At 72.3% G+C, this 56853-nt stretch carries 51 protein-coding genes and 1 pseudogene (1 of these 52 only partly in view); 22 read left to right on the top strand and 30 right to left on the bottom strand.

Annotated elements, in window-relative coordinates:
• The 3 genes from IE153_RS00255 to IE153_RS00245 form a co-directional block, all read left to right on the top strand.
• On the top strand, positions 1-141 hold the 3' portion of the coding sequence (locus IE153_RS00255; RefSeq protein WP_030845137.1) for a hypothetical protein. Its footprint begins 105 nt before the window's first position; only the last 141 of its 246 coding nucleotides appear in the window; the start codon falls outside the window, past its left edge; it ends in the stop codon at positions 139-141.
• A gap of 3 nt (positions 142-144) precedes the next feature.
• Positions 145-522 (top strand): hypothetical protein, encoded by a 378-nt coding sequence (locus tag IE153_RS00250; RefSeq protein ID WP_031110699.1) that lies wholly within the window; start codon positions 145-147, stop codon positions 520-522.
• Positions 523-852: 330 nt separating this feature from the next.
• Positions 853-2475: an RICIN domain-containing protein gene (locus tag IE153_RS00245; protein ID WP_189587510.1), complete on the top strand. Its 1623-nt coding sequence runs from the start codon at positions 853-855 to the stop codon at positions 2473-2475.
• A 59-nt stretch (positions 2476-2534) separates the two neighbouring features.
• On the opposite strand, the gene IE153_RS00240 is transcribed toward IE153_RS00245, so the two are convergent.
• The 3 genes from IE153_RS00240 to abmR form a co-directional block, all read right to left on the bottom strand.
• On the bottom strand, positions 2535-3704 hold the full coding sequence (locus tag IE153_RS00240) for a lactate 2-monooxygenase (protein WP_189587509.1): 1170 nt from the start codon (positions 3702-3704) through the stop codon (positions 2535-2537).
• Between the two features lie 80 nt (positions 3705-3784).
• Positions 3785-4480 (bottom strand): alpha/beta fold hydrolase, encoded by a 696-nt coding sequence (locus tag IE153_RS00235; protein WP_189587508.1) that lies wholly within the window; start codon positions 4478-4480, stop codon positions 3785-3787.
• 33 nt (positions 4481-4513) lie between these two features.
• Positions 4514-5068 carry an ATP-binding transcription factor AbmR gene (gene abmR / locus IE153_RS00230; RefSeq protein ID WP_189587507.1) on the bottom strand — a complete coding sequence of 185 codons (555 nt, stop codon included), beginning with the start codon at positions 5066-5068 and terminating at the stop codon, positions 4514-4516.
• A 326-nt stretch (positions 5069-5394) separates the two neighbouring features.
• On the opposite strand from abmR, the gene IE153_RS00225 reads away from it, so the two are divergent.
• Positions 5395-5829 carry a protease inhibitor gene (locus tag IE153_RS00225; protein WP_189587506.1) on the top strand — a complete coding sequence of 145 codons (435 nt, stop codon included), beginning with the start codon at positions 5395-5397 and terminating at the stop codon, positions 5827-5829.
• 164 nt (positions 5830-5993) lie between these two features.
• Here IE153_RS00225 and IE153_RS00220 read toward each other — a convergent pair whose 3' ends face one another.
• From IE153_RS00220 to IE153_RS00195, 6 genes are all read right to left on the bottom strand, one after another.
• Positions 5994-6200, bottom strand: coding sequence for a CDGSH iron-sulfur domain-containing protein (locus IE153_RS00220; protein WP_030845123.1), 207 nt, complete (start codon positions 6198-6200; stop codon positions 5994-5996).
• Positions 6181-6837 (bottom strand): HemK2/MTQ2 family protein methyltransferase, encoded by a 657-nt coding sequence (locus IE153_RS00215; RefSeq protein ID WP_189587505.1) that lies wholly within the window; start codon positions 6835-6837, stop codon positions 6181-6183. Before IE153_RS00215 ends, IE153_RS00220 begins: the two co-directional genes overlap by 20 nt.
• A gap of 21 nt (positions 6838-6858) precedes the next feature.
• A complete protein-coding gene (locus tag IE153_RS00210; RefSeq protein ID WP_189587504.1) occupies positions 6859-7866 on the bottom strand; it encodes an iron-containing redox enzyme family protein in 1008 nt (335 codons plus the stop codon).
• Between the two features lie 296 nt (positions 7867-8162).
• On the bottom strand, positions 8163-8357 hold the full coding sequence (locus IE153_RS00205) for a hypothetical protein (RefSeq protein WP_189587503.1): 195 nt from the start codon (positions 8355-8357) through the stop codon (positions 8163-8165).
• Positions 8358-8411: 54 nt separating this feature from the next.
• A complete protein-coding gene (locus tag IE153_RS00200) occupies positions 8412-9419 on the bottom strand; it encodes a Ppx/GppA family phosphatase (RefSeq protein WP_189587502.1) in 1008 nt (335 codons plus the stop codon).
• A 147-nt stretch (positions 9420-9566) separates the two neighbouring features.
• The gene (locus tag IE153_RS00195; protein ID WP_189587501.1) at positions 9567-11075 is read right to left on the bottom strand and encodes an MFS transporter; all 1509 of its coding nucleotides are present in this window, start codon (positions 11073-11075) and stop codon (positions 9567-9569) included.
• A 174-nt stretch (positions 11076-11249) separates the two neighbouring features.
• On the opposite strand from IE153_RS00195, the gene IE153_RS00190 reads away from it, so the two are divergent.
• Both IE153_RS00190 and IE153_RS00185 read left to right on the top strand, forming a co-directional pair.
• Positions 11250-11591, top strand: coding sequence for an ArsR/SmtB family transcription factor (locus IE153_RS00190; protein ID WP_189587500.1), 342 nt, complete (start codon positions 11250-11252; stop codon positions 11589-11591).
• A 6-nt stretch (positions 11592-11597) separates the two neighbouring features.
• Complete coding sequence (locus IE153_RS00185; protein ID WP_189587499.1) at positions 11598-12125, top strand: SRPBCC family protein; 528 nt, start codon at positions 11598-11600, stop codon at positions 12123-12125.
• 4 nt (positions 12126-12129) lie between these two features.
• Here IE153_RS00185 and IE153_RS00180 read toward each other — a convergent pair whose 3' ends face one another.
• From IE153_RS00180 to IE153_RS00165, 4 genes are all read right to left on the bottom strand, one after another.
• Positions 12130-14955, bottom strand: a complete 2826-nt coding sequence (locus IE153_RS00180; RefSeq protein WP_189587498.1) for an NHLP bacteriocin export ABC transporter permease/ATPase subunit — start codon at positions 14953-14955, stop codon at positions 12130-12132.
• 1 nt (position 14956) lies between these two features.
• Positions 14957-17182, bottom strand: a complete 2226-nt coding sequence (locus tag IE153_RS00175) for an NHLP family bacteriocin export ABC transporter peptidase/permease/ATPase subunit (RefSeq protein WP_189587497.1) — start codon at positions 17180-17182, stop codon at positions 14957-14959.
• Positions 17179-17985, bottom strand: coding sequence for a biotin/lipoyl-containing protein (locus IE153_RS00170; RefSeq protein WP_097222462.1), 807 nt, complete (start codon positions 17983-17985; stop codon positions 17179-17181). Before IE153_RS00170 ends, IE153_RS00175 begins: the two co-directional genes overlap by 4 nt.
• Before the next feature lie 137 nt (positions 17986-18122).
• Complete coding sequence (locus IE153_RS00165; RefSeq protein WP_097222463.1) at positions 18123-18338, bottom strand: type A2 lantipeptide; 216 nt, start codon at positions 18336-18338, stop codon at positions 18123-18125.
• A 744-nt stretch (positions 18339-19082) separates the two neighbouring features.
• On the opposite strand from IE153_RS00165, the gene IE153_RS00160 reads away from it, so the two are divergent.
• Positions 19083-20492, top strand: coding sequence for a S1 family peptidase (locus IE153_RS00160; RefSeq protein WP_189587496.1), 1410 nt, complete (start codon positions 19083-19085; stop codon positions 20490-20492).
• 116 nt (positions 20493-20608) lie between these two features.
• Here the strand turns inward: IE153_RS00160 and IE153_RS00155 are convergent, their stop codons facing one another.
• Positions 20609-22765: a SpoIIE family protein phosphatase gene (locus tag IE153_RS00155; RefSeq protein ID WP_189588507.1), complete on the bottom strand. Its 2157-nt coding sequence runs from the start codon at positions 22763-22765 to the stop codon at positions 20609-20611.
• A 186-nt stretch (positions 22766-22951) separates the two neighbouring features.
• Between IE153_RS00155 and IE153_RS00150 the strand changes: the two are divergent.
• Positions 22952-23605 (top strand): annotated as a pseudogene (locus IE153_RS00150) (response regulator transcription factor); the annotation flags it as partial.
• Here the strand turns inward: IE153_RS00150 and IE153_RS42845 are convergent.
• The 4 genes from IE153_RS42845 to lanKC form a co-directional block, all read right to left on the bottom strand.
• A complete protein-coding gene (locus IE153_RS42845) occupies positions 23528-25471 on the bottom strand; it encodes an ATP-binding cassette domain-containing protein (protein ID WP_438817885.1) in 1944 nt (647 codons plus the stop codon). The pseudogene IE153_RS00150 and the gene IE153_RS42845 overlap by 78 nt on opposite strands.
• The gene (locus IE153_RS00145) at positions 25468-27414 is read right to left on the bottom strand and encodes an ABC transporter ATP-binding protein (RefSeq protein ID WP_229828567.1); all 1947 of its coding nucleotides are present in this window, start codon (positions 27412-27414) and stop codon (positions 25468-25470) included. Before IE153_RS00145 ends, IE153_RS42845 begins: the two co-directional genes overlap by 4 nt.
• Positions 27415-27496: 82 nt before the next feature.
• Entirely contained in the window at positions 27497-27613 is a 117-nt protein-coding gene (locus tag IE153_RS00140) for a SapB/AmfS family lanthipeptide (protein ID WP_031113019.1), read from the bottom strand.
• Positions 27614-27697: 84 nt separating this feature from the next.
• Positions 27698-30292: a class III lanthionine synthetase LanKC gene (gene lanKC, locus IE153_RS00135; RefSeq protein ID WP_189587494.1), complete on the bottom strand. Its 2595-nt coding sequence runs from the start codon at positions 30290-30292 to the stop codon at positions 27698-27700.
• Between the two features lie 185 nt (positions 30293-30477).
• Between lanKC and IE153_RS00130 the strand changes: the two genes are divergently transcribed.
• Positions 30478-32925 carry a SpoIIE family protein phosphatase gene (locus IE153_RS00130; protein WP_189587493.1) on the top strand — a complete coding sequence of 816 codons (2448 nt, stop codon included), beginning with the start codon at positions 30478-30480 and terminating at the stop codon, positions 32923-32925.
• 21 nt (positions 32926-32946) lie between these two features.
• Here IE153_RS00130 and IE153_RS00125 read toward each other — a convergent pair whose 3' ends face one another.
• Entirely contained in the window at positions 32947-33642 is a 696-nt protein-coding gene (locus tag IE153_RS00125) for a type 1 glutamine amidotransferase domain-containing protein (RefSeq protein ID WP_189587492.1), read from the bottom strand.
• Positions 33643-33798: 156 nt separating this feature from the next.
• On the opposite strand from IE153_RS00125, the gene IE153_RS00120 reads away from it, so the two are divergent.
• The 7 genes from IE153_RS00120 to IE153_RS00090 all read left to right on the top strand — a co-directional run bounded on the left by IE153_RS00120 (position 33799) and on the right by IE153_RS00090 (position 39390).
• On the top strand, positions 33799-34734 hold the full coding sequence (locus IE153_RS00120) for a LysR family transcriptional regulator (protein ID WP_189587491.1): 936 nt from the start codon (positions 33799-33801) through the stop codon (positions 34732-34734).
• A gap of 74 nt (positions 34735-34808) precedes the next feature.
• Positions 34809-35228 (top strand): CBS domain-containing protein, encoded by a 420-nt coding sequence (locus tag IE153_RS00115; protein WP_189587490.1) that lies wholly within the window; start codon positions 34809-34811, stop codon positions 35226-35228.
• Between the two features lie 156 nt (positions 35229-35384).
• A complete protein-coding gene (locus IE153_RS00110; RefSeq protein WP_101927795.1) occupies positions 35385-35567 on the top strand; it encodes a hypothetical protein in 183 nt (60 codons plus the stop codon).
• Between the two features lie 104 nt (positions 35568-35671).
• Complete coding sequence (locus IE153_RS00105; protein ID WP_189587489.1) at positions 35672-36739, top strand: glucose-1-phosphate thymidylyltransferase; 1068 nt, start codon at positions 35672-35674, stop codon at positions 36737-36739.
• Entirely contained in the window at positions 36736-37716 is a 981-nt protein-coding gene (rfbB, locus tag IE153_RS00100) for a dTDP-glucose 4,6-dehydratase (protein ID WP_189587488.1), read from the top strand. Before IE153_RS00105 ends, rfbB begins: the two co-directional genes overlap by 4 nt.
• Positions 37713-38600: a dTDP-4-dehydrorhamnose reductase gene (gene rfbD / locus IE153_RS00095; RefSeq protein ID WP_189587487.1), complete on the top strand. Its 888-nt coding sequence runs from the start codon at positions 37713-37715 to the stop codon at positions 38598-38600. The genes rfbB and rfbD overlap by 4 nt, the downstream gene beginning before the upstream one ends.
• On the top strand, positions 38587-39390 hold the full coding sequence (locus IE153_RS00090) for a class I SAM-dependent methyltransferase (RefSeq protein ID WP_189587486.1): 804 nt from the start codon (positions 38587-38589) through the stop codon (positions 39388-39390). Before rfbD ends, IE153_RS00090 begins: the two co-directional genes overlap by 14 nt.
• 119 nt (positions 39391-39509) lie before the next feature.
• Here IE153_RS00090 and rfbC read toward each other — a convergent pair whose 3' ends face one another.
• Together rfbC and IE153_RS00080 are read right to left on the bottom strand one after the other, a co-directional pair.
• Entirely contained in the window at positions 39510-40115 is a 606-nt protein-coding gene (gene rfbC, locus IE153_RS00085; protein WP_189587485.1) for a dTDP-4-dehydrorhamnose 3,5-epimerase, read from the bottom strand.
• A 4-nt stretch (positions 40116-40119) separates the two neighbouring features.
• Positions 40120-42060 (bottom strand): glycosyltransferase family 2 protein, encoded by a 1941-nt coding sequence (locus tag IE153_RS00080; protein ID WP_189587484.1) that lies wholly within the window; start codon positions 42058-42060, stop codon positions 40120-40122.
• 209 nt (positions 42061-42269) lie between these two features.
• Between IE153_RS00080 and IE153_RS00075 the strand changes: the two genes are divergently transcribed.
• Positions 42270-42779, top strand: coding sequence for a metallophosphoesterase family protein (locus tag IE153_RS00075; protein ID WP_189587483.1), 510 nt, complete (start codon positions 42270-42272; stop codon positions 42777-42779).
• Positions 42780-42812: 33 nt separating this feature from the next.
• The gene (locus IE153_RS00070; RefSeq protein ID WP_189587482.1) at positions 42813-43634 is read left to right on the top strand and encodes a class I SAM-dependent methyltransferase; all 822 of its coding nucleotides are present in this window, start codon (positions 42813-42815) and stop codon (positions 43632-43634) included.
• Here the strand turns inward: IE153_RS00070 and IE153_RS00065 are convergent.
• The 5 genes from IE153_RS00065 to IE153_RS00045 form a co-directional block, all read right to left on the bottom strand.
• A complete protein-coding gene (locus IE153_RS00065) occupies positions 43631-44233 on the bottom strand; it encodes a carboxymuconolactone decarboxylase family protein (protein WP_189587481.1) in 603 nt (200 codons plus the stop codon). The two genes, IE153_RS00070 and IE153_RS00065, sit on opposite strands and share 4 nt — an antisense overlap.
• A gap of 73 nt (positions 44234-44306) precedes the next feature.
• Positions 44307-45359, bottom strand: a complete 1053-nt coding sequence (locus tag IE153_RS00060; protein ID WP_189587480.1) for an alcohol dehydrogenase catalytic domain-containing protein — start codon at positions 45357-45359, stop codon at positions 44307-44309.
• Between the two features lie 26 nt (positions 45360-45385).
• Positions 45386-46393, bottom strand: a complete 1008-nt coding sequence (locus tag IE153_RS00055) for an NADP-dependent oxidoreductase (RefSeq protein ID WP_189587479.1) — start codon at positions 46391-46393, stop codon at positions 45386-45388.
• A gap of 132 nt (positions 46394-46525) precedes the next feature.
• Positions 46526-46858, bottom strand: a complete 333-nt coding sequence (locus tag IE153_RS00050) for a putative quinol monooxygenase (RefSeq protein WP_097222480.1) — start codon at positions 46856-46858, stop codon at positions 46526-46528.
• A 55-nt stretch (positions 46859-46913) separates the two neighbouring features.
• The gene (locus IE153_RS00045; RefSeq protein WP_189587478.1) at positions 46914-48020 is read right to left on the bottom strand and encodes an XdhC family protein; all 1107 of its coding nucleotides are present in this window, start codon (positions 48018-48020) and stop codon (positions 46914-46916) included.
• 191 nt (positions 48021-48211) lie between these two features.
• Here IE153_RS00045 and IE153_RS00040 point away from each other — a divergent pair, with 191 nt between their 5' ends.
• A complete protein-coding gene (locus tag IE153_RS00040; protein WP_189587477.1) occupies positions 48212-50185 on the top strand; it encodes an elongation factor G in 1974 nt (657 codons plus the stop codon).
• 81 nt (positions 50186-50266) lie between these two features.
• Positions 50267-52126, top strand: a complete 1860-nt coding sequence (locus IE153_RS00035; RefSeq protein WP_189587476.1) for a cellulase family glycosylhydrolase — start codon at positions 50267-50269, stop codon at positions 52124-52126.
• Here the strand turns inward: IE153_RS00035 and IE153_RS00030 are convergent.
• Positions 52119-53375: a YncE family protein gene (locus tag IE153_RS00030; RefSeq protein WP_189587475.1), complete on the bottom strand. Its 1257-nt coding sequence runs from the start codon at positions 53373-53375 to the stop codon at positions 52119-52121. The two genes, IE153_RS00035 and IE153_RS00030, sit on opposite strands and share 8 nt — an antisense overlap.
• A 192-nt stretch (positions 53376-53567) precedes the next feature.
• On the opposite strand from IE153_RS00030, the gene IE153_RS00025 reads away from it, so the two are divergent.
• On the top strand, positions 53568-54227 hold the full coding sequence (locus tag IE153_RS00025) for a TetR/AcrR family transcriptional regulator (RefSeq protein WP_189587474.1): 660 nt from the start codon (positions 53568-53570) through the stop codon (positions 54225-54227).
• Positions 54228-54457: 230 nt separating this feature from the next.
• Here IE153_RS00025 and IE153_RS00020 read toward each other — a convergent pair whose 3' ends face one another.
• Positions 54458-55018: a TetR/AcrR family transcriptional regulator gene (locus IE153_RS00020; RefSeq protein WP_189587473.1), complete on the bottom strand. Its 561-nt coding sequence runs from the start codon at positions 55016-55018 to the stop codon at positions 54458-54460.
• Positions 55019-55114: 96 nt separating this feature from the next.
• Between IE153_RS00020 and IE153_RS00015 the strand changes: the two genes are divergently transcribed.
• Positions 55115-55723 (top strand): DUF2867 domain-containing protein, encoded by a 609-nt coding sequence (locus tag IE153_RS00015; protein WP_189587472.1) that lies wholly within the window; start codon positions 55115-55117, stop codon positions 55721-55723.
• A gap of 92 nt (positions 55724-55815) precedes the next feature.
• Here IE153_RS00015 and IE153_RS00010 read toward each other — a convergent pair whose 3' ends face one another.
• Together IE153_RS00010 and IE153_RS00005 are read right to left on the bottom strand one after the other, a co-directional pair.
• On the bottom strand, positions 55816-56166 hold the full coding sequence (locus IE153_RS00010) for a hypothetical protein (protein WP_189587471.1): 351 nt from the start codon (positions 56164-56166) through the stop codon (positions 55816-55818).
• On the bottom strand, positions 56163-56853 hold a 691-nt coding region (locus IE153_RS00005; protein WP_189587470.1), incomplete at its 5' end, for a cytochrome c oxidase subunit I. The genes IE153_RS00005 and IE153_RS00010, both read right to left, overlap by 4 nt.

Here is a 56853-nt window from a genome sequence, read left to right as displayed (position 1 = left end):
GCGGCCGACATAGCCCGCCACCGGGCCCTGCAGGAGGGCGCGGAGGCCTTCCGCCGGTTCTTCGCCACCCACGCCGACGAGTTCGCCGCCGCGTTCCCTGACGACGAACCGCCCGCCAAGGGCGAAGGGCGGGCCGCCTGACCCATGGCACCCGTGATCCATATCGACGTGCCCTGGCTGCTTCAGCGCCATGAGGAGGTCCTCCCGGACCAGCCCACCGTCAACGACTTCTCCGCGCTGGTCGCCGCCGTCGCCCGGCACCGCGTCGACCCGCCGCGCCTCGGGGTGAACTCCGACCCGGCCTGGCGGGCCGCCGCGCTGCTGCACACCATCACCGTGCTCCGACCGCTGCCCTCGGCCAACGCCCGCTTCGCCTGCGCGACCGCCGTGGCGTACATGTTCGTCAGCGGTGTCGGTATCGACCCGCCCTACGGCGCTCTCGTCGACCTCGCCCGCGACCTGCTGTCCGGCACCACCGACGTCTACGGTGCGGCGGACCGCTTGCGCTCCTGGCAGATCTGAGGGACCGGACCCGGCGCCCGATTCACACAGGCCGCAGGGAAATGTCGAAAACGGGTGCGATACGCGCGTATCCGTTCCCCGTTTCTGACTTTCTGTCAATGGCGGGGATGTTGTCCGGGCGCCTTGTTGGCCGTGTGGGGGTTGTGCAAGAGTGAAACGCGCGTGCGGGGGGAATCGCCGAGTGTCGCACGTGATTTGTGGACCGCGTCCGATTCGCCGTCGGTGAATTCGCACCTCCCGCGCCCCGCCAAAAAAGGTACGCACCAACCGGGCCTCCTTTTTCGGCGGCAGGACTCCTGTGTGTCACATGCGTGGGAAGGAACCATCTCAGTGCCCACCCCCCACCCCCCTCGTCCCCCGTATCCCCCGCCCGGCGGGGATCCCGGGGAATCCGATGAAGCACTCGCCGCCCCGCTGAGAGGCAGCCCGGAGGGCGAGGTCGCCGCCCATTCCGTCGCGCTGCTGATGGCGCGGCACTACCAGTCGGTGCACGACTACGCGGTCATCTGTCTCGCCTCGTCGGCGCAGGTGGCCGCGATGGTGACCGGAACCGCTTTCCACCGGACCCTCAACCGCCTCGCCTTCGGCGAGACCGCCGTCGCGCTGCGCCCGGCCCTTCTGGTGACCGTGCGCGACACGATCCGCGAGTGGTCCGGCGACGATCGAATATCGGCCGTTCTGCCCGCGTTGCAGAAACCGGCCGGAGGGCGCGGGCTGCGCGCCGCGACGTCCATGACGCCCGAAAATCGCATCCTCGCGGAGCGGGCATTCCAGGCACTTCCCGCGGCCTCGCGGTGTTTGCTGTGGCATGTCGAGGTCGAGGCAGATCCTTTAAGCGTCCCGGCCGGACTGCTGGGCATGGACACCGACATCGCGTCGGCGGTCCTCGAACAGGCGCGGGACAAATTCCGTGAAGGCTGCGTACGTGCCCATCGCGAACTCGCGCCGACCCACGATTGCCGGTTCTACAACCGCCTCCTCGACGTTCCGATCCGCCGGGGCGGCGCACTGCTGCCGGACGTCCAGCAGCATCTGGACGAGTGCCGCTACTGCCGGAACGCGGCGGAGCAGCTGAGCCATTTCGAAGGCCCGCTGGGGCCCTTGCTCGCCGAGGCGGTGCTCGGCTGGGGCGCCCGCCGCTACCTCGACTCGCGCCCGGGGCGCGCGTCGCACGGCACGCGGGGTGCCCGTGCGGGCCGGCGCGGTGGCGGACGGCGGGGCGGCGGGCGGCACGGGCTGCTGTCCCGGCTCCCCGTACCCGCCCGGGTGCCGGAGGCGATGCGGTCGTCGCGGGCACTGCTCTCGGGCGTCGGCGCGGTCTCGGCCGGGGTGCTGGCGACGGTGCTCATCATCAGCGCGTCGTCCTACGACGGCGGCGAGGCCGACCCGGCCGGCTCCAACAGCGCCGCCGGTGGCAAGGGCTCCGCATCGGTGACGCCACCCGGCACCGCAGGGCTTCCCAGGGCCCAGGGCGTGACCCGGCTGCGCAACACCGGTGCCGACCTGTGCCTCGACATCCGGGACCTGCCGAAGGAGGGCGCGGGCACGAAGCTGGCCCCGTGCTCGGCGGTGTGGACCCAGCAGTGGACGTACGAGGACGACGGGCTCCTGCGCAGTGTCGCCGATCCCGGGCTGTGCCTGGACTCCCACAAGGACGCCGGTGTCGTCGTCCTCGGTACCTGCGCCGACGAGGATGCCGAGCGGGGCGACGACGTGCGCTACGACCTCACCGTGCAGGGGGAGTTGCTGCCCCGCTGGGACGAGCGGCTCGCCCTCGCCCCGGCCGACGACGACCCGGACGCCGACGTCGTCGTCAAGGTCCGCGACCGCTCCTCCGAGGACCAACGCTGGCAGTCGGAGCCCCTGCCGACGACGGAGGGCTCCCTGTCGATCGAGGAGCAGGACGACCCGGCGGCCCGCCAGGTGACGGTCACCGACGGCCCGACCACATGACGCAGGGCACCGGGGCATGACCGGGGGCTGTGCGGCCGGCGAGCCGCGCAGCCCAACCGTCAGGCCGGATCCTCGACGAGGTCGGCCGGGCCGACGGTGTTCGGTGTCGCGTGCCCCGAGAGGGCGAGCGTCAGGTCGAGTTCGGCGAGCAGGCAGCGGATGACGTGTTCGACGCCGGACTGCCCGTCGAGGCCGAGCCCGTAGACGTACGGGCGGCCGACGAGGACCGCGCGGGCGCCGAGGGCGAGGGCCTTGACGATGTCGTCGCCGGTGCGGACGCCGCTGTCGAAGAGGACGGTGAGCCGGTCGCCCACCGCCTCCGCCACGCGGGGAAGCGCGTCGGCCGCGGCGACGGCGCCGGCCACCTGCCGGCCGCCGTGGTTGGAGACGACCACGCCGTCCATGCCGGCCTCGGCTGCCAGTCGCGCGTCGTCCGGGTGCAGGACGCCCTTGAGGACGATCGGGCCGTCCCAGTTCTCCCGCAGGAACGCCAGGTCAGGCCAGCTCTTGGCCGGGTCGGAGAACATCCCGACGAAGTGCATCACGGCCGCGTTCGGATCCTCGTGCACCGGCTTGGCCAGACCTGTTTGGAACGCCGGGTCCGAGAAGTAGTTGGCCGTGCCGACCCCGTGCAGGAACGGCAGGTACGCCTGGTCGAGATCGCGCGGCCGCCACGACAGCAGCGGCGTGTCCAAAGTGACCACCAGGGCCGTGAAACCGGCCGCCTTCGCCCGGTTCAGGAAACTGCGGGCCACCTCCGGGTCCTTCGGCCAGTACAGCTGGAACCAGCGCTCGGCGTCCCCCATCGCCTCGGCGACCTGTTCCATGGGCGTGCTGGACGCGGACGACAGGATGTACGGCACGCCCTGTGCGGCGGCGGCCCGGGCCGCGGCGGACTCGGCGTCCGGGTGCATGATCGACAGCACGCCGACCGGGGCCAGCGCGAGGGGGGCCGGAAGGGCGCGGCCCAGGACCTCGACGGACAGATCCCGGTCGTGCACGTCGCGCAGCATGCGCGGCACGATCCTGCGGCGCTCCAGGGCCGCCCGGTTGGCGCGGGCCGTACTGCCGTCGCCCGCGCTGCCCGCCACATACCCGACCGGTCCGGGCCCCAGCCGCTGCTCGGTGAGCTCCTCCAGCCGGGTCAGATCGGTGGGCAGCCGCGGAACGGCACCCGTCATCCCGTTCAGATAGATCTCGTACTGGAAGTCCGCCCAGTGCTTGCCCACGTACGCCCCGCCTCTCGTCGTCTCCTCGTCGAGACCGTGCCGTACGGGCGACGATACCGAGCGGTATGCGCTCCGGCGGATCAGGGGCGGGCCGCCGCCTCGTGCAGCACACGGGCCAGTGCGCTCGGCTGCGAGAACATCGGCCAGTGGCCGGTGTCCAGCTCCACCAGCTCCCAGCTGTCGCTCCCGAGCAGCGCGGCCACCGCCGGCATCGGCTCGTCCCCGTCGAGGAGGCACTTCACATACGTCGCCGGCAGCTCGCCCAGAGGGCGGTCGAGGACGGCCGGTTCGGTGAGCGTGACACCCGGGTGCGGGGTCGCTCCCACGATCCGGGCGATCTGCTCGTCCGTCAGCCCCTGCCCCGCGTACTCCTCGGGGCCGAGCGGCGGCCAGTACCCGCCCTGCGCGTCGATCGTCCGCCGTACGTGCTCGCTGGGCCAGCCCGACAGGAACGACTCCCCGTCCACGGGCACGTTCGCGTCGACGAACACCACGCGCCGCAGCCGGTCGCCGATCCGCTCGGCGGCCTGCCCGACCGGAACGCCCGCGTAGCTGTGCCCGACCAGGACGACGTCCCGCAGACCGAGCCGCTCCACCTCCTCGACGATGTCCCGGACGTGCGTCTGCTGTCCGGCCGGCCGTGTGTCCCGTCTCTCGGCGAGGCCCGACAGCGTCAGCGCATGGACGTCATGCCCGGCGCCGCGCAGCTCCGCGGCCACCTCGTCCCATGCCCACGCCCCGAGCCATGCCCCTGCCACCAGTACGAAGTCGGTCATGCGGGCAACGTAGCCGAGGGGTCCGACAACGGGTCACTCCTCGTCCGCGTGCGGGGCGGGGTCCGGCTCGGAGTCCGGGCCCTGGGCCCTGACGCGCTGCACGTGTTCCAGGGACTCGCGCAACTCGGCGAGCCAGTCGTCCGTATGACGCTGGACCAGGCGCACGCACCAGGCCAGCGCGTCGCTGCGGCTGCGCGCGACGCCACCGGCGATCAGGGTGTCGAGGACCTGGCGCTCCGGCTGGCGCAGCCGCGTCATGACCGGCGCGGCCACGTGCGTGAAGAGCGTGCGCCGTCCGCCGCACTCCACGCCCCAGGACACCTTCCGCCCGAACCGGTGCTCGGCCTCCCGGGCCACGGCCATGCGGTCCTCGCGGGTGCGCTCCCGGAATTCTTGCACCCGGCTCTCCAGGGCCGCCTCCCGTTCGGTGGCCGGGGCGTCCCCGGCCAGCCTGGGCGCGGGGATGCGGCCGATGACGGTGATCTCCTCGCGGTCGACCGTGATCTCGGCCAGCTCCTCGAAGAGGTCGTCGGGCAGGCGACCGGCGAACCAGCCGCGGAGCTTCTCTCTCTGCTCATTCGTAATCATGTAATGACGATTACTCGGCCAGTCCATGAACACAAGGGGTCGCAAAGCAGTCGGCCGAGAGCGGAATCGGAATGTTTCAGGCCTATTAACGAACGCACGGGAATCGGCCATCTGGCCGCTTCATGACCCCGTGGACCGCGCAGTTACGGGCTTCACCCGCGCGCATTCCGTAACTTCGCGCCACTGATTCAATACGCAAGGTTACTGAAACCCGTGGGGTCGATGTGTGTTTCCGCGGCGGACTCGGCAGACTCGCGCTCGCCGCTCCGGGCACCGACCGAGCACGGACCGGCACACCCCGTAATCGAAGCGGAAGGATGCACACAATGCGGAACACCGCGCGCTGGGCCATGATCCTCGGCATGACGGCCACCGCCGTCTGCGGACCCCTCACCGGGGCCGCGCTCGCCACCCCGGGTCAGGCCCCCACCGCGCTCTACGCCCCGTCGGCCCTCGTTCTCACGGTGGGCCACGGCGAGAGCGCGATCGCAGCGACTCCGGAACGCGCGGTCACCCTGACCTGTGCCCCGACGGCGGCCGGCACGCACCCGGCGGCCGGCTCGGCCTGCGCGGAACTGCGCGGCGTCGGCGGGGACTTCGACGCCCTGACCGCGAGGGACGGCGTGATGTGCACCAAGCAGTACGACCCGGTGGTCGTCACCGTGGACGGCGTCTGGCAGGGCAAGCGCGTCTCCTACGAGCGCACCTTCTCCAACGACTGCATGAAGAACGCCTACGGAACGGGAGTCTTCTCCTTCTGAGAGGGCTGGACCCACAGACCGGGATCGCACTGAATCCGTGAAGCGCAGCGGGCCGTGGCTGGGGAGCCGGGCCGTTGTCACGGGAAGTAGCGATCTCGTGCGAGGGGGCCGGCGGGCGGAGTGGGGCCGCCCGCCGGCCTCTGGGCGTTACTGCGCCCGGTGCCTCACGCCCGGTCGCGGTGGCTCGTGTCGCACCACGGGTAGCGGCGGCTGCGGCGGCAGGTGCACAGGGCGACGCGGAACCGGTCGGAGCTGACGACGGAACCGTCCTCGAGCTCCACCTCCACCGGGCCCTCCATCAGCAGCGGGCCCTTGCGCTGGACGGTGACGCGGCGCGGTGCGGCAGGCCGGTCAGACGGGGAGTTCGGCACGGACGACCACCAGCTCTTCCTTGTCCTCGGCGGCGGGCAGCAGCCCCCGCTCCCGCAGCCAGTGTTCCCGGCCGCGCAGCACGGGCCCGAGCGCGATCCGGCGCCGACGGGTCACCGCGGCCTTCAGTCCGGCCGCGCGCAACTGTCCGACGGTCAGGTCAGGGCCGCTGAGCGCCGACTGGACGAGCAGCAGCACCCCGCCGGACCGCAGCAGGCCGGGCGCCTCCCGGCAGATGCGGTCGACGACCATCCGTCCGTCGCCGCCCGCGTCCCAGGCACGGGCCGCACCCCGCGGCGGCCTGCGATGACCGTCCGGCGCCGGCACGTACGGCGGGTTGGCCAGGATCAGATCGAACGTTTCTCCGTGCACGGGTTCGAAGAGATTCCCGTGCCGGATGTGGACCGGGAGCCCCGCGAGCCAGGCGTTCAGCCGCGCGGCCCACACGGCGCTCCAGGACACGTCCACGGCGGTCACACGGCTGCCCCGGCGCGCGGCCTCCAGGGCCAGGGCGCCGCTGCCGGTGCCCACGTCGAGGACTTCCGCGCCCGGGGGCAGCGGCTCGTCGAACAGGGCACCGGCAAGCAGCTCGGTGTCCTCCTGCGGGGCGTATACGCCCGGGGGTACCAGTGCAGTCACGGACGCCGAGTACCCCGGCCATCAGGAGATATGAGCTGCTTCCTGGGCAAGCGGTGTACACAGGGATGAACGTGACGCACGCCAATCGGTGAGCAGCCGGGCGCCGAAGCGCTCCTCGACGAACTCGGTGGCGTCGATGCCGAAGGCGATGTCCGGGGCGAGCTGCGGCTCCTGCTCCAGCAGGCCGCCGATGACGTCGTGGCGCACCACCTGCTCGTGGACCGCGTCGGCTTCGACGTGCTCGTCGTAGAAGTGCTCGGCCGCGGGACCGGCGCCCGTGCGGCGCATCGCCTCGGCGAGCCGCCGCGACCCCGGCGACGAGGTGATCTCGACCGTCGCGAAGTGCCCGACCAGGGCGCCCCTGAGGGTCCGGTGCAGCCCGAACAGGGACATCATGTTCACGGTGACCAGGGCCTCGGCGGACGCGGCGTCGAGATAGCGGCCGTAGGTGGTGTCCAGGCCCAGATCCGTCATCAGGTCGGCGAACAGGGCCGCGTGCACGCGCTCCGCCCGACCGCCGCCCCACTCGTCGAACTCCACCGCGGCCATCCCCGCCTTCGCCCGGCCCCACAGCCGCGGCAGCACCCAGGCGTGCGGATCCGCCTCCTTGAGGTGGTACAGGGAGCGCTGGGCCGCGTACTCGCGCACCTGCCACAGCTCACCCTCGGCGCGCAGGAAGTGGGTCACGCCGGTGCCCTCGACGGGCTCGACCAGCAGTCCGGCCAGTGCCTCGTCCACGCTGTGGTGGACGTGCGCGTCGGTACGCAGCGCGGACAGGAAGCGCTGCTCCATGGCCGCGCGGGTGCGCAACAGGTCGGGATCCCACTCACGCTCGGGAGGGACCTCCGCGAAGCCGCGGTAGTGCAGCTCGTAGCACAGGTACAGGGCGAGCTGGAGGTCGTCGCCGTACACCTCGGCGCGGGCGACCTCCTCGAGGCGGGGCAGGCGGCCCGCGCCCCGCAGATACGCGTCGACACCCCTGCTCAGCGGGCCGCGCGGGGTCGGCAGTCGTGGTCCTTCGTGGTCCATGCGCGCCGGGTACCCGCCCGGCGACCGGGCACCCCTCGCGTGACACGCGCCCCACGGGGTACTCCGGCATGGCACAAAGGCACGCTTGGTCGAGACATCGGCTCCACGACCCCCGGTCAGGCGTGGACGTACGGGATACCCCAGGGGCCCGGCCCCGGACCGGGCTTCCTCGACGCCGAGCGGGGCCACGACCGGCCGCTCGACCGGACGGGCGGCGTCGGAACTGCCGGGTGTGGCGCGGGCCCTGGCGGCGTGACCGTTCGGGCCGCCGCCCCAGTGGCCCGGCCCGGTCCTCCTCAGTCGCCCTCGGACTCCGCCTGCGCACGCGGGTTGGGGGAGATGGCCTCCCCGGCCTCGCCCCGGTGGCGGCGCTGCTCCGCGGAGTCGCGGGTGCGGTTCTCGGCGTCCTCGACCTCGCGCAGCACCTCCTGGAGCGCGGTCTCGGGCGGCTTGCCGTGCTGGTCGTGGCCGTGATCCTTGTGCTGGGACACGGAGGTCTCCTTCCTGTTCCTGTGTTCGGTACGGCCCGTCACGGGCACGGGCGGTCAGCCGGAGGTGGCGGCGATCCGCAGCGGCACCGGGTCGGGAGGAGCGGCCTCCTCGCTGCGACGGGCGACCTCCCCCCACCAGGAGGGGCCGTCCTCGATGTGGCGCAGCAGCACGCCCTCGCGGATCGCCCAGGGGCAGACCGTGACGGCCTTGATGCCGGTCAGCTTCAGCGCGGTGTGCCCGACCACCGCTCCCGCCAGGCTCTGTGCGGCGCGCGGGGCGGAGATACCGGGCAGGTGCGCGCGTTCGGCGGTGGGCAGGGCGGCCAGCCGGGTGATCGCCTCCCGCAGCTCGGAGCGGCGCATCTGCCGGTCCACGAAGGGGCCGTGGCGTCCGGGTGCTGCGCCGCACAGCCGCCCCAGCTGCTGGAAGGTCCGGGAGGTGGCGACCGCGGTGCGCGGGCCCTCCCATCGGATCCGCGCCGCGACGTCCCGCAGCTGATGGCGGACCTTGCGGCGCAACGCCCGCACCCGCTCCGGCGACGGCGGGTCCTCGTCCTCGAAGAACTCGTGCGTCAACCGCCGCGCGCCCAGCGGCAGCGACGCCACGAAGTCGGGCAACCGGCCGCGCCCGAAGGCGACTTCGAGGGTGCCGCCGCCGATGTCGAGCAGGGCGAGCGGACCCGACCGCCAGCCCATCCAACGCCGCGCCCCGAGAAACGTCAGTTCGGCCTCGACCTCTCCCGGCAGGGTGCACAGGTCGACGCCCGTTCGGGCACGGACGGTGCGCAGCACCTCGTGCCGGTTCGGCGCGTTGCGCACCACGGCGGTCGCGAACGCCAACGGACCGGCCGCACCCCACCGGGTGGCGGTCCTGCTCGCCTCGGACACCGCGTCGACGAGTTGCGCCACGGCCTGCTCCGGGACGGGTCCCCCCGGTGTGATCTGCTCGGACAGCCTCAGCCGCCACTTGGCGGTGTGCACGGGCAGCGGCACTCCGTCCGCCGCGTCCGCGACCACAAGTCTGACCGTGTTCGATCCCACATCCACCACGCTGATACGCATGGGCGGTGGGTACCCATTTACCGGGCGGGTCAACAGATCGCACGCTGCGGACCGGCGAGGACGCGCCACTCGCGGGGGACGCGCCCGCGGCAGGGGAGAGGGGGCCGCCGTGTCCCGCGCACGACGGCCCCCGGCACTCCCGGTCGGTCACATGTGCACGACGGGCGCCGCCTCCGCGTCCTGCCGCGGCACCCCGCGCCGGTGCAGGACCAGGGTGATCAGCGCGCCCGCGGCGAAGAACCCGGCCGACCACCAGAAGGCGGTGGTGTAGCTCTCGATCGTGGCCTGGGCCTGCACGAGCTTGCTGCTCGGGTCCCTGCCGGACAGGTAGTCGGTCGCCGCGCTCGCGGCGAGGGTGTTCAGCAGCGCCGTGCCGACCGAACCGCCCACCTGCTGCATGGCGTTGACGGTGGCGGAGGCCACGCCGGCGTCCTCGGCCGCGACGCCGCCCGTGGCCAGCTGCATCGCCGGCGGCATCACCAGGCCGAGACCCACGCCGATCACGACGAGCTGCGGCAGCACCGCGCTCGCGTAGGAGGAGCCGACGCCGATACCGGTCAGCCAGGCCATGCCGGCGGTGGCGATGGCGAAGCCCAGCGGGATCACGGTCTTCGGGCCGAGGCGGGGCAGCAGCACGGTGGTGCCCAGCTGAGCCGTCACCATGAGCGCGCCGACCATCGGCAGGAACGCCACACCGGTCTTCGTGGGACTGAAGCCCAGGTGGAGTTGCAGGTAGTAGGTGAGGAACAGGAACACCCCGAACATGCCCGCGCCGCTGATCAACACGGCCAGGAAGGACGCCCCGCGGTTGCGGTCGAGCAGGATGCGCAGGGGCAGCAGCGGGTGGGCGGCGCGGGTCTGCCACCAGGCGAAGGCGGCCAGCAGCACGCCGCCGGCGATCAGGAAGCCCCAGGTGAGCGGCGAGCCCCAGTCGTGCGTCTCCGCGTTCGAGAAGCCGTAGACGACGGAGAACAGGCCGCCGGCCACCAGGATCGTGCCCGGCACGTCCAGCTTGGCGGTCGTGGCGTCGCGGTGGTTGCTCAGCAGCAGCCAGCCGCCCGCGAAGGCGGCCACGGCGATGACGACGTTGACGTACAGCGTCCAGCGCCAGTCGAGGGCATCGGTCAGGATGCCGCCGAGGAGCAGGCCCACCGCACCGCCGGCACCGGCGATGGCGCCGTAGACGCTGAACGCGCGGGCGCGTTCGCGTGCGTCGGTGAACGTGGTGTTCAGCAGCGACAGTGCGGCCGGTGCCAGCAGCGCGCCGAAGACGCCCTGGAGGGCTCGGGCGACGACCAGCATCTCGAAGCCGTTCGCGGCGCCGCCGAGAGCCGAGGCGGCGGCGAAGCCGACGATGCCGACGAGGAAGGCCGGCTTGCGGCCGAACAGGTCGGCTATCCGGCCGCCGAGCAGCAGCAGGGAGGCGAAGGCCAGCGCGTACGCGGTGACGATCCACTGCCGGTTGCCGTCGGAGAAGTGCAGGTCGGCCTGGGCCGAGGGCAGGGCGATGTTCACGATGGTGGCGTCCAGCACCACCATCAGCTGGGCGAGGGCGACGACCGCGAGGATCCACCACCGCTTGGGCGAGGCCGCGGAGGGCGTCGTCCCGGCGGCGGCGCTCTCGGGCGCGTGGTCGGTGAGGGATTTCTGTGGCATGGGAGCACCCGTTTCCAGGGACGGCACACGAAGGTAATGAGTACGTAAACGAAACGGTTTCGTACACGTCGAGGCTAGACCAGCCCGAACGAAACGGCAACGTTTCGCTGGCATCTCTCCCGGGAGCTTGCATATTCCTTGACGCGCATATAACTCCCGAGGCATATTGGGGTCATGTCCGACGCCACCCTCTGGGCCGCGCTCGCCGATCCCCACCGGCGGGCCATCGTCGCGCTGCTCCTGGAGCGGCCCCGGTCCGTCGGTGAGATCGTCGAGGCGTGCGGACTGAGCCAGCCGAGCACCTCCAAGCACCTCAAGGTGCTGCGCGAGGCGGGCCTGGTCCGGGTGCGGCAGGACGCGCAACGCCGTGTCCACTCCCTCGACCCCGCCCCGATCGCCGCCCTGGACGCCTGGCTCGCCCCCTACCGCGCGCTCTGGAACAAGAGCCTCGACACGCTGGGCCGCCGCCTCGACGAGACGCCGGACGCCCCCCGAACCAGCCCACCGAAGGACTGATCCGCCATGACCGCCGACCTCACCGGCACCTATCTGACCCTGGACGACGGCCGCCCCGCCGTCCGCTTCAGCCGCGTCTACGACCACCCCGTGGACCGCGTCTGGCAGTTCGTCACCGACGCGGACGAGCTGGAGCGCTGGTTCCCGTCCCGCGCCGAGATCGAGCTGCGCCCCGGCGGCACCGTCAGGTTCAGCGGCGACCCGCACATGGAGAACTCCACCGGCCGGGTCCTCGCCGTCGACCCGCCCCGGCACCTGGCGTTCGAGTGGGGCGGGGACGAACTCCGCTTCGACCTGGAGGAAACCGGCGAGAAGAGCACCCGCTTCACGCTCACCAACGTCCTCGCCGCCCAGGACACCGCTGCCCGCAACGGCGCCGGCTGGGAGGTGTGCCTGACCGCGCTGGACGCCAGGGCGCGCGGCGAGGAGACCGCCGGTCCGCACGCCGGGGCCGACGCGCCCTGGAAGGAGCTCTACGCCGCCTACGTCGCGGCGGGGATGCCCTGCGGCGCGCCGGTGCCCGGGCTGGACTGACCGCTCACGCCATCTGACGCCGCACCAGCTCGTGCAGCCGGCCTCCGGGGTCGGCGAGCAGCTGGGCCGGCGGCCCCTGCTGGATGACCTTGCCCTCCTCCATCACCACGACCCGGTCGGCGTCCAGCACGGTCGACAACCGGTGCGCGATGACGATCCGGGTGGCGTTCAGAGCCTTGGTGCTCTCGATGACCGTGCGCTGCGTCTCGTTGTCGAGCGCGCTGGTCGCCTCGTCGAAGAAGAGAATGCGCGGTCGCCGGATCAGCGCCTGGGCGATCATCAGCCGCTGGCGCTGACCGCCGGAGACGGCCCCGCTGCCCGCGACGATCGTGTGCAGACCCATCGGCATCCGCTTGATGTCCTCGGCGAGACCGGCCATCTCGGCCGCCGCCATCGCCTCCTCCGGCGTGTACGGCTCGGTGCCGCAGATGACGTCCAGGATCGAACCGGTGAATGGCTGCGCGTTCTGCAGCACCACACCGCACTGGCGGCGCACCGCCGACTGGTCGAGGGCCGCCAGGTCCTGCCCGTCGTAGAGCACGCTGCCCGACACGGGCCGGTCGAAGCCGATCAGCAGCCGCAGCAGCGTCGACTTTCCGCAGCCGCTCGGGCCGACGACCGCGACGAACTCGCCCGGCCGCACGTCGAACGACACGTCGTCGAGGACCAGCGGACCGTCGTCCGAGTAGCGGAAGGACACCCGCCGCGCCTCGATCGCCCCGGTCAGCGGACCCGGCCGGGTGCTCGCCGTGCGCACCTCCGGCGTCGCGTCGAGCACCGGCTTGATCTCCTCGAACAGCGGCAGCGCGGCCACCGCCGAGACGAACGAGCCCGTCAGCTGCGTGACGGAGGTCAGCACCATCGTCACCGAGGTGTTGAAGGTGAGGAACGCCGCCGCCGACATCGACCCCCGGGCCGGGCCGGCCAGCAGCATGAACATCAGCAGCGTGCACAGCGGCAGGTACACCGCGCCCAGCACCGACGTGAGGTTCTTGATGCGCCCGACCTTCTGCTGGAGCTCCCGGCTGCGCGCGAACTCCGACGCCCACGCGGCGTACGCGTAGTTCTCGGCGGCGGCCACCCGCAGCTTGGGCAGCCCCCGCAGCGTCTGGAACGCCTGGTTGTTCAGCTTGTTGGAGAGCACCACCAGACGCCGCTGCCAGCGCACCTGCCACAACCCGAGCCCCAGGAACACGGCGGCGATCACGACGAGCATGCCGATCGCGGCCATCGCCATCGGCACGCTGTACCAGAGCAGCAGCCCCAGGTTCATCGCGCCGACCGTCACCGACTGGGCGACCGTCGGCCCGACCCCCGCCAGCAGCCGGCGGATCGAGCTGATGCCCATGGCCGCGCTGGCCAGTTCGCCCGTGGAGCGCTCGGTGAAGAACTTCGTCGGCAGTCTCAGCAGCCGGTCCCACACCGCCGGCTGGAGCGTCGCCTCGATCCGGCCCTCCAGCCGCAGGATCGTGAGGTTCTGCAACAGCATGAAGGCCGCCGCCACCACACTGCTCAGCATCACCGCGAGGCACACCTGCACGATCAGCCCGGTCTGCGCCTTCGGCACGAACTCGCCCAGCACCTTGCCGGTCGCGATGGGCACGAGCGCGCCGATCGCCACCGTCACCAGACCGCTGAGCAGCAGACCCGTCAGGTCGCCGCGCATGCCCTGCATGCAGAACCGCAGCAGCCTCAGCGGACTGAGGCCCCGCTCCGGCAGCGGACGGTAGAACATCACCGCGCGCGGCTCGAACTCCTCGGCGTTGGCCTTCTCGATCGGCGTCTCCCGGCCGGTCGACGGATGCACCGCGACATAGCCGCCGCGCCGCCACAGCAGCGCAACCGGCGCACCCGACAGGGCCCGCTGACCGACCAGCGGCCCCACGTTGTCCCGCCACCAGTGGCCGTCGAGCCGTACGGCCCGGGTGCGCACCCGGGAGGCGAGGGCGACCTGCTCGACCGGGTCGAGACGGTCCCCGCCGGTGCCCTTCTGGGTCGGCTCGGTGATACGGATCCCGGCCGCCTGCCCGACCAGCTTGCAGGCCGCGTACGTGGCGTCCGCGTCGGCCGCGGTCGTGCGCTTCGAGGAGCGCTTGCCGATGGAGGCGAGCAACGTCTGGTCGGCCTGGGCGCGCACCGCCTCACCGGCCTTGATGCCCTCGGCCGTGCGCGACTCGTGGGTGCGCTCCAGCTGCTCGATCCAGCGGTCCAGCGTGGTCAGCAGCCGGTACTGCTGGTCGACCATGGACTGCCACAGCGCGGGGTCCATCAGCAGGTCGGCCGCGGCCTCCGCGCCGTACAGCGAGCCGTACTGCACGCTGCCCGGCGGCACCTGCATCCAGAACACGTCGTCGTCGGTGGGCGCGGCGGCCCGCTCCGTGGCCATCGGTGCCTGGAAGAGGATCGACAGGCTGCGGCCGACTCCGAGGGCGAGCGCGTACTCCAGCGGACTCGTCGTCGGCGGCACGTACTGCGGGTTGCCGTACTCGTCGTACGACCAGGTCGCCGTGTTGGCGGGCTGGTACAGCTCGCGCAGGCCGATGCGGTGCACCACGCAGTCCCGCAGCGGCCGGGCCACCAGGGTGTGCTGCGGCCCCGGCACCGGGCCGAGCACCAGCGAGCCCGCCTCCAGCCGGCCCAGATGGTGCCAATGGCCCTGCTGCCCGGCGTCGACCGCGAACAGATCCACCGCGCCGGAGGCGACCAGCCACAGCACCTGCGGGCCCTCGAGGTCGAGGCGGCTGAACCCGGCGCAGTCGATGCGCGAACCCATCTGCCCGAAGGCGCCCAGCACCAGGTCGCCGTCGTGCCCTTCGTGAACGGCCGTCATGTCACCGCTCCCTGACCAGTGCCGCGTACGCGCCGCCGCGGGCCACCAGGTCCTCGTGCCGTCCCCGCTCCACGATCGTGCCGTGCTGCAGGACGACGATCTCGTCGCTGTCGCGCACCGTGCTCAGCCGGTGTGCGATCACCACACAGGCGCAGCCGCGCCGGCGCAGGTTGTCCATCACGACCTGCTCGGTCTCCGCGTCCAGCGCGCTCGTCACCTCGTCGAGCACCAGGATGCTCGGCCGGCGCACCAGCGCCCGCGCGATCTCCAGGCGCTGGCGCTGCCCGCCGGAGAAGTTGCGGCCGTCCTGCTCGACCCTGCTGTGGATGCCGCCCGGGCGGCGCGTGATCACATCGTGCAGAGCGGCGTCGCGCAGCGCGTCCTCCACCGCCTCGTCGGGGATCGACGGGTCCCACAGCGCCACGTTGTCGCGGACGGTGCCCTCGAACAGGAACACGTCCTGGTCGACGAAGGAGACCGAGGCGGCCAGCGCCCCCCGCGGGATGTCGTCGATGCGCTGCCCGTCGATGCGGATCACGCCCTCCCACGGCGCGTACAGCCCGGAGATCATCCGGGACACCGTGGACTTGCCGCTGCCCGAGCCGCCGACCAGCGCGACCTGCTGCCCGGGACCGACCGTCAGGTCGAAGCCGGTGAGCAGGGGCTTGTCGAGGGGGCTGTAGCCGAACGTGATGTTCTCCAGTTCGACATGGCCCTGGAGGCGGCGGGTGGACTCGCCGGAGCCGGGGCGGCCGTAGAGCGGGTCGGCCTTGAAGTTCTCCACGTCCTTCAGCCGGGCCACGTCCGCCGCGAAGTCCTGGATGCGGCCGGCGACGCCGTTCAGCCGGGTCAGCGGGGCCGTGAACCGGGTGACCAGGGCCTGGAAGGCGACCAGCAGACCGACCGAGATGTGCCCCTCGACCGCCCGCATGCCGCCGATCCACAGGATCAGCGCGCTGTTGAGGGTGGCGAGCGTCGGCGCGACCACCCCCAGCCAGGCACTCGGCACGCCGAGCCGCTGCTGCTCCTCCAGTGTCGTGGCGTGCTGCCCGGCCCACTTGCGGAAGTAGCCGTCCTCGCCGCCGGTCGCCTTCATCGTCTCGATGAGCTGGAGGCCGGTGTAGGCGGTGTTGGTCAGGCGTGCCGTGTCCGCGCGCAGCTTCGCCGTGCGGGTCGCCCGCAGCCGGATGACGACCCGCATGGCGACGATGTTCAGCAGGGCCACGCCGATGCCGACGAACGTCAGCTGCGGGTCGTAGGTGTAGAGCAGCACCGCGTAGAGGACGACCACGATCGCGTCCACGCCCGCCGCCGCGAGGTCGCGGGACAGGGTCTCGGACACCGCGTCGTTGGACTGCAGGCGCTGCACCAGGTCGGCCGGGCTGCGCTGGGAGAAGAACGTCACCGGCAGCCGCAGCAGATGCCGCAGGAAGCGGGCACTGGAGAGCGTGGAGGAGATGATGCGGCCGCGCAGCAGGTTGGCCTGCTGGAGCCAGGTCAGCACCACGGTGAGCAGCACGCACGCCGCCATCGACGTGAACAGCACCCCGAGCAGCGAGGTCTGGTTGCCGATCAGGAACTCGTCGATGTAGGTGCGGCTCAGCGCGGGCACCGCGGCGCCGACCGCCACCAGCAGCAGGCTCGCCAGGACGGCGGCGGGCATCGTGCCCGCCGTGCCGCGCAGCCGGGCGGGCATCGCGCCCAGGACGCCGGGCTTGCGGCCGCCCCGGGCGAAGTCCTCACCGGGTTCCATCACGAGGACGACACCGGTGAAGCTGCCGTCGAAGTCCTCCATGGGGACGAACCGGCGGCCCTTGCCGGGGTCGTTGATGTAGACGCCGCGCCGGCCGAAACGCCGGCCCATGCCGTCGTAGACGACGTAGTGGTTGAACTCCCAGAACAGGATGGCCGGCGACTTCACCTCGGCGAGGGCGGCCAGGTCCATCTGCATGCCCTTGGCCGTCAGGCCGTAGGAGCGGGCCGCCTTCAGGAGGTTGCTGGCGCGCGAGCCGTCGCGGGAGACACCGCAGGCGATGCGCAGTTCCTCCAGCGGGACGTGCTTGCCGTAGTGGCCGAGCACCATCGCCAGGGAGGCGGCGCCGCACTCGACGGCTTCCATCTGGAGCACGGTGGGTGTGCGGACGGTCTTGGCCCGGGCCTTGGGCACCTTGCGCTTCGGCGGGGCGGCGCGGCGCCGGCTCCGGGGCTCCTGTGCGGTCGCGCTCATGGCAGCAGCCAGTCGACGGGGTGCTGGTCGGCCAGCCGGATCGAACCGGAGGCCAGCGTCATGGAGGTCAGCTTGAACGGGGGCCCGTCCGCGGACGACCACCGGTAGCCGCTCTTCGTGGCGGAGGACGTGTCCAGCCGGACCGTCACGGCCACCGGCCTGCCCTTCTTCGTGAACTGCTCGCCCAGCTGGCTGTCCCCGAGGAACGCGGCGATCTGCTGCGGGGACTGGGCCGAGCGGTCCACCGACTTCACATGGCCGCGCAGCACGCCGTACTCCTGCGTCGGCACCGACTGCACGGTCAGGTCCACCGCCGCGTCGTCGGGGATCGAGGCGGCGTTCTCGGCGGGGACGTACACGGTCGCGTAGAGCGGGTCCTTCGTGCGGGCGACCTTCTCGACGGCGGCGACGTTCGCGCCGGTCTGGATGATCTGCCCGACGGTCGCGGCGAGCGCGGAGACGCGGCCCGCGTCGAGGGTGCGGACGACCGCATCGCCCTTGGCCGTGCGGACCTTGAGGACGGGGGAGCCGGCGGGCACCTGCTGGCCCTGTTTGGCCAGCACTGCCGTGACCTGGCCCGCGACGGGGCTCTGGAGGAGGTAGCTGCCCTGCCCGTGCGTGATGATGGCGGGTGCGCTGACGGTGGAGGTCACCGAGCCGGTCACCGCCCACACCGAGGCGGCGGCCATCGCGACCACCGTCACCGAGAGCACGAGCCAGCCCTGCGGCCGGGCGAAGCGCACCGGGAGGTCCAGTTCCTCCGGCGACTGGAGCTTGGCGAGGGCCTGTTGGCGGAACTGCAAGGAACTTCCCTCACCCGTAGAAGAGGTACTCACGGCCGTGGCGAAGGTGCCGGCGACCGTGCAAGAGGTGCATGCGGAACCCGAAGAACCCGGAACCGCCGGCTGCGGCTCCGGGTCTCAACGGCACAAGGGCTCGATCAGAGACCGGCGACCAGGTTGGTGACCGGGGCCGTGTTCAGGCCGGTGGCGCCCTCGACGGTGCCGACGACCGTGTTCACCAGGCCGGAGACCGGAGCGATGCTGTCGACCGTGTCGGTGACGGTGTTCACGGCGTTCACGGCGAGGCCACCGGAGACGGCGTCGAGCTCGGCGTCGGCGATCTCGACGGTCTCAACCTGGGGGGTGGAGTTCATGATGGAACTTCCCTTCATATGGATATCTCACAAGGGGGGAGCGGCCCCCTCTGGGGACAGATGACGGCCGCGACCGCGAGCACCGGGCATCCGTTTCCGAATGCCCTGAGCGGCCCCCGCGGTGCGATGGATCAAAGCACGCTGCGGGTCCGCGCTTCCAATCAACCACCCCCCTCACCAGGCAACTTGCGCCCCAGTGGCACCGATCCGTGCAGGTCTGCGCACCACTTGGCGGCGAGTTCTTCACATGCCGCACGGCATCGGCGCATCCGGGCCCTTGCTCGGCGGGGCGGCGAATCCGGCACTACCGCCCCAAAGGCGTGACCTACGCGGCCGGGGTGTGGATAACCCTCATTTCGGTGACCGGGTTGAGCAGTCGATGTGCAGATTCGCTGAAGCCGGGGTTCGACTCCGTGATTGCGACAGATCGTTCCCGGCCGGATACGGAGCGTTTCGTTCCGCCATGCCGGAGCGACGCCCGTCGCTGAGACGCCGTCATCCGGCCATGGCTCTCCGCGGTCCGCCCGGGCCGGGCCTGCCGGAGCGGGCCATGTGAACAGGGCGGTCGCGGACCGCGCGGTCGCCGTGCGGACAGCGGGAGTTGGCTGATTCCGCGATGCGAAGGGATCACTTGCAATCGGAATTGAACGCCCCGTGCGGCCCGTGCGTACCAACAGCCATCCAGGCGCCCCCCAGAAGCTGCCGGACGGCGGCACCTACTCCGTTCCCCAGGAGGAGAGAAGTTTGAGTCACAAGCGAATTCCGAAGCGCAAGGCCGCGATAGCGGCGGGCAGCGTGGTGGCGCTCGGCGCAGCCGCGATCCTGCTCCCCAACGCCAACGCCTCGCAGGACGGTTCGTCCGACGACGCGGCTGCCGCGCCGAAGACCCTGAAGGCGGGCGACGCCTCGGATCTCGCCTCGCAGCTCTCCGGGCTCCTCGGTGAGGCGTTCGGCGGCTCCTACTACGACGGCGACAGCAAGCAACTCGTCGTCAACGTCGTACCGGGCGACGACAACAACGTCATCGTGCAGGCGAAGGCGGCCGGCGCGAAGGTCCGCGAGGTGGAGAACAGCTGGTCGGAGCTTCAGGACGGGGCGTCGACGCTCAAGTCCGAGGCGACCATCGCCGGCACCTCGTGGTCGATCGACCCGCGCACCAACAAGCTCCTGGTGACCGCGGACAGCACCGTGACCGGTGCCAAGTGGGACAGACTGGAGAGCACCGTGAAGGAGCTCGGCTCCGACATGGCCACCGTCAAGAAGTCCTCCGGCACCTTCAAGCCGTTCGTCTCCGGAGGCGACGCCATCTTCGCCGGCGGCTCGCGCTGCTCCCTCGGGTTCAACGTCACCGCGGGCGACGGCTCCCCTGCCTTCCTGACCGCCGGTCACTGCACCCTCGGCGGCAACGAGTGGTCCGACAGCCAGGGCGGCCAGCCGATCGCCACAGTCGACCAGTCGACCTTCCCCGGCAACGGCGACTTCGCACTCGTGAAGTACGACGACCCGGCGACCGAGGCGCCCAGCGAGGTCAACACCGGCAACCAGACGGTGCCGATCACCGAGGCCGCCGAGGCGACCGTCGGCCAGCAGGTCTTCCGGATGGGCAGCACCACCGGGCTCAACGACGGCCAGGTCCTCGGCCTCGACGCCACGGTGAACTACCCGGAGGGCACGGTCACCGGCCTCATCCAGACCGACGTCTGCGCCGAGCCCGGCGACAGCGGCGGCTCGCTGTTCACCCAGGACGGCCTCGCCATCGGCCTGACCTCCGGCGGCAGCGGCGACTGCACGGCCGGCGGCGAGACGTTCTTCCAGCCGGTGACCACCGCCCTGGAGGCGGTCGGCGCGACCCTCGGCGCGGGCGGTGCCGCGGGCGGCGGTGCCGGTGACGAGGCCGGTGCGGGCGCGGGCGAGGAAGCCGGTGCGGGCGACGAGGCCGGTGCCGGTGCCGGTGAGGAAGCGGGCGCGGGCGAGGAGGCCGGTGCCGGTGACGAGGCCGGTGCCGGCCAGGAAGCCGGGGCCGGTGAAGAAGCCGGTGCGGGAGCCGGTGAGCAGGCCGGCGATGACGAAGCGGGTGCCGGAGCCGGTGCGGGGGCCGGTCAGGACGCGGGTCAGGGCCTGGAGGACAACTCCGGTCTGACCGAGTCCCGCTGACCCCTCTCCAAGCCGTCGGCAGCCGGTCCGACGCCGCCGGCCCGGTCCCGCCCCCTTCCTGGCGGGACCGGGCCGGCCACCGGCGTGTCCGCAGCGCTGTGCCCGGGGCGGGCGGGCTACCCGAGCGCCCTGATCAGCAACAGGGCGATGTCGTCGAGCCGTTCCTCCCCGTCCGTGCGGTGCCGCTCCTGGTGGACGAGGCTGTCGGCCAGTTCGTCCAGCGGCAGGTCCCCGGCGTCGGCCAGGCGCCGGCCCAGGTCCGCGAGGGCCTCCTCGAAGTCCGTGCCGGGGGACTCGACCAGCCCGTCGGTGTAGAGGACGAGCAGCGAACCGGGAGGCAGTGCGACCTCCGTCGTCGGATACACCGCCGAGGCGTCGATGCCCAGCAGCGGACCGCCCGCCAGGTCGAGGACGCGCACCTTGCCGTCCGGCCGTCTCAGCAGCGGCGGGGGGTGCCCGGCCCGGGACATCACGGCCCGCCCGTGCTCCGGGTCGAGCCGCAGGTACAGGCAGCTGGCGAAGAGATCGGCCCCCAGGTCGAGCAGCAGCCGGTTGGTACTGCGCATGACCTCCTCGGGCGCCTGCCCCACGGTCGTGTACGCGCGTACCGCGGTGCGGACCTGCCCCATCAGCCCGGCCGCCGTCACATTGTGGCCCTGGACGTCCCCGATCACCGCCGCCGCGGTCCCCTGGGCGCCGACCAGGTCGTAGAAGTCGCCGCCGATGTCCATGCCCTGAGTGGCCGGCACATAGCGGCCGACCGCCTCGATGCCGGGCAGCGACGGCAGGGAGTGCGGCAGCAGCGCCTCCTGCAGGCCGTGCGCGAGCCGGTGCTTGGCGTCGTAGAGCAGCGCCCGCTCCAGCGCCTGGGCGATCAGCCCGGCCATGCTGGTCATCACCGCCCGCTCCTCGGTCGGGAACGGGTGCGGCTCGGCGTAGCAGAGCACGCACGTCCCCACCGGGCGGCCCTGGGCGATCAGCGGCAGAAAGGCCCAGGCCGCGAACCCGTCGGGGGTCGCGAGCCGCGCCGGGTACAGGCGCTCCAGCTGCTCCTGCGACTCGAAGAACGCGGGCACGCCCGTCCGCAGCACCTGGGTGCCGGGTGTCGCCTCGGTCAGGGGCATTCCGTCGAACCGTTCCACCACGTGCGGATCCCGGTACCCGCGATGCCCCAGCACCTGGAGCCGGTTCGCCCGCGAGCCCAGCACGACCAGGGCCTGGCTGCCCACCGCCGGGGCGATCTCGTCCGCGACCAACTGCACCACGTCCTGCACCCCCACCGCCTCGGTCAGCGCTCCGGCCAGGTCCAGCACCTGCGAGATGGTGACCAGGCGGGACGGCGTCCCGTCGGGCGGCGGTGCGGTCCGGTTCATCCGGGACACGGCCCTGGATTTGGTGATGCGGACGCTCAGGCCCGTCGTGCTCGGGTACAGCCGGAACGACAACCACTCACCGGGCGGGCGCAGCGCCACGAACGAGGTGACGTGCTGACTCAGCAGCGCGGCCCGGTACCGGTCCTCGTACACCGGGTCGTTGAGCCACGGCACCGACGCCCACAGCTGGGTGCCGAGCAGCCGGCTGACCGGGACGTTCAGCAGCTCGGCCGCCGCCGCGTTGACGAAGCCGACCCGTCCGTGCAGGTCCAGCGAGACCAGACCGTACGGCAGCCGGCTCACCATCCGGGCCGCCTCGACCGTGCCGAGCGTGCCGGCCATGCCGCCCACCAGGGGCGAGGCGAGCATATCGGTCTCGGGCTGCGGTGGGATGCTGTGCGCGGCGGCCCGCTCCAGCCGGACCGCCAGCCGGTCACAGGCCGCGGTCAGATGGTCGCGCTCGTGGTCGGACATCTCCGCGGGATGCGCGCCCGGCCAGGTCACGAAGACCGCGCCGTAGACGGTCGACTCGGTGGCGATCGGCACCGCGGCCAGGGCGAACGGGTAGGGCAGCACCACGGCGATCCTCGGATAGTGGCGGGCCATCTGCTCCTCGCCGCCGACCCACACCAGCCGCCGCTCACGCGCCGCGTCGGAGACCGGGATCGGCGAGCTCAGGCCCACCCGCTCCCAGGGCGCCGCGAACGCACGGGGCAGACCGGCCATCACCGCCATCTCCAGCACCGGCTGATCCGGCGCCATCAGGTACACCGCGCCGGAGTGGGCGTGCACCTCGTCCATCATCGAGGCCAGCGCCAGGGAGAGCAGGGGACGGCCGACCGGCGTCCTGGCGGCTGCCGGCGCCTGCGCGGACGACTGTCCGTCGGACACGCCGACCACCTCCTCGCACGGCCGCGCGACCGGGTCCAGGAACAAATCTCCCCCCTGACGGCCGGTCCCGCACGACGAGCGGTTCCGCGACAGGCCTGGTTACCGACGGTCACATGCGCTCCGGCCCCGTCGGAAGCGCCCGCTTACCCCGACTGTCCCGACCCATGCCCCCGTAGTCGAAGCGTGGCCGGGCGTATGGGCGCTGGGCGTGCGCCCCCGCGCACCCTGATGGCCGGTTCTCCGCGCCCACGCTGGGTCACGGTCGCGAACAATGGGGCACGCGCTCAACAGACGAGGGGGCGTAGGTCGAGCGGAGGGGTGGCAGTGATCCGGGTGCTTCTGGTGCACGACGAGTGTCTGGTGCGGTCGGTGCTGGCGGAGTGGCTGCGGCGGGAGACCGACCTGGCGGTGCACGACACGTCGTGGCGCGGCGCGCCGGGTACGGTGCGGTCGGTTCGGCCGGACGTGTGCGCGGCGGACCTGGAGTGCGCGGACTCCTACGGCATCCCACCGCTGGGCGAACTGTGCCGGCCGGGCCCGGAGCGCGTGCGCCCCCGATTACTGGTGCTCGCCAGCGCGAACCGGCCGGGCCTGCTGAAGCGGGCGGCCGAGGCGGGGGCGCTCGGCTACGTGGACAAGGAGGGATCCCCGCAGAATCTGCTGCGCGGGATCCGTCGCGTTGCCGAGGGGGAACGTTTCGTCAACGACTCGCTGGGCTTCGGGTTCCTCCAGGCGGCGGAGATGCCGCTGACCCGAAGAGAACTGAGCGTGCTATCCCTCGCGGCCGAGGGAGCCTCCATCGCGGAGATCGCCGGGAGCCTGCACCTGTCCCACGGGACGGTGCGCAACTACATGGCGGCCATCACCCGCAAGACCGGGGCCCGCAACCGCATCGACGCGATACGCATCTCCCAGGGCCAGGGCTGGCTCTGACCCGCGCCGGGCCGGTGCGGGAGTCCAGTTCCCCACGAGGTCCCGGTACAGCGCCGAGGACCGCATCAGCTCCTCATGATCGCCGTACGCCGTGCTCCGGCCATCCATCACCAGGACCCGGCCGGCGCGGCGGGCCGAGCTGATGCGGTGGGCCACGACCACCAGGGTCCCGCCCGGCCGCGCGGCGAACGCCCGCTCCGCCCGCTCCTCCGTCCCTGGGTCCAGATGGCAGGTCGCCTCGTCCAGCAGGGCGAGCGGGGCGTACGACAGATAGGCCCGGGTCAGTGCGACCAGCTGCCGTTCGCCGGCCGACAGCGTCGCCGGATCGACCCGGGCGTCGAGCCCTCCGAGCCGCTCGGCCAGCGGGGTGAGCCCGACCGCCTCGGCCGCGGCCAGCAACTCCTCCGCGGGCACCCGATCGGGCCGCAGGTACGCGAGGTTCTCGGCCAGGGTGCCGCTGAAGACGTACGCCTCCTGCGGGATGAGCACCCGCTCGGCGGCGGCCTCCGGGCCGGGCACGGGGTGTCCAGCGACCCGGATCGTGCCGTGCGAGGGGGCGAGCAGCCCCGCCACGAGCGCGGTGAGCGTGGACTTGCCGGCGCCGCTGGGACCCACGACGGCCAGGTGCGCGCCGGGAGGGAGGGCGAGATCGAGATCCCGGACGACGGGTGCGCTGGCGGGACCGTAGGCGAACGTGACGGAGGCGAGGGAGAAGGCGGGGGGCGGGGTGCCGTGGTCCGCGGTGGTGCCCGAAGGCCCGGGCCGGCTCTCCGGTGGGCGGGGTGTGCCGGTGTCCGTCCCGGCCAGCCTGCGCAGCACCACCGTCAGGCGGGAGCCGCTCGTGCCCAGGCCGTGGATCAGGTTGCGCAGGGCCGGGAGCAGGGACTGGGTGACGTAGGCGAGGGCGCCGACCAGGGCACCCGCGGTGACGCCGTGGGACAGGAGCCAGGGTCCGGCGGCGAGCAGCAGCACGATCGGCAGCTGGCCGCCGATCGTCAGGGACGCCACGCGCAGCACCCCCCAGTGGGCCAGGGCGCGCGCCGCCCGCAGTTCCGCCTCGACCCGTTCCCCGGTGCCGGCGGCGATGTCCGCTTCCGCGCCGGTCGCCGTGATGTCCCGCAGGCCCGGGCCGACGGCGCCGAGGTCACCGGCGAGGGCCTCGTCGGCGACGAGGAACGTCTCCTGCCGTCTCGCGAGTGGTCGCAGCGTCACGGCGAACAGCGCCATGCCGACGGCCAGGGGCGGCCCCACGACCAGCAGGAGCGGCGGGGCGAGCGTGAACAGGCCGGCCAGGGCACCGGCGGCGGTGAACACGAAGGAGCGGGAGACCATGACCAGTCCGGCGAAGGTGTCCCGGGCGACCTCCACCTGCTGGGTGAGCCCGGACAGGGAACCCGCGTCCCCGGTCCGCACCCCGCGCGTGACCACCCGTTCCACGAGCCGGTCCCGGAGCGGTTCGACCAGCGCGGCGACGGCGGCGTAGACCCGGGCGGTCCCGTACGCGCCGAGCAGGACGCCCAGTCCGGTCACGGCCAGCCAGACCAGTCCGACATCCGCCCGCCCGCGCAGGAACCCCTCGTCCAGGGCGCGGGCGGGCCCGTACCCGATGAGGAAGGTCTGCCCGGTCTCCAGCACGGACCAGGCGGTGAGCCGCAGCAGGACCCGCCGGCGGGCCAGCAGGAAACGCAGGCCCCGGGTGGGGAGGGCGGCTCCCGCCGGGGCGTCGGCGGCCGTGTCAGCGTCCCGCCCACTCCGTCCGCGCGCACGGATCCGGGCCGTCATGTCAGCGCCCCCTCCCCGGCATCCGCGCCGCTCCGGCCGTCCGTACCCGCCACGTCGCTCTCCCCGCTCGTCCCGTCCCGGGTGTCCGGGTCCGGCCGCGCACCGCCGTCGTCATCCGTGCTGTCGGGGTCCGCGTCGTTTCCGAACACCGCCCCGTCGTTCGCGTCCGTGCCGTCGGGGTCCGTGCCGTCTTCGAGCCCCGCCCCGTCGTTCGCGCCTGTGCCGTCGGGGCCCGCGCCGTCCCCGAACACCGCCCGGTACTCCGCGAGCCGCCACAACTCCTCGTGCCGCCCCACCGCCCGCACCCGCCCCCCGTCCAGCCACGCCACGGCGTCGGCGCACGCGGCCGTCGCGCCGCGGTGGGCGACCAGCAGCCGGGTGGCGCCCGGCCCGTCGCCGAACAGGGCGTCGGTGATGCGGCGTTCCGTCACCGTGTCGAGGCTGGAGAGGGCGTCGTCGAGGATCAGCAGCCGGCCACCGTGCGCGAACGCCCGGGCGAGACCGAGCCGTTGGGTCTCGCCGCCGGAGCGCGGGGCGTCGGCGACGGGCGTGTCGTATCCGTCGGGGAGGCGTCGGACGAAGTCGTCGGCGAGGGCCGTGCGGGCCGCCTCCCGGACCAGGCCGGGGGAGGGTGACGGCAGGCCGAGGCCGATCGCCCGCCCGACCGTGCCACCGAGGAGGGCGGGGCGGGCGAAGGCGTAACCGACGGCGCCGCGCAGGGCGTCGTGCGGCAGCTCGCGCAGCGGCACCCCGTCGAGGAGCACCTCGCCCGCGTCCGGATCGGCCAGCCGTCCGGCGAGCGCGGCCAGCAGCGACTTGCCCGCGCCGGACCGGCCGACGACGGCCAGGGTCGTGCCGCCCGGCACGTCGAGATCCACCCCGTCCAGCACGGTGCGTCCGCCGCGCCGGGCCGTCACCCCGCGCAGCTCCAGCCGCCCGGGGCCGTCGGGCAGCCCGCGGGTGCCGTACACGGTGGCGGGCTCGGTCCCGACCTCGCCGAGGCGCCGGGCCGCGGCCCGGGCCCGCGCCAGGCCCGCGAGCCGGCCGACCAGCACACCGACGCCCGTCGCGAGCACCGCGTACCGGGAGGCCGCGAGCACCTCGCCGACCGAGAGCCGGTCCCGGGTGAGCAGCACCCCGGCCACGGCGACGACCGCGAGTTGCAGCAGCGGTGCCACGGCGACCGCCCGGGCCGCGGCCCGCCCCTGCACCCGCCACATGCGGTGCCCGGCCCGGGACAGATCGGGCAGCGGCCGCAGCACCCGGGCCGTCTCCCGGCCTTCCGTGCCGGCCGCCCGGACGGTGCGCACGCCCTCGACGGCCTCCGCCAGCGCGGCCGCGATCCGGCCCTGGGCCCGCTGGTAGCGCGACGCGCTCTCGGAGGTGTCACGGGAGACGGCGCGCAGGAGAAGGGCCAGCACGGGGGCTCCGGCGAGGAACACGGCCGCGAGCCACCCGTCGATCAGACCCAGCGCGACCACCCCGCCGACGGGGCCGGCGAGTGCGGCCACGAGCGCCGCCCGGGCCGCCGGTGTGGTCCCCGCCTCGGCGGCGTTGCCGACCAGGCGGGCGACGAGGTCACCGGAGCCGAAGCGGTCCGCGGCGCGCGGGCCGACGCCCAGGACGTGCCCGGTCAGGCGGCGGCGCAGCCACGCGGTGGTACGGGCGTCGACGGTGCCGGTGAGGACGGTCTGGACCGCGTCGAGCAGACCGAGCAGCAGGACGAGGCCGGCGCAGCAGAGCACCCAGCGGGTGGCGGGGGCGTGCGCCAGCAGAAGGTCGAGGGCCCGGCCCAGCGCGGCCGGCAGCAGCAGCCCGGCACCCGTGGCGGCGATGCTCACCAGGCACAGCGCCAGGCAGCGCGCCCCGCTGTACCGGGTGGCCGCGCGCAGCAGGGTGCGCGCGTGTCCGGCCGCCGGGTCGTCGTCGCCGCGCGAGGTCATACGGGCCTTTCCTGGGGCGGGAAGGACCCCGGGCGGCCCCTCCCCGAAGGGAGGGAGCCGCCCGGAGCGAGCAGACCGCAGGTCAGAGACAGAGCAGAACGCTCGCGGCGCTGATGCAGGAGAGCAGGCTCACGGTGCTGTTGCCGCCGCCGTCCGTGCGCTCTTCGGTCTCGATGGTCTGCAGGTCGAGAAGTGCCATGGTGTGTCCTTCCATTGGGTGTCCGTCCGTGGTCATCCGTGGGGACGGGGTGGTGTCACGACTCCGCGGGATCGCGCAGCCGCGTCAGTGGGGCCGCCTGCTCGGCGGCGGGAGGAACGGCAGGTGGGCGTCGGTCGCCGGGTCGAGGGCCGCGCCGAGCGCCAGCAGGCACCCTGCCGTTCCGGTGGCGAGGTCCATGGAGAGCCGCATCATCTGGTGCCCGGGGAAGGCCAGTTGGCCCTGGTAGGCCATCGCGAACCAGCCGAGCCCGGCGATCTGCGCCGCCAGCCGGTCCCCGGTCGCGCCCGGCGCGGTCGTGCGGCTGAGGTGCAGGATCATTCCGGCGCGGCCCTGGAAGAGGCCGGGCTGCGCGTAGAAGCGCGAGGTCGCGGCGGTGATCACCCCTGAGCGGGCCGTCCCGAACTCCCCGGCCAAGCCGGGGGAGTGGGTTACGAGGTCGTCGAGGACCATGCCGAGGCCCGCGCTGCCGTCGCCGAGGTAGGGCAGCGTCCGCCAGCCCTCGTCGACCTCCAGCGACCCGTTCTCGCGGGTCACGCAGGACGCCAGGTCCCGGCGCAGGGCCACGGCCGCCGCCTCCAGCCAGGCCTCCTCGCCGGTCCACTCGTACTGCCGCAGCATGAGCAGCGCGGGGCCGCTCGCGCCGCGCAGCAGTCCGGCGCGCTGCCGGGACGTGGCCGGCACCGGCTCGGTGAGCCGCTGGACGAGGATCCGCGCGGCCTCGTGGGCCCGCTCGCCCAGCTCCGCCTCGCCGGTCGTACGGGCCAGGTGCCCGAGGACGAGGCCGAGCCCGGCCAGTCCGCCGTGCAGGTCGGACGAGAGGTTCTGCCACCGCTCGGCGAGGATGCCCTCGACCAGGTCCAGCGCCCGCTGCCGGTGCCCGAGCCGGTCGAGGACCAGGGCGACGCCCGCGAGCCCGTCGTACAGCCCGAGCGGGGTGCCGACCGGGGCCGGTGCCGTCCGGTCCAGCAGCCAGCGCTCGCCCTCCTCGTACCGCTCGGCGCCGGCCGCGTCCAGCGCGAACAGCACCCCCGCGGCGCCGTGGGCGAGCCCGAGCCCGCCACCGTCGGAGAACTGCGCGACATCGCCGGGGAAGAGCCGGTCGTCGCGCTCCGGAGTGGCCGAGGCGAGGATGGCCTTGACCATCGAGTCGCGGCTGTACGGCCAGTCGCCCGGGTCCACCGGCGCGGAGGGAGCGGCCACCGTACGGCCGGACACCTCCCGGGTGATCTCCGTGACCGCCTTGTCGAGGAACTCCCGCGGCACGTCCGGGAACTGCTCCGCGATCACCTCGGCCAGGTGTGCCGCCTTGCCGCGGTCGACCACGAACAGCGTGGTCACGGGCAGGAACAGGGCCAGCCGCAGACAGGCCAGCGCATAGCGGTCGATGTCGGCGCCCCGGCGGTCCGGCGGCGCGAAGAACCCGGGGTGGGCGACGACCTGACGGCCGTTCTCCCCGACCGGGGCCGCGGCCTCGAAGTCGAGGAGGAACACCGTCTCCTCGTCCGGGGCGACCATGATGTTGAAGACGTGCAGGTCGTTGAAGACGATGCCCCGGGCGTGCACCGCCGCCACGGCCTCCTCCACCCTGCGGTGGATGCGCAGCGCCCATGCCGTGTAGGAGGCGACGGCCTGCGCGTCGGGTTCCCGGGTGAGCAGCGGATGCCGCTCCGCGAAGAAGGCGTTGAGCGGACGGCCCTCCAGGAAGTCCATCACCAGGAAACGGTGCCCGCCGAGCTCGAACCAGTCGCGCACCTCCGGGACCACACCCGTGCCCGCCACCTGCTCCAGCGCCTGCTTCTCCCGCTCCAGCCGGGCGATCGCGTCGGCCCCGTCCGAGGCCAGCCCCGCGTGCGGCCGCCCCTCCTTGAGGACGATCTTGCGCCCGTCGCGGGTGTCGGTGCCCGCGTACACCCCGCCACCGTTGGAGAAGTGCAGCGCCTTCTCGATGCGGTAGGGCAGCTCACCCGTCGTCGTGTCGTTCCGCGCGTCCAGATGCGGCTGGAGGAACGCCGGGAGCGTCACCCACTCGGGCACCTGGAAGGACGGCGCCCGCCGGTCCGGCACCAGCCGCCCCTCGCCGTCCCGCACCGCCGGCACCAGCGAGCCCCGCTCGTCCACGACGAACGCCCGCGCGAAGGCGCCGTAGCGCACGTACAGCGGGCCCTCGCCCCAGCGCAGGTCGGTGAGGATGTACGGCCCCTCGAACCCCTCCAGCAGCGCGCCCAGCTCGCGCAGCACCCGGTGCAGCTGCTCCTCGTCGGCCGGGTAGACGGTGACGAACTTGCCGCTGCCGTCACGCGGCGCGTACTTGGTGTTGCGCAGGTGGAGCAGGTGCGGGCCCGGCACGAACTTGAAGGGGACGCGCCGCTCAACGCAGTAGTCCCACACGATCCGGGCGATCTCCTCGGCGTTCGCCCGGGTCGCCGAGGCGTGGATCTTCCACCCCTGGGCCGGGCCCTGCACCGGTTCGCCGTCCGGGCCGAGCGGCGTCATGGTCTGCCAGTCGCCGATCCGGGCCGACTCCCAGCCCTCCGGCAGCGGCCGGCGGGCCGTCTCGTAGAGGTGGCCGGCCGTCCCCTGGCCGCCCCGCGCCAGCCGGTCCGGCGTCTCGTAGAAATGCTGGTCGGCCAGCGCGTACACCTCGTACCGCTTGTCCATGCGTCCCCCTCCTGACGAGCACCGAGCCTTCCAGCCACCAGCCGGGCACGGACAGTCACGCGTGTCACGAGAACACCGTGCGGAACGCATGCGTCAAGACATGTTCGGATTCTTTCGAGCGCCCGCGTCCTCGCCGGTCCACGGAACGCCCACAGGGGCTGCGCAGGTGTCTCATTAGCGCTGTAATGGCCAACGTGGTCAGTCAGGGCGCCCAGGAGAGCGGAACGCGAACGCTGCGTGCCGAAGGTGCCCTCAAGGCGATCGCGGTCGATCACGAGTCGCCCGAACGGCTGCGTCGCGTCCTCGAACAGGCGCTCGTCTTCGCCGGTGCGGCGCTCGCCGCCGTCTACGCGCCCGGCGAGGACGGCGAGCTGCTCTGCCTGATGGAGTCGGCCGGCGTCCCGAGGACGCTGTACGGGCTGCGCGACAGCTACCCGCGCGCCGGACGGTCCCCGGCCGCCGAGGCCCACCGCCGCGGGCAGCCGGTGTCACTGAGCCCGGCGGAACTCGCCGAGCACGCCCAGGCGCGGCGCGTACCGTCGAGGGACTTCTTCCTGACGGCCCTGCCCGTGCAGGGCGACGGCGGCTGCCTGCTGGCCGTGACCGAACGGCCCGGGGGGTTCGGCGCCGACGACCTCCGCTGCCTGGAACTCATCACGGACGCGGTCGCCTTCACCGTCCCGGCCGCCCCCGCCGAGGCCGGTGAACTGCCGCCGAGCGCCTTCAACCTCGCCATGGACACCGGACGCGTCCGGGTCGGCGACGACCTGCTGGACCTGTTCGGCCTGGACCCGGTGGAGTTCGACGGCCGGGTCGAGACACTGCTCAGCCTGACCGTCCCCGAGGACCTGCCGTCGCTGATGTCCGTGGTGGAGGCCGACCACATGTCCATCGGCGACCGGGAGCTGGAGTTCCGGGTGCTCCAGCCCAACGGGCCGCCGAAGTGGCTCCGGCTGCGCGGGCGCCTCCTGCCCGGCGGCGAGGGCCACCCGGCCCGCCTCGTGGGCACGGTCGTCGACGTCTCCACCCTGCGCTCCGACGTCACCGACGTCGCCCGCGTCCAGCGCCTGGCCTCCGCACTGGCCACCGCCGTCACCGTCCGCGACGTCGGACGGGCCGTGGTCGCCGCGCTGCGCCGGCCGCTGCGTGCCGACCGGATCGCCCTCGCCGAGCTGGAGGGCGACCGCCTCGTCGTCACCGTCCTCGACCCGCCCGAACCCGAGGCCTGGCCCGAGCTGTGGCGGTCGGAGTGGCGCACCGAGTGGCCCGACGCACCCGTGCGCGCCATGCCCACCCTCGCCGCCGCGCTGCGCGAGGGCCGGGCCCGGATCTGGCCCGCCGGCAGCCCCCTGGAACGCGCCCTGGCCGAGGTCGGCCCCGGCGGCCTCGCCGTCCTGCCGCTGCCCGCCGGGAACCGCATGGCCGGAGCCTGCCTGATCGGCTGGGACACCCCGCACGACTTCGGCACCGACGAACGCGCCCTGCTCACCGCCTGCGCCGGCCTCGCCGGACAGGCCCTGGTGCGGGCCCGGGCCTTCGACGCCGAGCACGAACTCGTCGGCATGCTCCAGCGCCAGCTGCTGCCCCGCAGCCTGCCCCGGCTGCCGGGCGCGGTGGCCGTGGCCCGCTACCTGCCCAGCACGGCGGGGCTCGAACTCGGCGGCGACTGGTACGACGTCATCCCGCTGCCCGACAACCACGTCGCCCTCGTCATCGGCGACGTCCAGGGCCACAGCGCCGGCGCCGCCACCCTCATGGGCCAGATGCGCACCGCCCTGCGCGCCTACGCCGTCGAGGGGCACCCGCCGGACGTGGTGGTCGCGCACGCCAACCGGCTCCTCATGGACATGGAGAGCGACCTCTTCGCCACCTGCTGCTACGTCGACGTCGACCTGGAGGAGGGCGCCGCCTGGTGCGTGCGCGCCGGGCATCTGCCGCCGGTCCTGCGCTACCCGGACGGCCGGACCGACATCGCGGAGGCGGAGGGCGGCCCGCCCCTCGGGGTGGTCGCCCGGGCCGACTTCCCGATGAGTCCGCTGCGGCTCCCGCCCGGCACCGTCATCGCGCTGGCCACGGACGGGCTCGTCGAGACGCCCGACTCCGACATCGACGAAGGCATGGAGCACCTGGCCGAGCGGCTCGCCGAAGCCACCCCCACCGACATGGGGCTCGTCGCCGACGCCCTCCTGGGCAACGCCCCGCGCAGCGACGACGTGGCCCTGCTCCTCCTGCGCTACGACGGCATGGCACTGCGCCCGCTGAGGGAGAGCTGGACGGTCTGGCGGGTGCCGCAGGCCGTCGGGCACGCCCGCCGCTTCGCCCGGCGGACCCTGCGTTCCTGGGGCGTCACCGTGGACCACGACGCCGCGCTCCTCGTCGTCTCCGAACTCGTCACCAACGCCCTGGTCCACACCGACGGCAAGGTCCGGATGGACCTCACCCTCGTCAACAACCGCCTGCGCATCGCCATCGCCGACGCTTCACCCCGCTCACCGGTCCGCCCGACCAGCATCGGCTGGGAGGCCACCGGCGGCCGGGGCATCCTCCTCGTCGAGGCCCTCGCCGCGACCTGGGGCACCCTGCCGGTCAGCGGCGGCAAGCAGGTGTGGGCGGAACTGGTGCTGGGACGCTGACCCGGCCGGCGATGCTCCCGCTCAGCCCAGCCGCTTCAGCAGCTCCTGGGCCAGCGGGGCCGACGACGCCGGGTTCTGGCCCGTGACCAGGTTGCGGTCGGTGACCACGTGCGGGGCCCACGGCTCACCGGCCCGCACGGTCACCCCGGCCTCGGTGAGGCGGTCCTCGAGCAGCCACTTCGCGCGGTCGGCGAGGCCGCCCTGGATCTCCTCGGCGTTGGTGAACGCCGCGACCTCGTAGCCGGCGAAGACGTTGGTGCCGTCGGCCCCGACAGCGGCCAGCAGCGCGGCCGGCCCGTGGCAGACGACCCCGAGCGGCCTGCCCGACTCCAGGGCCCGGGCGAGCAGCCGGCCGGAGTCGGCGTTCACGGCGAGGTCCTCCATCGGGCCGTGACCGCCGGGGTAGAAGACGGCCGCGTAGTCGTCGAGCCGGACGTCCTCGAGACGGACGGGGTGGCGCAGCTCGGTGAAGGACTCCAGCGCCTTGGCGACCCGGTCGGCGTTCTCCTGGCCCCCGTTCACCTCGGGGGCGAGGGAGGCCCGGTCGACGGTGGGCTCGACACCGCCGGGCGTGGCCACGACGACCTCGTGGCCGGCGGCCCGGAACGCCTCGTACGGGGCGACGGCCTCCTCGGCCCAGAAGCCGGTGGGGTGTGCGGTGCCGTCGGCCAGGGTCCAGGTGTCGGCGCCGGTGACGACGAAGAGGATCTTCGACATGGTGGGTGCATCTCCGTGAGGACGGGCCGCGGTCGGACAGCGCGGCGATGATTCGGATGAGGTCGACGGTAGGCCCCCGGATCGCCGGTTTTCCAATGGCAGGGCCAATGGCAGCCATAGGGATTCCAATGGCGCAGCGCAGTAGGGTCGGCTCGTGTGAGGCCCCTCGATCCCCTCAGCGCGTCCGGCACGCCCGCGCAGTCCGACCTCAACCTGCTGCGCACCTTTCTGGCCGTCTACCGGTCCGGCTCCTTCACGGCCGCCGCGCAGCTGCTGGGCCTGTCCCAGCCGACCGTCACCACGCAGATCCGCTCCCTGGAGCGGCAGACCCGCCGGGAGCTCTTCGAACGGCTGCCGCGCGGCGTCGCCCCGACCGCAGTGGCCGACGAACTCGCCGCCCGCGTCGCGGCCCCCCTCGACGCGCTCGCGGAGGCCACGGGTCACGGCCCCCGGGAGCGCTCGCGCGCCGAGCCGGTCCACCTGGCCGGGCCCGCCGAGCTGCTGTCCACCCGGGCCCTGCCCGCCCTCGCCCCGCTCGTCACCGAGGGCGTACGGCTGCGCGTGACCATGGGGCTGACCGAGCCCCTGCTCGACGAACTGCGCGCCGGCCGCCACGACCTGGTGATCGCCACCACCCGGCCCCGCGGCCGCACCCTGTCCGCGGTGCCGCTGACCGACGAGGAGTTCGTCCTGGTCGCCGCCCCCGCCTGGGCCGACCGCCTCGCGCGGCGCCCGGCCGCCGACGGACCCGCCGCGCTGCACGACATCCCGCTGATCACGTACGCCGAGGACCTGCCCATCGTGCGCCGCTACTGGCGGCACGTCTTCGGCCGGCGCCTGAACTGCCGCGCCGCCGTCTCGGTCCCGGACCTGAGGGCCGTCCTCGCGCTGGTCACGGCCGGTGCCGGCTACAGCGTGCTGCCGCGCTACCTGTGCGCCGGGGAACTGGCGTCCGGCGCCCTGGTCCTCCTCGACGCCCCCGAGGACGCGCCGATCAACACCGGTTTCCTCGTCCAGCGGCCGGGCACCTCGGACAACCCGCACGTGACCCTCGTCCGCGACCGTCTGCTGGAGGCCGGCCGCACCTGGTGACACCGCGGACCGACCGGGTACCCGCCGCGGCGCAGGACGGAGAAGCCACCACGAGCCGAAGGAAGAGGAACATCATGGCTCAGCATGTCCGCGACATCATGACCGGCGACCCGGTCACCGTCGAACCACAGACCTCCGTCGCCGAGGTCGCGCGCATCATGCGCGACGAGGACCTCGGAGCCGTACTGGTGACGGACGGCGACCGGCTGCGCGGGGTGGTCACCGACCGTGACATCGTGGTGCGGACCGTCAGCCGGGGCGGCGACCCGGAGCGGATCACCGTCGCCGACGCGTGCAGCGACGAGCTGGTCACCGTCGGCCCCGACGAGGACCTGGCCCAGGCGGTGGAGCTGATGCGCGAGCACTCCGTGCGCCGCATCCCGGTCGTCGACCACGGGCATCCCGTCGGCATCGTCTCCCTGGGCGACATGGCCATGGAGCGTGACCCGGAATCGGCGCTCGGTGACATCAGCGCCGCGCGCCCCAACGCCTGACGGGCCCCGTTCGAACGCGTCTTCCGAACACATCCTCCGAACCCCGGGTCGCAGCACCGCAGTTCGGCATCGCGCCGCAGGTGCTCCGGTCCGGGTTTGTTCGGTTTTTCACTGGGGACTCGAACAGCAGTGGAAGCAGAAGGAAGATGATGAGTCGTGGAGTCCATGGACACCAGTGAGAAGCCCGTCGTCCGTCAGCACGAGACCGGCTGGTCGAAGGCACGCCGTCTGCGCGGAAAGGCCGCGCTGCGCACCTGCCTCCCCGCCGTCGAGGACCGGGGCACGCCCGGAGTGACGCACTCCGGGGCGGAGTGGAACATCGTCCGGGGTGAGGACTGATACCTCCCTCGTGGACCGCGCGGTGTCGATCCGAGTAACTCCGCGCATCGACAACTAAAAGAAGTGATGTTCACATCCGCCGGATCACGACTAAGGTGAACCGAATGAAGGCTCTCGTGCTGTCCGGCGGCGCAGGAACAAGACTGAGGCCGATCACGCACACGTCGGCCAAACAACTGGTGCCCGTGGCCAACAAGGCCGTGCTGTTCTACGGGTTGGAATCGATCGCCGAGGCCGGTATCACCGACGTCGGCATGATCGTCGGGGAGACCGCCGAGGAGATCGAGGAAGCGGTCGGGGACGGGTCGAAGTTCGGCCTCAAGGTCACCTACATCCCCCAGGAGCGGCCCCTCGGGCTGGCCCACGCGGTGCTGATCGCCCGGGACTACCTCGGTGACGACGACTTCGTGATGTACCTCGGCGACAACTTCATCGTCGGCGGCATCACCGGCCTCGTCGAGGAGTTCCGCGGCAACCGGCCCGACGCCCAGATCCTGCTCACGCGCGTGGCCGACCCGCGCGCCTTCGGCGTCGCCGAACTCGACCCGTCCGGCCAGGTGATCGGCCTGGAGGAGAAGCCCGACCAGCCCAAGAGCGATCTCGCGCTCGTCGGCGTCTACATGTTCACGCCCCTCATCCACGAGGCGGTCCGCGCCATCGAACCCTCCTGGCGCAGCGAACTGGAGATCACCCACGCCATCCAGCACCTGATCGACACCCGCGCCGACGTGCGCTCCACGGTCATCAAGGGCTACTGGAAGGACACCGGCAACGTCGGCGACATGCTCGAGGTGAACCGCACGGTCCTCGAAGCCATGGAGCGCCGCATCGACGGCGAGGTGGACGACGCGTCGGAGACCATCGGGCGCGTCGTGCTCGAAGAGGGTGCCCGGATCGTCAACTCCCGTGTCGTCGGACCCGTCGTCATCGGCTCGGGCACCGTCGTCAGCAACTCCTACGTCGGCCCCTTCACCTCCGTCGCCGAGAACTGCCGGATCACCGACAGCGAGCTGGAGTTCTCCATCGTGCTACGGGACTCCTCGATCCAGGGCGTCGGCCGCATCGAGGCCTCGCTGATCGGCCGGCACGTCGAGGTGACCCCCGCCCCCAGCGTTCCCAGCGCCCACCGTCTCGTCCTCGGAGATCACAGCAAGGTGCAGATCACTTCATGAACCTCCTCGTCACCGGCGCCGCCGGGTTCATCGGCTCCCGCTACGTCCGGGCCCTGCTCGCCTCGGAGGCGCCCGACGCGCCGCGCATCACCGTGCTGGACAAGCTCACCTACGCCGGCACCCTCGACAACCTCGAACTGACCCACCCGCGGCTGGAGTTCGTGCAGGGCGACATCTGCGACGCCGAACTGGTCGACAAGCTGATGGCCGACGCGGACCAGGTCGTGCACTTCGCCGCCGAGTCCCATGTCGACCGCTCGATCAGCGGCGCCGCCGACTTCGTCCGCACCAACGTCCTCGGCACCCAGACCCTGCTGGACGCCGCCCTGCGCCACGGCACGGGCCCCTTCGTGCACGTCTCCACCGACGAGGTCTACGGCTCCATCGAGACCGGCTCGTGGCCGGAGGACCACCCGCTCCAGCCGAACTCGCCTTACTCGGCCTCCAAGGCCTCCTCCGACCTCCTCGCGCTGGCCTACCACCGCACCCACGGCCTGGACGTGCGCGTCACGCGCTGCTCCAACAACTACGGCCCGCACCAGTTCCCCGAGAAGGTCGTCCCGCTGTTCGTCACCAACCTCCTCGACGGCCACAAGGTGCCGCTGTACGGGGAGGGCCGCAACATCCGCGACTGGCTGCACGTCGACGACCACTGCCAGGGCGTCGACCTCGCCCGCACCAAGGGCCGTCCCGGCGAGGTCTACAACATCGGCGGCGGCACCGAACTCACCAACAAGGAACTCACCGGCCTGCTCCTGGACGCCTGCGGTGCGGACTGGGACCGGGTGGAGTACGTCGAGGACCGCAAGGGCCACGACCTGCGCTACTCCGTCGACTGCTCCAAGGCCCGCGACGAACTCGGCTACCGCCCCCGCCACGACTTCACCACCGGCCTCGCCGAGACCGTCGCCTGGTACCGCGACAACCGGGCCTGGTGGGAGCCCCTGAAGCAGCGCGTCGCCCAGGAGCGGGCATGAGGTGGCTGATCACCGGCGCGGGCGGGATGCTCGGCCGTGACGTCGTCGAGGAACTCACGCGCCGCGGCGGGAGCGTCGTCGGCCTCGACCGCGCGGCCCTGGACATCACCAGCCCCCCGGCCGTCGACTCCGCCGTGCGGGAGCACCGCCCCGACGTGGTCGTGAACTGCGCCGCCTACACGGCCGTCGACGACGCCGAGACGGACGAGGCCCGCGCCCTGGAGATCAACGGCGACGGCCCGCGCCTGCTGGCCCGGGCCTGCGCCGCGCACGACGCCCGCCTGATCCACGTCTCCACGGACTACGTCTTCTCCGGCGAGGCCCGCACCACCCCCTACCCGGAGGACCACCCGACCGGCCCCCGCACCGCCTACGGCCGTACCAAACTGGCCGGGGAGCGGGCCGTGCTGGAGGAACTCCCCGGGGCGAGCGCGGTGCTGCGCACGGCGTGGCTCTACGGCGTCCACGGCTCCAACTTCGTCCGCACCATGATCGGACTGGAAGCCCGCCGGGACACCCTCGACGTCGTCGACGACCAGCGCGGGCAGCCGACCTGGAGCGCGGACGTCGCCGAGCGGATCGCCGACCTCGGCCCCCGGCTCGGCCTCGAGGCGCACGGCGTCTTCCACGCGACCAACTCCGGCGAGGCGACCTGGTTCGACCTCGCCCGGGAGGTGTTCTCCCTCATCGGCGCCGACCCGGACCGGGTGCGCCCCACCAGCAGCGCGGCCTTCCCCCGGCCCGCGCCCCGCCCGGCGTACAGCGCCCTCGCGCACCGCCGTTGGCAGGAGATCGGCCTGCCGCTGCCGCGCGACTGGCGCTCCGCCCTGCACGAAGCACTGCCCCGCATCCGCAAGGAAGGTCTTCCTCGTGAAACGCCATGAGTTCCTCCGGGAACTGCACAAGGTCAGCGCCAATCGCAACTACCTGGAGATCGGCGTCAACGACGGGCGCAGCCTGACGCTGTCCCGCGTCCCCAGCATCGCGATCGACCCCGCCTTCAAGGTGGTCTCGGAGCTGAGGTGCGACGTCCACCTGGTGAAGGCCACCAGCGACGACTTCTTCGCGCGTGACAATCCCCTCCAGCACCTCAAGGGCGGCCGTCACCCGCTGCGCAACCTGCGCCGTGGCCGCAGCCCGATCGGCTACTGGCGCAAGACGACGCTGGACCTGTCGTTCATCGACGGCATGCACCTGTTCGAGTTCGCGCTGCGCGACTTCATGAACGTCGAGAAGTACTCGGACTGGGGCAGTGTGATCGTCCTCGACGACATGCTGCCGCGCAGCGTGGACGAGGCGGCCCGGGACCGGCACACCAACGCCTGGACCGGCGACGTCTACAAGATCACCGAGGTGCTGGCCCGCTACCGCCCGGACCTGGTCACGGTGCAGGTGGACACCGCCCCCACCGGCCAGCTGGTCGTCTTCGGCGCCGACCCGGACAACCGGGTCCTGCACGACAAGTACGACGAGATCATGGCCGAGTACAAGATCCCCGACCCGCAGAAGGTCCCCGAGGCGATCCTGGAGCGGGCCGGTGCGGTCCGCCCCGAGACCCTCCTGGAAGCCGGCTTCTGGCGCCCCCTCGCCCAGGCCCGCAACCGCGGCCTGCCCCGCTCCATCGGCTGGGAGCCCCTGCGCAAGGCCCTGCAGCAGGTCGGCGTGAGCCGCTGAACGACGGCGCCGGCCACCGCTCGGGGGCGGCCGGCGCCGATGCTCCTTCCCCGCACGTAGCGCAGGCCCGGACGCCGATCGCGTCCGGGCCTGCGGTGTGTCCGAGCTCGGGCCGAGGGCTACGCCCCCTGCCCGCTCCGCAGTTCCTCGTAGTACGCCAGACACGCCTCGTACGAGGGCAGAAGCCCCTGGCGTTCCGCCTCGGCGAGCGTCGGGGCCTGCTCGTCCTTGGGGGACAGGAGCGGGGTGATGCCCTCGGGCCACTCGATGCCCAGCGCCGGGTCCAAGGGGTGGATGCCGTGCTCACGGCCCGGGGCGTAGCCCTCCGAGCACAGGTAGACCACCGTCGCGTCGTCCGTGAGGGCCATGAAGGCGTGACCGAGGCCCTCCGCGAGGAACACTGCGTGCCGCGTGTCGTCGTCGAGCCGTACGGCCTCCCACGTCCCATAGGTGGGGGAGCCCACGCGGATGTCGACCACCACGTCCAGGACGGCACCGCGGACGCACGTGACGTACTTGGCCTGACTGGGCGGCACGTCGGCGAAGTGCACACCCCGCAGCACGCCCCGCCTGGAGACCGAGCAGTTGGCCTGGGCCAGCGACAGGTCGTGCCCCGTCGCCTCGCGGAACTCCGCACCGCGGTACCACTCGTGGAAGCTTCCCCGGTCATCCGGGAAGATCTTGGGCTCGAGTACCCAGGAGCCTGCTATTCCCAGCGGTCGCATGCCGTCACCGCCCTCCGGTCCTGATACGGGAGTTCACCTTCCGGCGGGCGGTACCGAGCACCCGCCGGGCGCGCCGGGCCAGCCGCAGCGCGACACCGGGCCCCGGCACCGGCGTCACCAGCACGCTCCCGCCCCCGACCCGCAGCGCGAACGGCAGACCGGCGAAACGGGCCCGGTCGGAGCCCGGGTTCGGGCACACGGCCACCCGCCAGACGTCGTCCGAGAGGTCCTCGGGCAGGACCGCCTCCAGCACCGAGCCCGGCCGGCCCGCGTCGGGGGAGAGGGTGCCCGGTGTCTCCAGGATCCGGCGGGAGGAGACGAACCTCAGCCGCACCCGCGAGTCGCCCGGGACGTGCAGCGGGAGCAGCACCCGGAACCGGTCGTCGGAGACGGTGACGTCCCCCAGCTCCACGCGGCCCAGCCCGAGCCGCTTGCCGCGCGCGCCGAGTTCCAGGGAGAGGTTGCCGTGCGGTGTGGTCCAGTACGGCAGGACCGGGCGGTCGCCGACGACCCCCGCAGAGGGCACGGGCCGGTCCTCGCGCGGCGCCGGGCCCAGCCGGCACTCCTTGGTCCAGCCGCCCGACTTCACCCGGACGAGTGCGTCCCAGGCGCCGTCACGCGGCAGGACGCCCGGGTCGACCGTGGCGGTCCCCCGCAGCACCAGCCGGACCTCCTCGCCGTCCCCGACCGGCACGGTCTCGCGGGTGAACTCCACCGGCTGGAAGTACTGGGCGGCGCTGGTGCGCTCCCGCAGCAGCAGATCGGCCGTGGCCTGCCCGAACCGTGCGGCGGTCTCCGAGGCCACCCAGCGCACCGCCTCGGTCACGTCCTTCGGTACGTCGGTCAGCGGCGCGGCCCCGGCGTCGGCGGGGAACAGCATCGGCTCGCCGCCGGACAGGTACTCGGCCGTGAAGCCGATACGGAGCGAACCGTCACGCCACTCGATGTCCCCGGGGGCCGCCGTGGGGGCGACACCCGCCTCCCACTCCGCGAAGGCCACCACGTCGTCGTAGCGGTCGGCCGCCGTCAGCGCGGCGATGACCTGCTGTGTCGGCTGCAGTCCGGCGGCGACACCGGGTCCGAAGCGCTCGACGACGACCTCGTGGATCTCCCCGAACAGCTCGCGGCGGTAGTCGTCCGGCAGGTTCAGCAGGCGCCGGGCCCGCAGCCGCTCCACCATCTCCACGCGCAGCCACCGCCGGAACAGCCGGTCGCGCACCGGACCCGGCTCCGTGTACTGCTCGACGACGTCGAGGGCCTCGCGCAGGTTCTTGAAGTAGCCGACGGGATCGAAGCGTTCGAAGCCCGCGTTGGAGCCGTCGTCCCGCCGGATGTGGTAGTAGCAGACGTAGTCGCTGAGCACCGAGACGTTCTCCGCGCGCAGATACGCCTCCGCGATGAAGACGTGGTCCTCCAGGCGCCGTCTGCCCTCGGGGAAGCGCAGGCCGATGCGGTCCAGGAAGGCCCGGCGGACCATCTTGTGCGGGGTGAGGCTGTCGATGAGCGGGGCGTTCTCGACGGTGGCACGCGGGTGGTTGCGGCGGAACAGCTCCACCGGCACCCCGCGGTTCTTGCCGGCCATCTTGCCCACGACGACGTCGGCGCCGTTGGCCGTGCCGTAGTCGTACATCCGCTCCAGGGCCTCGTCGCCCAGGTAGTCGTCATTGTCGACGAACATCACGAACTCGCCCCGGGAGGCCTCGATGCCGACGTTGCGGGGCTTGCCCGACCAGCCGGAGTTCTCCTGGTGGATGACCTTCATCCGGGGGTCCTCGGCGGCGAGCGCGTCGAGCCGGGCCGGGGTCTCGTCGGTCGAGCCGTCGTCGACGAAGATCACCTCGAACTCGTCGGGAGGCAGCGACTGCCGCTGCAGCGAGGAGATGCAGTCCTCGATGTAGATCCCCGGGTTGTACACGGGGACGATGACGCTGACCTTGACCGGCATCGGGTTTCCGGGCCCCTTCGGGTCGCTTGCCGTAGACGTCCTGTTGTACTGCGTGTTGCCCGATGCTAACCCGCTGGGCGAGGTCGCCTCACCTTTCGAGACCTCGCCGTGATCATCTCCGCGGGCAGGGCAACTGAGCTGCGGCGTCTGTCTGTTCGCGGTCAAGCGGGTTGCGGGCGGGAGCGGCTCGCAGCCCCTAGGCTGAGGAGGTGCGCCTGCTCCTTCTGTCGGACACCCACCTGCCCAAGCGGGCCAGGGAACTGCCCGCCCCCCTGCTCGCCGAACTCCCGATGGCCGACGTCGTGTTCCACGCCGGGGACTGGGTCGACGTGGAGACCCTCGATCTGCTGGAGGCCCGCTGTCGCAGGCTCGTCGGGGTGTACGGCAACAACGACGGGCCCGATCTGCGCGCCCGGCTGCCCGAGGTGGCGTACGTGGAACTGGGCGGGGTGCGGTTCGGCGTGATCCACGAGACGGGTGCCAAGCAGGGCCGGGAGCAGCGGTGTGCCGCCCGCTTCCCCGATCTGGACGTGCTGGTCTTCGGCCACAGCCACATCCCCTGGGACACCACGGCCCCCTCCGGCCTGCGGCTGCTGAACCCGGGCTCCCCGACGGACCGGCGCCGCCAGCCCCACTGCACGTACATGACCGCCACGATCGCCGAGGGGCGGCTCACGGACGTGGAACTGCACCGGCTGCCGCCCCGCCCACCGCGCTGAACCGCCCTGCCCGCGTCGTGACATGATCGGCGCATGGGTCGGGACGAGGGATATCTCCTGGACAACCGGCAGGCCGAGGCCGGGACGCGCTTCGACGCGCTGGCTGCCCTCTTCGACGCCTCCACGTTCCGGCACGTCGAGGCGGCCGGCATCGCCGAGGGGTGGCGGTGCTGGGAGGTCGGGGCCGGCGGGCCGAGCGTGGCGGCGTGGCTGCGCGAGCGGGTCGGGCCCACCGGGCGCGTGCTCGCCACCGACATCGACGTCTCCTGGACCGGGACGGCCGCCACCGAGGGCGTCGAAGTGCTCCGGCACGACGTCGGCCGCGACGATCCGCCGCCCGGCCCCTTCGACCTGGTGCACGCCCGTCTCGTGCTGGTCCACGTCACCGAGCGCGACGCCGCGCTGCGCGCCATGATCGGAGCACTGCGCCCCGGCGGGCTGCTGCTGGTCGAGGACGCCGACCCCGCGCTGCAGCCGCTGATCTGCCCCGACCAGCACGGCCCCGAGCAGGAGCGGGCGAACCGGCTCCGCGCCGGTTTCCGGGAACTGCTGCGGCGGCGCGGTGCCGATCTCTCCTACGGACGCCGACTCCCGCGACTACTGCGCGAGGCGGGCCTCGTGGACGTCGAGGCCGACGCCTACTTCCCGGTCACCTCGCCCGCCTGCGACATCCTGGAGGCGGCCACCGTCCGGCAGGTGCGGGACAGGCTCGTCGCCGCAGGGCTCGCCACGCACGAGGAGATCGACGGGCATCTCGCCGCCGTCGAGGCGGGACGCCTGGACCTCGCCACCTCGCCGATGATCTCCGCGTGGGGCCGCAGACCGGTGGACGCCGGCTCGCAGCGAGCCACCTAGGTCCCCAGTCGTCCCTCCGCGAAGCCGGTGCTGTCGAAGCCGGAATCCAGTTCCACACCGGTGGCGTTCAGGAAGAAGGCCACCATGTGGTACTGCCCCACCAGCATGGCGATCTCGATCAGTTCGGCCTCGCCGAAGTGCTCGGCCAGACCCTCCCAGGTCGCGTCGGACATCGTGGCATCGCCGTGCAACTCGTCCGCCGCACGGATCAGGTGCCTCTGGAGGTCCGTCCAGCCGGGTGCCTCCGGCCCTTCGCCGATGCGATCGATGTCCGCGTCCGTGACGCCCTCGGCCCTGGCCAGGGGAAGGTGCCGCCCCCACTCGTACCGAGACCGGGTGTTCCAGGCGGTGCGCAGGATCAGCAACTCGCGCACGTCTCCCGGCAGCCGACCCCTGCCGAGCAGCTGGCCGCCGAACGGCAGGAACTGCTCGTAGAGATCGGGGTGGCGCACGAGCGTGGTGAAGATGTTCGGGACCCCGCCCCCGGGATCGTGGGGAGCGACGGCCAGCAGTTCCCGGGTGCGGGGGTCCCACTGTTCTTCGGGGAGCGGCTTCAGCCGCGGTCGGGTCGGTCGGGCGTCTTCGTCGCGCTGTGGCATGGCGGCCTCCGGTTTCCGAGGGAATCACCCTAGGAGACCGGCTGAACACCCGGCAGTGAAGAGGCGTGAGCGGTCAGCCCGTCGGGTCGAGCACGATCTTGCGGACGCCGTCGGAGCGGCCGGCGAACAGTTCGTACGCCGCCGGCCCGTCGGAGAGGGCGAAGCGGTGGGAGACCACCACCTCGGGCTTGATCCGTCCGGCACGGGTGAGGGCGATCAGGGGAGGGAGTTCGTAGTGCACCGAGCACAGCCCGATCGCGAACTCCAGTTCCTTGACCTGCGCCAGGTACATGTGGAACGGGAACGCCTTGTTCTGGCTGACCCCGATGACGCTGACCCGGCCGGCCTGCCGGACGGCCTTGAGGGCGAGCCCGATGGTGGCGTCGGAACCCACCGCCTCGACGACGGCGTCCGGCCCGCGGCCGGCGGTCATGTCCCGGATGGCCGCCCGTACGTCGTCACCCTCGACCGGCTCGACGCCCAGGCCGGACGCGAAGGCGCGGCGCTCCGCGACCAGGTCCACGCCCAGCACCCGTGCCGCGCCCATCGCGAAGGCCGACTGAGCGGCCATGAGCCCGACCGGGCCGAGGCCGACGACCAGGACGGTCTCACCGGGCTGGATACGGGCACGGCGGCAGCCGTACCAGGCGGTGGGGGCGTTGTCCGTCAGGACGACGGCGGCCTCGTCGGAGATGTCCTCGGGCAGGTGCACCAGATTGACGTCGGCGCAGGGCACCGCCAGGGCCTGGGCTTGGCTGCCCGGGAGCTTCGGACCGACTCCGTAGCAGAGCTCCGTCGCCGACGTGGCGCGCTCGCACCGGGCGGTGAACCCGGCCGCGCACTGCCGGCACTGCGCACAGCCGACAGAGGCGGGCACCAGGACCCGGTCGCCGGGCTTGAAGCGGGTGACCTGGCTGCCGGTGTCGACGACCACGCCGACGCACTCGTGTCCCGGTGTGTAGCCCAGGTCCGGGCTGAACCCGTTGCCACCGTAGATGTGCAGGTCGCTGCCGCAGATGCCGGCCGCAGTCACCCGTACCACCGCGTCGGCGGGCCCGGTGACGGCCGGGTCGGGGACGTCCCCGAAGCGGATGTCGTGACGGCCGTGGTAGGTCAGTGCCTTCATCGGATCTCTCCCTCCCCTCGGCCCGGTCAGTCGGCGATCTTCAGCACCAGCTTGCCGTGGTTGTCACCACGGAACAGGCGCATCAGGGTGTCGGGGAACTCCGCGACCGAGCCGGACACCACGTCCTCCAGGGACTTCAGCCGGCCCTCCGCCCGCCACGTGGCCATCTGCGCGATGCCCTCCGCGTACCGATCGGCGTAGTCGAAGACCACGATGCCCGTCATGGAGGCGCGGTTCACCAGCAGCGACAGGTAGTTGGCGGGGCCTTGCGGCTTGGTGCTGTTGTACTGGGAGATCGCGCCGCAGACCACGACGCGGGCGCCGCGCGCCAGCCGCAGCAGCACGGCGTCCAGAACGTCGCCGCCGACGTTGTCGAAGTACACGTCGACGCCGTCGGGTGCGTGTTCGCGCAGGGCCTTGCGGACGTCCTCGCTCTGGTAGTCGATCGCGGCGTCGAATCCGAACTCGTCCACCACCAGGCGGCACTTGGCCTCGCCGCCGGCGATGCCGATGACCCTGCATCCGAGGATCTTGGCGATCTGCCCGACGACGCTGCCGACGGCCCCGGCCGCTCCGGAGACCACGACGGTCTGCCCCGGCTCGGGACGCCCGACCTCGATCAGGCCGAAGTAGGCCGTCAGGCCCGACATGCCGAGCGTGCCGAGAAAGGTCGGCAGGGGAGCGACCGCGGGGTCGACCTTGGTCACGCCGCGCCCGTCCGACACGCAGTACTCCTGCACGCCGAACGTGCCCGACACATGGTCGCCGACCGCGAATCCGGAGTGCCGGGAGGCGACCACCCTGCCCACCGCGCCGGCGCGCATCACCTCGCCGATCTCCACCGGCCGGATGTAGGACCTGCCCGCGTTCATCCAACCGCGCATCGCCGGGTCGATCGACAGACAGAGCACCTGCACCAGGAACTCCCCGTCGCCCGGCTGCGCCGTCGGCTCCTCGGCATGCTCCCAGTCTGTGGGGCGCGGCTCTCCCACGGGACGTGCGGCCAGGCGTATCTGGCGGTTGATCGTGCTCATCTCCGGCGCCTCTCCTCGGCTACATACCGCCCAGTCGGTATGGCCGTGAGCGTACGGGTGCCGGCCGTCCGAGGCAAGAGCTGGAGCGCCCCGACTCACGGCTCACGCGGGCGGCCGGCCCCGGGCGGCGAGCTACTCCTGTCCCGGCACCGCCATCTCCCCGAGGAGCGACCAGTCGTCCTGCGGGACGTTCGCGTTCACGATGCGCGGCGTCTCGGCCAGATGCGGGGGCAGCGTCTGCTGCGCGGCCTTGAAGTGCGCGGACTGCACGTGTGCGGCTCCGGCCTCGTCGTCGCGGAAGGCCTCGACGAGGACGTACTCCGACGGCTCGTCCACGCTGCGCGACCAGTCGAACCACAGGCAGCCGGGCTCGGCGCGCGTCGCCCGGGTGAAATCGGCTGCGATCTCGGGCCAGCGGTCGGCGTGCTCGGGGCGGACGCGGAACTTCGCGGTGATGAAGATCATGGGATTCCCTTCGGTGAAGTGCGGAAGTGCGGAAGTGCGGAAGTGCACTGGGGATTCAGGAGGAACGGTACGGATGGACCGTCCCCTCCGTCGCGGTCAGCGGCGCGCCGGTGCCGCCCCACCGCAGCGCCACGATCTCGGCGGCGACGGACACCGCCACCTCCTCGGGTGTACGCGCCCCGAGGTCGAGGCCGACCGGTGAGCGCAGCCGGGACAGCTCGCGCTCCGTGAGCCCGGCCTCGGCCAGCCGTTCCGCCCGGTCGGCGTGGGTGCGGCGGCTGCCCATCGCCCCGATGTAGGCGGCCGGGCGGCGCAGCGCCTCCGTCAGCAGCGGCACGTCGAACTTCGGGTCGTGGGTGAGGACGCAGATCACCGTGCGCTCGTCCGTGGTGGTGTCGCGCAGATAGCGGTGCGGCCACTCGGCGACCACCTCGACGCCCTCCGGGAAGCGCCGGGGCGTGGCGAAGACGGGGCGGGCGTCGCAGACGGTGACCCGGTAGCCGAGGAAGTCCCCGATGCGGGCCACGGCCGCGGCGTAGTCGATCGCGCCGAAGACCAGCATCCGCGGCGGCGGCGCGAAGGACTGCAGGAAGATGCTCACGGAGTCCTCGCGGCGCTGCCCCTCGGGCCCATAGTGCCGCAGGCCGGTGGCGCCGAGAGCGAGTTCGCCGCGGGCGTCGGCGGTCACGGCCGCGTCCAGGCCGCTCGCGCCGAGCGTGCCGAGGGTCCGGTCCGGCCAGACGGCGAGGGCCGCCCCGCGCGGGGCCGGGCCGTCGGTCACGGTCGCCACGGTGACCGGCTCGCCCGCCGCGACCGAGTCCGCGACGGCGCCGAAGCCGGGATCCCGCTCGGCCGTGACCGCGCGCACGAGCAGAGTGATCTCGCCGCCGCAGGTCAGGCCGACCGCGAAGGCGTCCTCGTCGCTGTAGCCGAAGGTCTCGAGACGGGCCTCGCCGCCCGCGGCGACCTCCTGCGCCAGCTCGAACACCGCACCCTCGACACAGCCCCCGGAGACGCTGCCCACGACCTCCTCGTCCGGGCCCACCGCCATCGCCGCGCCCGGGTCGCGCGGCGCACTGCGGCTGACCTGGACGACCGTCGCGAGTCCGAACGGCACCCCGGCCGCGTACCAGCGGCCGAGCACCGGGAGAACGTCACGCACGAGCCGCTCCCTTCCTTGCGCGCACCCCGCCGGGTACCCCGGCAGCGGTTAATTCCGTTGTGGCTCTCCGTGCCGGTCTGCTGCACTGCTCAGGACAGCGACGTCACCGAGTCCGAAGGAGCGCCAGATGCGCACTGCGTGCATGTCCCCCCAGTCAGGAAAGGACCTCTCTCCAAAGGACATGACGCTTCGTGCACATGCTCAACCTGGGAATTCTCGCCCATGTCGACGCCGGTAAGACCAGCCTGACCGAGCGGCTGCTCCATTCGGCCGGGGTGATCGACGAGATCGGCAGTGTCGACGACGGGAACACCCGCACCGACACCCTCGCCCTGGAGCGCCGGCGCGGCATCACCATCAAGTCCGCCGTCGTCTCCTTCCCGCTCGACGGCGTGACCGTCAACCTCATCGACACCCCAGGCCACCCGGACTTCATCGCCGAGGTGGAGCGCGTCCTCGGCGTGCTGGACGGCGTCGTCCTGGTGATCTCCGCCGTCGAAGGGGTGCAGGCGCAGACGCGGGTGCTGATGCGGACGCTGCGGCGGCTGCGCATCCCGACCCTGCTCTTCGTCAACAAGATCGACCGGAGCGGGGCGCGCCACGAGGCGGTGCTGCGGGAGATCTCGGCCCGGTTGACCCCGGCGATCGTGCCGATGGGGACCGCCGCCGGCCTCGGCACCCGCGCGGCCCGCTTCATTCCCGGGCTCGGACCGGCCGCCGCCCTCGACGTCCTGACCGGGCACGACGACGCCCTGCTGGCCGCGTACGTCGAGAACACCGTCACGGACGCAGCGCTGCACAGGTCCCTCGCCGCGCAGACCGGGGAGGCGCTCGTCCACCCGGTCTACTTCGGCTCCGCCGCCACGGGCGCGGGAGTGAAGGCGCTCCTGTCCGGCATCGAAACGCTGCTTCCGGCTGCAGACGGCGACGCGGACGGGCCGGTCTCCGCCACCGTGTTCAAGGTCGACCGGGGCCCGGCGGGGGAGAAGGTCGCCTACGCCCGGATGTTCTCCGGGACCCTGCGCACCCGCGACCGGGTCCCCTTCGGCACGGACGGCGCCGAAGGCCGGATCACCGGCATCAGCGTCTTCGGCCACGGCACGGACACTCGTGAGGACTCCGTCGCCGCCGGCCGGATCGCCCGCCTCACCGGGCTCGGCGACATCCGGATCGGCGACGCGATCGGCGAACCCCGCACGGCGTACGAGCACTTCTTCGCCCCGCCGACCCTGGAGACGGTCGTCGTCCCCGGTCCGGGCGTGAACCGGGGAGCGCTGCACCTCGCGCTCACCCAACTCGCCGAACAGGACCCGCTGATCGGCCTGCGCCGCGACGAACGCCGCCAGGAGACCTCGGTCTCGCTGTACGGCGAGGTGCAGAAGGAGGTCATCCAGGCCACCCTCGCCGAGGAGTACGGCCTCGACGTCACCTTCCGCGAGACGACTCCGCTCTGCGTCGAACGGCCCGTCGGCACCGGGCAGGCCGTGGAGTTCAACAAGAAGGACCCGAACCCGTTCCTCGCGACCGTCGGCCTGCGCGTCGACCCCGCGCCGGTCGGCTCGGGTGTCGGCTTCCGGCTGGAGGTGGAGCTCGGATCGATGCCGTACGCCTTCTTCAAAGCCGTCGAGGACACCGTGCGCGAGACCCTCGACCAGGGTCTGCACGGCTGGCAGGTCACCGACTGCGTGGTCACCATGACCCACAGCGGCTACTCGCCCCGGCAGAGTCACGCCCACCAGGGCTTCGACAAGAGCATGTCGAGCACGGGGGCCGACTTCCGCGGCGTGACCCCGCTGGTGCTGATCGAGGCGCTGCGGCGGGCCGGGACGCGGGTCCACGAGCCGATGCACCGCTTCCGCGTCGAGGCGCCCGCCGACACCCTCGGCGCCCTGCTGCCGGTCCTCGCCGGGCTCGGGGCCGTGCCCGAGACGACGCGGAACCGGGAGGACGTCTGTGTCCTCGAAGGCACGGTACCGGCCGCCCGGGTGCACGCCCTCGAACACCAGCTGCCGGGACTCACCCGCGGCGAGGGCGAGCTGGAGAGCTCCTTCGCCCGCTACGCGCCGGTCACCCACGGCACGATCCCCGAGCGCCCGCGCACCGACCACAACCCGCTGAACAGGAAGGAGTACGTGTTGAACGTGACACGGAGGGTGAGTGGCTGAAGTGTGAGGGTCGGCCGAGCAGAACTTACTCCAGAGTCAGAGGTGTTGACGGTGTCCTGATATCGCCGGACTGTAGTGGACATGCCGACTATCCGAGCGCGTCTGCTGGTTGTCCTGGTCGTCCTGTTCGGCTCCGTGTCGGTGGCAGGCGTCCCGCCGGCCACCGCCGCTCCTCCTCCCGGCTCCCTCTGGTTCGACGACCCGGCCGTCACCGTGCGGGACGGCCGCTTCACCGACGCCCACGGCCGCGAGATCGTGCTGCGCGGCTACAACGTCTCCGGTGAGACCAAGCTCGCGGAGAACAAGGGCCTGCCCTTCGCCTCGGTCGCCGACGCCCGTAAGTCGGCGACCGCATTGCGCGCCCTCGGCGGCGGCAACACCGTCCGCTTCCTGCTCTCCTGGGCGTACGCCGAGCCCGAGCGCGGCCAGGTCGACACGGCCTACCTGGCCGCCGCGACCGACCAGATGAAGGCCTTCCTCGACGCCGGCATCCGCGTCTACCCCGATTTCCACCAGGACCTCTACTCCCGGCACCTGTTCGACACCGACAGCTGGTACACCGGTGACGGCGCGCCCAAGTGGGCGGTGGACGCCGGGAACTACCCGGACGAGTCCTGCGGGATCTGCCTCTTCTGGGGGCAGAACATCACCCAGAACCAGGCGGTGACACGTGCCACGTACGATTTCTGGCACAACGCGCACGGCGTGCAGGACGCCTTCCTCGACACAGCTCAGAAGACCATGGCCTACGTCCAGCAGCACCTGAGCGCCGATCAGTTCAAGGGCGTCGTCGGCTTCGACCCGTACAACGAGCCGCACGCGGGTGTGTACGACTCCGGCCAGACCAGCCGCGCCTGGGAGAAGGACGTGCTCTGGCCGTTCTACGAGAGGTTCCGGGCCCGCATGGACACGGCCGGCTGGCGAGACAAGCCCGCCTTCGTCGAGCCGAACCTCTTCTGGAACGCCAACCTCGACTTCCAGAAGCAGGAGGGCGGCCTGCTCGACGCCGGCAAACTCGGGCCGCGCTACGTCTTCAACACCCACTTCTACGACCAGAAGGCCATCTCCGGCGTCTTCATGTGGGGCAAGGCCGCCGACGGCCAGTACGCGGGCGACTTCCGCACCGTCCGCGACCGCGCCGCCGCCGCGCAGACGGCCGCCGTCGTCAGCGAGTTCGGACACCCCCTGGCCGGCAACGTCTCCGACAAGGCGCCGACGGTCCTCAAGGCGATGTACCAGGCCCTCGACTCACGCCTCAAGGGCGCCGACTGGTGGACCGACCCGGCCGCCTCGGGATCCGTGCTCTCCGGCTCCCAGTGGCAGTGGGACATCTACACCGGCCGCCATCACGAGCTGATGAACGGCAACCCCGACAAGGTGCTCACCACCGGCGACGCCTGGAACGACGAGGACCTCTCCGCCGTACGCCTCGACGACTCCGGCACACCGGTGCTGCGCCAGGACGCCCGGCTCCTGGACCGCCTCTACCCCAGCGCCACGGCCGGCCGGACCGTCGGCTTCACCTACGAGGACCGCTCCCGGGACGGGTCGACGACCCTGGCCTGGAACCCGGTACCCGGCTCCCTGCCGAACGTGCAACGACTCGTGGGGTCAGGACAGTACGGGCTGCTGCTGTGGCGCTCCGACGGCGGCTCGGCGCCCACCGAACTGCACCTGCCGGCGAGCTTCCCGACCGCGTCCACCACGGTCGTCTCCGACCTGGGCGCGGTCCACGCCCCACCGGCGTACACCTCGACGACACCGGTCGGCGTGGCGCAGGAGCCCGGCGGCACGGGAAGCCGCCGCCTGCTGCTCACCGCGCCGGACTCGGGTGTCCTGCACTACGCGCTGGTGACCAACGGGGCGACGGCTCCCTCGGCGGATCTGCTCGCCGCGGCCCGCTCCGAACTGGCGGCCTGGGCGGCGAAGGAGGTCAACTAGCGGGCGGGTTCGTCCAGCCGGCCGCCACATGGCCGAGCCGGACGCGCTGCGGGTGGTCGCCGACCGGCACGGACACGACCTTCTTCCCGGTGGCGAAGTCGATGGCCGTGACCTGGTCGGTGCCGCTCTCGGACACGACGCAGGACTTGCCGTCACCGCTGACCGTGGCCCAGTAGGGCTTGGAGGCGGTGACGAGCGGGCCCTCCTGGAGGGTGGCGCGGTCGACGACGGTGGCGTAGTCGTCCATCGTGCCCGCGACGCACAGCTTGCGGCCGTCCGGGCTCATCGAGATGCCGTGGTGGCGCGAGTCGTTGACGAAGGTCGTGCGGTCGTCGCTGGTCGCCGGGTTCTTCGGCAGGGTCTTGGTGCGGGTGATCTTGTCGGTGGCGATGTCGTACTCGAAGAAGCCGTTGAAGAAGGAGACCTGGAAGTACAGCTTCGACTCGTCCGGCGAGAAGACGGCCGGGCGGACGGCGTCGGAGTGGTCCTTGAGGCCGAGCGCGTCCAGTTGCGGGCGCATGTCGATGACCTTGACCTGCTTGTACGTCGTGGCGTCGACGACCGTGATGCGCCGGTCGCCCTTCGTCCAGTCCAGCCACGGGGCGTCGGTCTGCGTGTTCACGTCGCCGATCGCCATGTTGTAGATGTACTTGCCGTCCTGAGTGAAGATGTTCTCGTGCGGCTTGTCGCCGGTGCCGAACTTGCCCAGTTCCTTGCCGGAGACGATGTCCAGCACATGGACGGTGTTGGAGGTCGACGCCGACACCGCGACCCGCTTGCCGTCGGGGGAGACGGCCATGTGGTCGGAGCGGTAACCGGACACGGGGAAGCGCCAGTTGAGCTTCCCGGAGGCGAGGTCGATCGAGACGACGTCGGCGAAGCTCGGCCGGGAGACGACCACCGAGGTCCCGTCCGGTGTGGAGTACATGTCGTCGACGAACTGGTCGTGGCCCTCGCCGACGCTGTTGCGGATCGCCATGAAGTAGATCCACTTGATCGGATCGGCGTTGATCGCCGCCATCCGCTCGTCCTTGTCGGGGATGACGTCGATGCGACCGATCTTCGCGAAGTCACCGGAGGACCGGATGACATCGGCGGTGCCGTCCCAGTTGTTGCCCACGAACAGCACCTCGCGCAGCGCGGCGGAGGAGTCCGGGGAGGCCGCGGTGGCGGCGGTCGCGGGAGCGGTGACGGTCAGGGCGAGGGCTGCGGCTACGGAGCACAGGTGCCGGCGTCGGAAGACGGGCATGACTGCTCCCCTCTCTGCTGTGGGGTCTGCCGTGGAGTGAGCGTCGTGAGTGGGACATGCCAAAGCTGGGCGGGTGGAATCTGAACACACGCGCTTTCAGAGTGAACTTACTGCAAAGTAAGGAAGGGGCGGCCTTCTCCACAAGACCGCGTGCACGACAAAATCAGTGGTCGAACAACGAAGGGAGAGCCGGTGCCGGGCAGACTCAGAGCGCCGACCGGCCGCTACGGCGGCAAGACCGCGCAGGAGCGGCAGGCCGAGCGGCGTCGGCGGTTCCTCGACGCCGCGCTCCAACTGTTCGGTGACACCCCCGGCTTCCGCTCCACCACGGTCGCGGCCCTCAGCGAGACGGCCGGGCTGTCCACGCGCCAGTTCTACGAGGAGTTCCGCACCCTCGAGGACGTGCTCGCCGCGCTGCACCTCCAGGTCAACGGCTGGGCCGAGGCGGCGGTCCTGGAGGCGGCCGCGGGCGCGGCGGACTTGCCGCTCGTCGAACGAGCCACCGCCATCTTCCGCGCCTACGCCGGGAACGTCGCCGCCGACCCGCGCCGGATCCGCATCACCTTCGTCGAGATCATCGGCGTCAGCCCCCGGCTGGAGGAGCAGCGGCTCGCCCGCCGGGCCGGCTGGGTCGACCTCATCTGCGCCGAGGCCGACGCGGCCGCCGCACGCGGAGAGGCCGCGCCCCGCGACTACCGCCTCGCCGCGACGGGTTTCATCGGCAGCGTCAACGGCCTGCTGCACGACTGGAGCGCCGGCTGGGTCGACGCGACCCTCGACGAGGTCGTCGACGAACTGGTCCGGCAGTTGCTGGGGATCTTGTGGCCGCCGGGGTGGAAGCCGGAAGGGTGACGGCAGTCGCCGGGTGCGGGGGAGCGTCCTGCCCCACGCCCCACGACGCACGCCGCACGCCGCCCGGCCCCTGACCGGTCCCGGCCCCTGCCGGGCGGGACCGGCGCCGGCGCGCTCCGCGGAGCGGCTCACGGCCACCGCCGAGAGACCGGCACCGCGGACCAGGGGCCGGACGGCGGCGGCGCCTGAACCAGGTGCCGAGGAGCCCCCCTCGACCAGGGTCTGACCGGCTATTGGCTCAACAACCGCTTCCTGACCGCGGCGAGGACCTCCCTGCGGCTGCGCGGGCCGTTGTCGGCTGCGATGAGGTGGTCGCCGATGCGCAGCGAGAAGGTGATCAGGCAGCGGGCCTCGACATCGCCCTCGTCGGGACAGAAGGCCCCGTACAGCTCGCGCAGATAGTCCATGCGCCGGTTGTCGGCCCGGCGGAGGCAACGCGCGACGTCTTCGTCGCGCCGGGCCCAGTCGCGGATCGCGAGCTCGACCCCGGCGCTGGTCACGCGGGCCTCGCCCGAACCCACGAAGTCGAAGAGCCGCCCGAGCCGCTCGCGGGCGTCGCCCCCGTCGCGCTCGATCCGCTCGATGACATCCTCGGTGACCGCTCGCTCCCAGGTGTCGAGCATCTCCTCCAGCAGTCCGGCACGGTTGCGGAAGTAGCCGTAGAAACCGCCCTTGCTGACGCCGAGCGCCTGGGCGAGGACCTCGACCCGGACGGCCTCGGGGCCGCCGGCGGCGAGTGCCCGCAGACCCTCCTCGATCCACTTGTCCCGCGGCGTACGGATCGCGCCCATGCTGTGTCTCCCCTCACATGTCCCGGCCAAGTATACGGAGCCGTATAGATGGGTCTATGCTCGATCTATACGCCACCGTATAGACAAGGATCCGCCATGAGCGATCTGCGCCTTCCCTCGACCGACCACACGTCCCGCCCCTGGCGGATTCACGAGATCGCCGGCGACTTCCGGCTCGAGGATCTGTGGGCGCTGCCGACGCCGGGCGGCCCGGACGACCTGCACCACCTGGTCCAGCAGATGGCGGGTGGCGAGGGCGGTCCGGACGGCGGCAACCGCGTGGGCCGCTTCCTCTTCGCGGTGCGCTGGAAGCTCGGCGCGCTGCTCGGCTGGGACAAGCCGGACTCGGGCGTCGGCGGCCGGGTGGCGACGCTGCGCGACCGGCTGCCGGACGACCTGCGCGAAGGGCCGCAGGGGCCCGACCTCAGCGCGGCGCCCTTCACCTCGGTCTTCCAGACACACGACGAGTGGGCCGCCGAGTACGCCAACAAGACCATGCACGGGGTGATGCACATCGGCTGGGTCTCCGACGGGAACGGCGGCTACCGCGGCCAGATGGCCGTCCTGGTGAAGCCCAACGGCCGCCTCGGCTCCCTGTACATGCTCGGCATCAGACCTTTCCGGTACCTGGGGGTGTACCCGGCCCTGATGCGGTCGATCGGCCGGGAGTGGCGGGAGAACACGGCGCGCCGAACGGCACGCTGACGCCTCCCCTTCCTGTGACCCAGGCTCCACCCGACCCCCTGCTCCTCGAACGACGGGGGCTCGGGCGAAAGCACGAGGGGCACCAGAACCGCTCAGACCGACACCAGCACCACGAGGTCCACCCCCACCAGCAGCGCGACCGCCAGCAGCAGTCCGGCCAGCAGCCGTGCGCGGAGCGCGCGGTACACCTTCTCGTACTCGCCCCGCAGTTCCTCCCCGCGCCGGACCGTGCGCTGCCACGACGCCCGGGCGAGGGTCAGATGTTCCGCCGCGAACTGCCGTTCCACCTCTGCCCGTTGCTCCTCCGGCAGCCAGTCGAGCCCGGCGGCGAAGCGGGCGGCGGCGTTCCGGGACTCCTCGTGTGCGGCGGCGGCCAGCAGATGGCCCTCCACCTCGTTGTGGAACGCCCGCAGGTCCGCGGGGAGCCCTTCCATGGCGGTCATCGGAGCGTCAACTCCCGCTCCGCCGCCGCGATGGCGTCGTGGTGCAGGTCGAACGCCGGGGACTCGCTGCGGATCCTCGGCAGGGCGACGAAGTTGTGGCGCGGCGGCGGGCAGGAGGTCGCCCACTCGAGGGAGCGGCCGTAGCCCCATGGGTCGTCGACCGTGACCTTCGCGCCGTACTTCGCCGTCTTCCACACGTTGTAGAAGAACGGCAGCATCGACATGCCGAGCAGGAACGAGAAGACGCTCGACACCGTGTTGAGCGTGGTCAGGCCCTCCACCGCCAGATAGTCGGGGATCCGCCGCTGCATGCCCTGGGCGCCGAGCCAGTGCTGGACCAGGAACGTGCCGTGGAAGCCGATGAACAGCGTCCAGAAGGTGATCTTGCCGAGGCGCTCGTCCAGCATCCTGCCGGTGAACTTGGGCCACCAGAAGTGGAAGCCGGAGAACATCGCGAACACGACCGTCCCGAAGATCACGTAGTGGAAGTGCGCCACCACGAAGTACGAGTCGGAGACGTGGAAGTCGATCGGCGGCGAGGCCAGCAGCACACCCGTCAGCCCGCCGAACACGAACGTGATCAGAAAGCCCATGGCCCACAACATCGGTGTCTCGAAGGACAACGAGCCCTTCCACATCGTTCCGATCCAGTTGAAGAACTTCACACCGGTCGGTACGGCGATGAGG

This window comes from Streptomyces massasporeus, assembly GCF_014648995.1.
Taxonomy (GTDB): domain Bacteria; phylum Actinomycetota; class Actinomycetes; order Streptomycetales; family Streptomycetaceae; genus Streptomyces; species Streptomyces massasporeus.
Note: the sequence above shows the minus strand (reverse complement) of the source record. Positions and strands in the feature narration are given on the sequence as shown.

What these genes read in the sequence shown, in the direction of transcription:
- IE153_RS00250 (WP_031110699.1), top strand. Translation starts at nt 145, where the DNA reads ATGGCACCCGTGATCCATATCGACGTGCCCTGGCTGCTTCAGCGCCAT.
- IE153_RS00235 (WP_189587508.1), bottom strand. Translation starts at nt 4,480, where the DNA reads ATGACCGACTTCGTACTGGTGGCAGGGGCATGGCTCGGGGCGTGGGCA.
- abmR (WP_189587507.1), bottom strand. Translation starts at nt 5,068, where the DNA reads ATGATTACGAATGAGCAGAGAGAGAAGCTCCGCGGCTGGTTCGCCGGT.
- IE153_RS00225 (WP_189587506.1), top strand. Translation starts at nt 5,395, where the DNA reads ATGCGGAACACCGCGCGCTGGGCCATGATCCTCGGCATGACGGCCACC.
- IE153_RS00210 (WP_189587504.1), bottom strand. Translation starts at nt 7,866, where the DNA reads ATGGACCACGAAGGACCACGACTGCCGACCCCGCGCGGCCCGCTGAGC.
- IE153_RS00200 (WP_189587502.1), bottom strand. Translation starts at nt 9,419, where the DNA reads ATGCGTATCAGCGTGGTGGATGTGGGATCGAACACGGTCAGACTTGTG.
- IE153_RS00195 (WP_189587501.1), bottom strand. Translation starts at nt 11,075, where the DNA reads ATGCCACAGAAATCCCTCACCGACCACGCGCCCGAGAGCGCCGCCGCC.
- IE153_RS00190 (WP_189587500.1), top strand. Translation starts at nt 11,250, where the DNA reads ATGTCCGACGCCACCCTCTGGGCCGCGCTCGCCGATCCCCACCGGCGG.
- IE153_RS00185 (WP_189587499.1), top strand. Translation starts at nt 11,598, where the DNA reads ATGACCGCCGACCTCACCGGCACCTATCTGACCCTGGACGACGGCCGC.
- IE153_RS00180 (WP_189587498.1), bottom strand. Translation starts at nt 14,955, where the DNA reads ATGACGGCCGTTCACGAAGGGCACGACGGCGACCTGGTGCTGGGCGCC.
- IE153_RS00175 (WP_189587497.1), bottom strand. Translation starts at nt 17,182, where the DNA reads ATGAGCGCGACCGCACAGGAGCCCCGGAGCCGGCGCCGCGCCGCCCCG.
- IE153_RS00165 (WP_097222463.1), bottom strand. Translation starts at nt 18,338, where the DNA reads ATGAACTCCACCCCCCAGGTTGAGACCGTCGAGATCGCCGACGCCGAG.
- IE153_RS42845 (WP_438817885.1), bottom strand. Translation starts at nt 25,471, where the DNA reads ATGACGGCCCGGATCCGTGCGCGCGGACGGAGTGGGCGGGACGCTGAC.
- IE153_RS00145 (WP_229828567.1), bottom strand. Translation starts at nt 27,414, where the DNA reads ATGACCTCGCGCGGCGACGACGACCCGGCGGCCGGACACGCGCGCACC.
- IE153_RS00140 (WP_031113019.1), bottom strand. Translation starts at nt 27,613, where the DNA reads ATGGCACTTCTCGACCTGCAGACCATCGAGACCGAAGAGCGCACGGAC.
- lanKC (WP_189587494.1), bottom strand. Translation starts at nt 30,292, where the DNA reads ATGGACAAGCGGTACGAGGTGTACGCGCTGGCCGACCAGCATTTCTAC.
- IE153_RS00130 (WP_189587493.1), top strand. Translation starts at nt 30,478, where the DNA reads ATGGCCAACGTGGTCAGTCAGGGCGCCCAGGAGAGCGGAACGCGAACG.
- IE153_RS00125 (WP_189587492.1), bottom strand. Translation starts at nt 33,642, where the DNA reads ATGTCGAAGATCCTCTTCGTCGTCACCGGCGCCGACACCTGGACCCTG.
- IE153_RS00115 (WP_189587490.1), top strand. Translation starts at nt 34,809, where the DNA reads ATGGCTCAGCATGTCCGCGACATCATGACCGGCGACCCGGTCACCGTC.
- IE153_RS00105 (WP_189587489.1), top strand. Translation starts at nt 35,672, where the DNA reads ATGAAGGCTCTCGTGCTGTCCGGCGGCGCAGGAACAAGACTGAGGCCG.
- rfbB (WP_189587488.1), top strand. Translation starts at nt 36,736, where the DNA reads ATGAACCTCCTCGTCACCGGCGCCGCCGGGTTCATCGGCTCCCGCTAC.
- rfbD (WP_189587487.1), top strand. Translation starts at nt 37,713, where the DNA reads ATGAGGTGGCTGATCACCGGCGCGGGCGGGATGCTCGGCCGTGACGTC.
- rfbC (WP_189587485.1), bottom strand. Translation starts at nt 40,115, where the DNA reads ATGCGACCGCTGGGAATAGCAGGCTCCTGGGTACTCGAGCCCAAGATC.
- IE153_RS00080 (WP_189587484.1), bottom strand. Translation starts at nt 42,060, where the DNA reads ATGCCGGTCAAGGTCAGCGTCATCGTCCCCGTGTACAACCCGGGGATC.
- IE153_RS00070 (WP_189587482.1), top strand. Translation starts at nt 42,813, where the DNA reads ATGGGTCGGGACGAGGGATATCTCCTGGACAACCGGCAGGCCGAGGCC.
- IE153_RS00065 (WP_189587481.1), bottom strand. Translation starts at nt 44,233, where the DNA reads ATGCCACAGCGCGACGAAGACGCCCGACCGACCCGACCGCGGCTGAAG.
- IE153_RS00060 (WP_189587480.1), bottom strand. Translation starts at nt 45,359, where the DNA reads ATGAAGGCACTGACCTACCACGGCCGTCACGACATCCGCTTCGGGGAC.
- IE153_RS00055 (WP_189587479.1), bottom strand. Translation starts at nt 46,393, where the DNA reads ATGAGCACGATCAACCGCCAGATACGCCTGGCCGCACGTCCCGTGGGA.
- IE153_RS00050 (WP_097222480.1), bottom strand. Translation starts at nt 46,858, where the DNA reads ATGATCTTCATCACCGCGAAGTTCCGCGTCCGCCCCGAGCACGCCGAC.
- IE153_RS00035 (WP_189587476.1), top strand. Translation starts at nt 50,267, where the DNA reads ATGCCGACTATCCGAGCGCGTCTGCTGGTTGTCCTGGTCGTCCTGTTC.
- IE153_RS00030 (WP_189587475.1), bottom strand. Translation starts at nt 53,375, where the DNA reads ATGCCCGTCTTCCGACGCCGGCACCTGTGCTCCGTAGCCGCAGCCCTC.
- IE153_RS00020 (WP_189587473.1), bottom strand. Translation starts at nt 55,018, where the DNA reads ATGGGCGCGATCCGTACGCCGCGGGACAAGTGGATCGAGGAGGGTCTG.
- IE153_RS00015 (WP_189587472.1), top strand. Translation starts at nt 55,115, where the DNA reads ATGAGCGATCTGCGCCTTCCCTCGACCGACCACACGTCCCGCCCCTGG.
- IE153_RS00010 (WP_189587471.1), bottom strand. Translation starts at nt 56,166, where the DNA reads ATGACCGCCATGGAAGGGCTCCCCGCGGACCTGCGGGCGTTCCACAAC.